Here is a 57,518-nt window from a genome sequence, read left to right as displayed (position 1 = left end):
CCAGTTGGCCGCAAGCCGGGGTGCCGGCCGGCAACCTGGTGGCGACCGTCGCCCTGCTGCTGTTGTCGTCAAACCTGTCGGAACAACAATTCCTCGCCTGGGGCTGGCGCGTGGCGTTCTGGTTCTCGGCGGTGGTGGTGCTGATCGGCTACTGGATTCGCACCAGCGTCGATGACGCGCCGATTTTCAAGGAGGCCCAGGCCCGGCAAGCGCAGACCAAGCAGCAACAACTGGGCGTGGTGGAAGTGTTGCGTCATCACTGGCGCGCGGTGCTGGTGGGGATCGGCGCGCGGTTTGCCGAGAACATCCTCTATTACACCGTGGTCACCTTTTCGATCACCTACCTGAAACTGGTGGTGCACAAGGACACCTCAGAGATTCTGTTGCTGATGTTCGGCGCGCACTTGCTGCACTTTTTCCTGATCCCGTTGATGGGCTATCTGTCGGATATCGTGGGGCGTAAACCGGTGTACCTGATCGGCGCGGTGCTCACTGCGTTCTGGGGCTTCATCGGCTTCCCGATGATGGACACCGGCAACAACTGGCTGATCATCGGGGCCATCACCCTGGGCCTGGCCATCGAGTCGATGACCTATGCGCCCTACTCGGCGCTGATGGCCGAAATGTTCCCGACCCATGTGCGCTACACCGCCCTTTCGCTGTGCTACCAGGTGGCGCCGATCTTCGCCGGATCCCTCGCGCCGCTGATCGCCATCACCCTGCTCAACAAGTACCACAGCTCGACACCGATCGCCTGGTACCTGGTGGGCGCCGCGCTGATTTCCATCGTGGCTGTCGGCCTGACCCGGGAAACCCGTGGCAAGTCGTTGCACCAGGTGGATGCCGAATCCGCTGCGCGTATTGCTGCGCTGGATAACCTCGAACCGGCCGCCACACGCCGGTTGGCTTAATCGCCAGTACGCAACCTGTAGCAGCTGCCGAAGGCTGCGTTCGAGCGCGTAGCGGTCGTAAACCATGCACCGCGGTGTGGCCGAAATACCGCGGTGCATGATTTACGACGGCTTCGCCGCCGAACGCAGCCTTCGGCAGCTGCTACGGATCGCCGCGCTACGCCTGGCATTTCTCAACCAACGGCATTTGGCCTCGCATTCCAACAGGAGTTTTTCCATGCCCCAGATCATCGGCCACAACTACATCGGCGGTGCCCGCAGCGCCGCTGGCAACATCGCGATGCAGAGCCATGACGCCAGCACCGGCGCAGCGCTGCCCTATTCGTTCATGCAAGCCACCGTCGAGGAAGTGCACGCCGCAGCCCAAGCCGCCGCTGCCGCTTACCCTGCCTTTCGTAACTTGCCGGCGACACGCCGTGCAGAATTTCTCGAGGCCATCGCCGCGCAACTGGATGCCCTGGATGACGAATTCGTCGCCCTGGTCACCCGCGAAACTGCCCTGCCGACCGCACGCATCCAGGGTGAACGCAGCCGTACCAGCGGCCAGATGCGCCTGTTCGCTCAGGTGCTGCGCCGGGGCGATTTCTATGGGGCGCGTATCGACCGCGCGTTGCCCGAACGTCAGCCTCTGCCACGGGTCGACCTGCGCCAATACCGGATCGGCGTCGGTCCGGTGGCCGTGTTCGGCGCCAGTAACTTCCCGCTGGCCTTTTCCACCGCTGGCGGTGATACCGCGGCGGCTCTGGCCGCCGGTTGCCCGGTGGTGTTCAAGGCCCACAGCGGACACATGGCGACCGCTGAACACGTGGCCGACGCAATCATCCGCGCCGCCGAGCAAACCGACATGCCTAAAGGCGTGTTCAACATGATCTACGGCGCGGGCGTCGGTGAAACGCTGGTCAAGCATCCGGCGATCCAGGCCGTCGGTTTCACCGGCTCGCTCAAAGGTGGTCGCGCCCTCTGTGACATGGCCGCCGCACGGCCACAACCGATTCCCGTATTCGCCGAAATGAGCAGCATCAACCCGGTGCTGGTATTGCCTGAAGCCCTGCGCGCACGGGGCGAAAAAATCGCCGGTGAACTGGTGGCGTCGGTGGTTCAGGGGTGCGGTCAGTTCTGTACCAATCCGGGGTTGGTAATCGGTATTGGCTCACCACAGTTCAGCGCGCTCACCGCTCGGCTCAGTGCCTTGATGGCCGAACAGCCGGCGCAAACCATGCTCAACGCCGGCACCCTCGCCAGCTACGAAAAAGGTGTGCAGGCGTTAGTCGACCATCCAGGGATAAGCCATCTGGCAGGCCAGGACCAGCACGGTAATCAAGCCCGGCCGCAACTGTTCAAGGCCGACGTCAGCCTGCTGCTCAAGGGTGATCCGCTGTTGCAGGAAGAAGTGTTCGGCCCGACCACCCTCGTCGTCGAAGTGGCCGATAAAGCCGAGTTACAACAAGCGCTGAACAGTTTGCACGGTCAACTCACCGCCACTTTGATTGGCGAAGAGCAGGACCTGAAGGAACACGCCGATCTGCTGGTGCTGCTGGAACAAAAGGTCGGCCGGGTACTGTTCAATGGCTACCCCACCGGCGTTGAAGTGTGCGATGCGATGGTGCATGGCGGTCCTTACCCGGCGACCTCCGACGCCCGTGGCACGTCGGTCGGCAGCCTGGCCATCGAGCGTTTCCTGCGCCCGGTGTGCTACCAGAACTGCCCGGATGCCTTGCTGCCCGACGCCCTGAAAAACGCCAACCCGCTGGGCATTGCCCGCCTGGTCGATGGCGCCAGCCACCGCGAACCGGTCTGACAACACGACCTCCTGTGGGGTGAGCCTGCTCGCTCCCACAGGAGATCGGATTATCAAGGCAGCAGCGCTTTCAGATCGTTGTACAGCGCCTCGGGAATCTGCACGCCCTCCACCAAACTGTGCGCCCGCGCCGCATAACGCCGTTGCGACGGCAAGCGCGCCCCCTGCCCTTCAATCCCTTGAAACAACACCTCGGCCCGGGCCAAGTGCTCTTCAGTGGCCGCTCCCAGAAAACGTCGCGGATCCAGCGCGATGATCAGCTCGCCATGGTACGGCGATGACTTGCTGCCCGCGTCGTAAGCCAGTGACTCGGCGCTGGTCAGGTCACCGATCAAAGGCCCGGCAATCAACTCCACCATCGCCGCCAGCGCCGAGCCCTTGTGCCCACCGAACGTCAGCATCGCGCCGCTATCGAGCACCACGTTGGCATCGGTGCTCGGCCGCCCCTCGGCGTCCACGCCCCAGCCCTCGGGAATCGCCTTGCCGGCACGCCGATGCAACTCGATATCGCCACGGGCAATCGCACTGGTGGCGAAGTCGAACACAAACGGATCCTGCCCCACGCGTGGCCAGCCAAAGGCAATGGGATTGGTGCCGAACACCGGCACCCGTCCCCCGGCCGGCGCCACCCAGGCATGACTCGGATTACACGCCAGCGCCACCAGCCCGGCGGCGGTCAACTGTTCGATCTCCACCCACAGCGCCGAGAAATGCACACAACGATTGATCGCCAGCGCCGCAATCCCATTGGCCCGGGTTTTCTCCGCCAGTAACGGCAAACCTGCCTGGAACGCCAACTGCGAAAAACCACCCCCGGCATCCACCCGCACAATCGACGGTGCCTGGTCGATCACCCGTGGCTCGGCGTCGGCCGACACCTTGCCGGCCCGCAGGGAATTCACGCAGCCCAGAATCCGGTACAAACCGTGGGAGGCACAGCCATCGCGCTCGCCAGCGATCACCGTCGCCGCCACCGCTTGCGCATGGGCCAGGTTAAAACCGTTGTGCAACAGGATCGATTCGGCCAATTCACGGGCTTCGATCAGGGTCAGTCGAATCATGGTCATCTCCTTGGACAGACCGTTCAGCGTGGTCTATCCAAGGAGCGGTGGCTTGATCGGTTTAGGGACGGAGGGTGACGAAATGGGCACAGTGCCCTTTCGATCAGAACTGCGCTGCTTCCAGTTCAAAGAGGCATTCGCTACCGGCCCTGGCCGATGCACTCAGCGAGTGGATGCGCGGCAGCAGGCGGGCGAAGTAGAAGCGCGCGGTGGCCAGTTTACTGGCATAGAAAGCGTCCTTGGAGTGCGTACTCATCGCAGTCTTGGCCATTCGCGTCCACATGTAGGCGTACGCGGTGTAGCCGAACACATGCAGGTACTCGACCGAGGCCGCGCCGATTTCATTCGGGTTGCTCTGGGCTCGATCCAGCAGCCACGCGGTCAGTTCGTCAAGGGTGTCCATCGCGGCGTTCAACGGTTTGGTGAACTCACCCAGGTCAGCGCAGGCGTTGGCGGTGTAGTGGCGAACTTCGGCGGCGAACAAGCGGTAGAGCGCCCCGCCGCTGGCGACTATTTTGCGCCCGACCAGATCCAGCGACTGAATGCCGTTGGTGCCTTCGTAGATCTGAGTGATGCGCACATCGCGAACCAATTGCTCTTGGCCCCATTCGCGGATGTAACCGTGACCGCCGAAGATTTGCTGGCCGTGCACCGTGGTTTCCAGCCCCATGTCGGTGAGGAACGCCTTGGCCACAGGGGTCAGCAGCGACACCAGTTCCTGGGCGCGGGTGCGGGTTGGCGCGTCATCGCTGTACCTGGCGGTATCCAGTTGCAAGGCCACGTAGCTGGAAAACGCCCGCCCGCCTTCGTTCAAGGCCTTCATGGTCAACAGCATCCGCCGTACATCCGGATGCACGATGATCGGATCGGCAGACTTGTCCTTGCTCTGCGCGCCCGTCGGCGAACGGCTTTGCAGACGGTCACGGGCGTATGCGACCGCGTTCTGGTACGAGCGCTCACCCAACGCCAGGCCCTGGATACCCACACCCAGGCGTTCGTAGTTCATCATGGTGAACATCGCCGCCAGCCCCTTGTTCGGCGCATCGACGATCCAGCCAGTGGCCCCGTCGAAGTTCATCACGCAGGTCGCGGACGCCTTGATGCCCATCTTGTGTTCGATTGAACCGCAGGACAGCGCGTTACGCTCACCCAGCGAGCCATCGGCATTCACCAGCACCTTGGGCACCAGGAACAGTGAAATGCCCTTGGGGCCGGCGGGTGCATCCGGCAGTCTGGCCAACACCAGGTGAATGATGTTTTCGGTCAGGTCGTGCTCGCCGCCGGTGATGAAAATCTTGCTGCCACTGATCTTGAAACTGCCGTCGGCCTGAGGCTCGGCTCGGGTGCGGATCAGGCCCAGGTCGGTGCCGGCATGCGCCTCGGTCAGGCACATGGAACCGGTCCAGGTGCCGGCATACATGTTCGGCAGATAGCGTTCCTTGAGTTCCTGGCTAGCGTGGGCATTGATCGACAGGCACGCCCCGGCGGTCAGCATCGGGTACAGGCCGAACGATAGACTCGCCGAGTTGACCATCTCCTCGACCTGAGCCGAAATGGCCTTGGGCATGCCCATGCCACCGAACTGTGGGTCACCGCCGACACCCACCCAACCGCCTGCGGCGAACGCTTGATAAGCCGCGACAAAACCTTCGGGAGCGATGACGATGCCATTGCTCCAGGTGCAGCCCTGCTCATCGCTGCTGCGGTTCAGCGGTGCGACCACCTCGGCGCTGATCTTGCCGGCCTCCTCAAGGATCGCGGCGGCCGTCTCTTCATCGATCACCTCGGTCAGGCCAGGCAATCTGGCCCAGAGCCGGGACACCTCGAAGACCTCGTTGAGTACGAAGCGCATGTCGCGCAAGGGAGCTTTGTAATCAGACATAGTTGGCTTACTCAGAAGTGGTCAGGGCATGCGACATGGCCTGACGTTGGGTTGTATCGGTTTCAGCGGTTTGCGCCACATCAGTTTGCGCAACGGGGTGACGCAGCAAGAAGTACGACAGGGCCGGGATCAGGATCAGCGCGCCGAGCATGTTCCACAGGAACATGAAGGTCAGCAGGATGCCCATGTCGGCCTGGAACTTGATCGGCGACCAGACCCAGCACACCACGCCCGCCGCGAGGGTGATGCCCACCAGGCCCACCACCCGGCCGGTAAACGACACGGCGCTGCGGTAGGCCTGGCTCAGCGGCAGGCCCTGGCGCTGGAAATGCAATTGCACGCTGAGCAGGTACAAGGCGTAGTCCACGCCGATGCCCACGCCCAGTGCGATCACCGGCAGGGTCGCGACCTTCACGCCTATGCCCATGGCCACCATCAGCGCCTCGCACAGGATTGAGGTCAGGACCAATGGCAACAGGGCGACCAGGGTTGCGCGCCAACTGCGGAAGGTGATCAGACAGAACAGCGTCACCGCCGCATAGACGTAAAGCAGCATGGTGCGATTGGCCTCGCGCACCACAATGTTGGTCGCCGCCTCAATCCCGGCCGACCCGGCCGCCAGCAGGAACTGGCGATCGTCGCTGTTGTTGTCCCGGGCGAATTTTTCGGCGATGCCCACCACGGCATCCAGAGTCTCGGCCTTGTGGTCCTTGAGGAACGTGATCACTGGCATCAGCGAACAATCGGTGTTGAACAACTCCGGGGAGTTGACCGAGGCTTGCTGCGCGGCGTAATTCAATACGTCCTGATTGCGCTGGATGCTGTTGAGCTTGGGGTTGCCTTCATAGGTGCCGGCGGTGATCTGGCGCACCGCGTTAACCAGCGAAGTCGTGGCCTGTACGCCCGGATACTGCTGCAGCTCCCAGGCCAGGCGATCGGCGAGAATCAGTGTCTTGTAGCTCAGGCAGCCTTCCGGCGCGGTCTTGATCATCACCGCGAACAGGTCGCTGGACAGCGCGTAGTGGCTGGTGATGTAGGCGTTATCACGGTTATAGCGAGAGTCGGCACGCAACTCCGGTGCGCCACTTTCCAGATCGCCGATCTTCAGCTGCTGGCTGATCATGAAACCGCCGATGCCCATCAGTACCGCGACCACTACCGCCCCCGTGGCCCATTTGGCCGTGGTGAAGCGGTCGAGCAAGTCCCACAGTTTGCCGAAGCCTTTGTGCCCTTCGGCGCGCGTGTCGATGTTCAGCGCACGCTCGGCAGCCCTGGCGCCCACGCCGACATAAGACAGCGCCACCGGCATCAGCAACAGCGAAGTGAAAATCAGCACCGCCACACCGATACTGGCGGTGATCGCCAGATCCCGGATCACCGGTATATCGATCAGCATCAGCACCGCGAAGCCGACGGCGTCGGCCAGCAGCGCGGTAACGCCGGCAATGAACAGGCGGCGGAAGGTGTAGCGTGCGGCGATCAGTCTGTGGGTGCCACGGGCGATGTCTTGCATGATGCCGTTCATCTTCTGCGCCGCGTGGGACACGCCGATGGCGAAGATCAGGAAAGGCACGAGCACCGAATACGGGTCGATGGCATAGCCGAGCCAGGCGACGATGCCCAGCTGCCAGACCACCGCGATCAGCGAGCAGCCGACCACCAGCAAGGTGCTACGCACGCATCGGGTGTAGGCGTAAATGATGATCAGCGAAGTGACGACGGCCAGGCCAAAGAACATCATCACCTGGATCAACCCGTCGATCAGGTCGCCCATCAGTTTGGCGAAACCGATCACCCGGACTTTGTACGGGCCCTTGCCCTCCTCCCCGGCCTTGCGTGCAGCACTATCTCCTGCAAACTCGATCTGGTCGCGCAACTGTTCTTCGAGCATTTGCGAAAAGGCGTGGTAGTCGATGCGCTGACCGCTGGCCGTGGCCTTGTCCAGCAGCGGCACGATCAGCATGCTCGATTTGTAGTCGCTGGCCACCAGACTGCCGACGATACCGGCGCGGGAAATGTTCTGGCGCAGCTGTTCTATTTCTGCCGGCTTGCCCTGGTAGGTATCGGGCATCACCGGGCCGCCCTGGAAACCTTCCTCGGTGACTTCGGTCCAGCGCACCGCCGGGCTCCACAACGACTTCATCCAGGCACGGTCGACACCCTCGGCAAGGAACAATCGGTCGTTGACCTGTTTGAGCACGTCCAGGTAACCGGGGTCGAAGATATCGCCCTGAGTGTTCTCCACCACCACCCGTACCGAGTTCCCCAAACCGCGCAGCGACTGGCGGTTTTCCAGGAAGTTCTGGATGTACGGCTGGCTCTGCGGAATCATCTTTTCGAAGCTTGGACGCAGCTCCAGGCGAGTCGCGGCCATGTAGCCCAGCATCAGGGTGACCAGCGCCATCAGCAGCATGAACAGCGGACGGTAGTTGAACACCAGCCGCTCCAGCCGATTGCCGGAATGGCGGTCGAAATCCCGCAGATCGCGGATCACCGGCATGGTTTCTTGTTTGGTATGGCCCATGTCTGGGTTCTCGCTCTAAGGGTTCGAGGACTTAATCAACGGACAGCGTCCGTGCACCACGGCTGCCAACCAGCACCAGCGCACCGTCGGCGGACTGAGCGGCGCCGGTCACCGGGGTCGATGCCGGTTGCTGAACCAGGTGCAATTGCGCGCCTGTGCCCTGGCTGACCAGCATCTGCCCGCCCTGGGTGAACAAGCGATAGTTGCCACGGTTATCGACGAGGCCGGCGGTGATGCTGACGTGCAGGCCACTGTCCAGCGGGGTCCAGTTGAGGCCGCCGTCGGTGCTGCGCAGCACGTTGCCGCGCAGGCCGTAGGCAATCACTTCGCCGGGTTTGCCGAGCACGCCGAAAAAACTGCCCTGATAGGGTGTCGGCACGGCGGTGAAGCGCTGATCGGCGTTGTTCCATTTGAGCAACAGGCCCTGCTCACCGGCGATGTACAACGCATCGCCGGTGGAGGCGATGGCGTTGAGGTGAAAGCCCTGCGGGTTGTCGGTGCGATCCTGAAACGGCGTCCAGCTCTGGCCGCCGTCTTCGGTACGCAGGATCAGGTTGAACACACCGACCACATAACCGAGGCGGTCGTTGGCGAACCAGACATCGAGCAAGGGTTTGTCGGCGCCCTGCGCCACCAGGCGTTCACCTTCGGCGACCAGCTGCGGCCATTGTTCATTGCCCGGTTCTGCACCGGCTAACGCCTGGTAATGCTTGACCAGTAAGGCGCCGATCTCGCGGCCGTCCAGTTGCTTGCGCCAGGTCGCACCCGCGTCACTGCTGTGCAACACCACACCGTCGCCGCCCACTGCCCAGCCTTGGGTGGCGGAGGGAAAACTGACGGCATTGAGGTCGGCACTGACCGGCACGGCGGCCTGCTGCCAGTGTTTGCCGGCATCATCGGAATACAGAATGTGCCCACGCTGCCCGACTGCAACCAGACGATCGCCGGCGCGGGCCATGCCCGATAGCGGGCTGTTGATAGCCAGGGCGCTGACCCTGGCCGGCAGATCCAGCACGTCGACATAACCGGAGGCCTGGCTCAAGCCCTGCAACATTGCAAGCAGTGCGCCGAGCGCCAGCCGCAGATAATTTTTGTACGAACACATACCGCGTCCTCTTCGGATAACCGCGCCGGGACACACATCCGTGTGCCTGACTTTCAAACCTGGGCGTGCGAAACGATCGGCATACGCCGACCGTCGTGCGGTCCCTTGCCTTGCGGGCAACGGAACGCACGGACGCGTTGTCACGGTTTGCTTAGCGAATCCCGCTACCTGCCAGGGATTCCGACGACCACTGCGCCTTGGAGAGCGGCTCGATGTACTTGATGCCGCCGTAAGGGCCCACCACACCGTTGATGTTGTAGGAGCCACCCACCAGGTCGTAGATCATGAAGGGCGTGGAGTCCGGGACTTGCTTGTCGTAGCTCTGGCTGAGGAACGCGAAAGAGCCACGGTACAGCTGACCACGGGCGTCGTACTGGTCAGAGGCCAGAGCGGTCCAACTGTCTTCATCGAGGTAGAAGCGACGCTTCTGATAGATGTGTCGGGCGCCAGCCTTGAGATTGCCCTCCACCACCCAGACGCGATGTTTTTCCCAACGCACATAATCGGGTGCCAGGTGATTGGCAGTGGTCAGCGACTTGGGGTCCTGGGCGTAGGTCAGCTTGTAAGTGTTGTAGGGCACGATCATTTCCTGCTTGCCCACCAGCTTCCAGTCGTAGCGGTCCAGTGCACCGTTGAACACGAAAACATCGTCGTAAGTGCCCGCGCCGGCGGTGCCGGGGTTGGGCGTGTCGTACGCCAGGTTCGGTGCCAACTTGACCCGACGCTGGCCAGGCAAGTATTGCCAGGCACGGCGCGGCTGCTGCAGCGGGTTGGCGGCGTCCTTGAGCATCACCGCTTCACCGGCCCGGCGCGCAGGGCCGGTGTAGGACAGCTTCATCTGGTAGTACACGTCGGCGCTGCTGATCGGCTGCGCCAGGTTCTCGTAGATCGGATAGGAAATGAACGCCTGCCCGGTGGTCGCCAGGCTCGGAATGCCTGCGGAGTCGACGTTCCAGGAGTCGTACTTGGAGTTGATGCTGACGCCCTGATAACGCAACAGGAAGTTCCACATCGCCTCGTTACCCGTCTGCGGAATCGGGAACGGTACGCCGGGCAGCACGTTATCGACGGCCAATCCGCCCTCGAGGGACTTGGCGCCGGTGGCATTTTTCACCCCGTTGTCCAGCACCGCCTTGGGCAAAGAGACGGTACGGTGGGTCGGGTAGACATTGACGTGGAAACTTGGGAACCGCTTGGCCAGTTCCGCCGTGGTTGCACTGAGCAAGCCCTTGTACTGATCGACGTTCTTGCCGTCGATCACCAGCAGCGGCTTTTCGTTGGCGAAGGGATCCGGGCGCATGCTGTCACCGGATTTGAAGCTGGCCGGCGGCGTGGTCAGGCCACCGTCATAGGCGGGGATGGATCCGTCGGCATTCCCGGCTTTTTCAGCCCCGACCAGGGTCAGGCTGGTGCCGAGCCTGGCGGCTTCCTGAGCCGATACAGCGGCCTGTGCCTGGGAGGCAATAACCATCGCCAACGAGGCGGCTAACACGGTTTGCACACATTTCATCTTGTTATTCTCCTGCTTACTTTGCGTAAGCCAGTGGTGAATCAAAAAGTGGTTTTCATCGTCAGGTAAACGGCGCCACGGTCCTCTGTCGTGGCACCACCACCGGAGAAGGCCGAGTAGCCACCGCCGTAACACGCGTAGTTTTCATTGCCGCTAAAGGCATTGGGTGTGGAGCCGTCTCCGCTGCCGGCATTGGCCGCGCCGGTGCTCGAACCACTGACGTCGCACTTGTCGGTCTTGCCGAAGGAGTCCACGTACTTCAGGTCGATGAAGTATTTGTTGTACACAACAGCACCCACGCCCAAGGCATAGTTGCCGGTGTCTTTGGCACCGCCACCGGACACCGGTGACACGCCAGCGAGGCCGACGTTGATGGACATCGGGGCGTTGAGATCGACCCCCGGGAATACCTGGTACCAGGTCGGTGTGAAGTTGACCGCGATGCCCCAGTTGTCCCGGGTCGGCTGGTCGATGCCGCGATAGGTGTCCTGGCCCTTGTAGAGCGCTTCGTTCTTGCTATCGAGCTTGAGCAGGTTGCTGTAGTACAACTCGGCGAGCAGGCTGGCCGAATCGAACACCGGTGTTTTCGGGAATGTCATCAGGCCGTTGAGCGTCCAGTGCAACGTGTCACCGGTGGCACTCAGGCTGTCGCCCTTTTGCGGGGTGTCATAGATCACACCGGTGGCCGCCGTACGGGCCGGCAGCAGGCCCAGACCGGCGCCGAAACCCTGCGGCCCGGTCGAGCTGACAATCGCCGGAATACTGGCCAGCGGCATGTTGTGACGAATGTTCAGGTCCGAACCCACACTGATACCGCGCACATCCTTGGACAGGCTCAGGCCAAAGATCTGAATGTTGTCGGCATAGGCCAGTTGATAGGTGCTGGTGCTCAACGAATTGAGGGTGTTGACCACCGCCGGCACCATGCCGGCAGGCGGGGTGCCGTTGGGATTGGCAGACGTCAGCCCGGTGGCGTTCAGCCAGGCTTGCGGCAGGATTTCCGAGGTATTGCGGTAGTAAACACCGAGGGTGCCATCCAGCCAGGCCGGCGACCACTTGGCCATTACCCCCCAGTCACCGCGCTTGTCCGGCGTCAGGTCATGACCGCGACGCACATTGGTCAAACTGTTGCAGGGTGCCAGACCGCAACCCAACGGGCTGCCCGGCACCACGCCATTGGTGTTGCCCAGCAGGAACGACTGCGCACCGAAGCCGACCAGATCGGAGCCGCCATAGTAAGTACCGGCTTCCGGCAAGCGGGCGGCATCCCAATCGAGGAAATACTGAGCGGCCACGGTCAACTCGGGATTGACGGTGAACGACATCGACAGCTGGTTACGCGGAACGAACAGTTCCTTGGCTTCGGTTCCCGGCGAGGCGGCCAGTTTGGCCAGGTCCAGCCCGGACTGGCCGTAGCTGATCGAGTGCACCGGGTTGAGAATGGTCTCGCCCCAAAACACGTTGTGTTGACCGGCCTTGACGCTCAACAGCGACTCCTCGCCCACTTCGGTGCTGTAGAACACGAAGGCATCGAGGATTTCGCCGGAAGGACCGGTGTAGTAACGCTCGGCGTAGTGGCTCAGGTGGGGGCTGCCATTGCCGACATTGTCGCCCGTGACCCCGGCCAGGCGCGGATCGTTGGCGACCAGACCCGACCTTGCGTCATTGCCATTGACGAACGGGTTGGAATTGGAACCGGTGTTCTCGTAGGCCTTGTCATACCAACTGGCGGCGCTGACGCGAAAGCCCATGTGGTCCTTGTAGACCACATCCATTTCGGTCAACAGGTCAACGCGGTTGGTGATGTTGGTTCCGGCCTTGCGGAAGTTGTAGTCGCCATCGTTGTTGTTCGGCGTCGCCAACAGGCGCTTGTCGGCGCTTTCGGTGCGCACACCGTAGTTGTACTTGACGGTGTTATCCAGGCGCGCGGTCCAGTCCGGGTTACCTGTGTCGAGTTCGACCGCATGGGCAACCGGCACGGCTGCGCCCAGAATGGCCGAGGCCAATAAGGTGCATCGCGAGGGGGCGAACCCGTGACTCTTATTGTTGTGCATTGCGTTGTCTCCGCCTTTTTGTATTTGTTTTAAGCGCAGCCACCCTCACACCCCCTTGTTCCAGGGGTTTGCGTTTTTCAGGAATGAGGGCAAATGCCGGATGACTGGGGGCCACCCGGCGCCTGAACTAGCGGTCCAGCTCCAGGATGAGAGCTTCGGCTTGAGGCCAGTGGCCAAAGCCTGCAGCCGGATTGAGATGACCTGCATCGCCCACGTTGAGCAGTTCACTGCCCCAGCCTTCAGCCAGCTGAGTGACGGCGGCCAGGCTGGCGAGATGGTCGTTGGTACTGGCGGCCACCAGACTGCGGAACGGCAGCGGCCCTTTTGGCAGGGGGTTCCAACCCTGGGTACGCAGGGTTTCAGCGGATGGGTAGCCTTGCGGCCAATCAGCATCGAGATCCGGAGGAGTGGCCAGCAGCGCGCCCTTGATCGGCCGGCTGTGTTGCGCAGCCCAGTGCGCGACCATCAACACGCCCGCGCTGTGGGCCACCAGAATCACCGGCCCATCGATCTGCTCCAGCTGGTGTTGAATCGCATCGACCCGCTTGGCGCAATCGAGCTTGTCGGTTGCCTGCGGCGGCACACTGCGCACCTTGCACAACCTGGCTTCAAGCAGCGTTTGCCAATGCTCGGCAACGTGCTCGCGCAGGCCCGGTACGATCAGAACGGTTGCGGCAGTTTGCAGTTTGTCCACGTCAACACCTTCGCTTTCTCGATGACTCGACTGGCTCTATTGGCCAGGGGCTTTTTGTAGGACTGACATTAAAGAGCGCCCACCCGAAGCGCTTTTCATTGGACGTCAGGCACTTTTCTTTTCATGACAAATTTCCAGGGATCGGCACGCGGCGACCATTGGTCGTAAATCCCCTCAGGTTCTCTGCGGGTCACTGTAATCAACGGGTGAGCGTCGATTGCGCCACGACAACGGAGGTGATCCTGGACAGATTTGAGCGAGCGCCCTCGACAACCTCGCAACTGTTCAATTGCTGATGTGCTGGATATAGTCGCCACGCTCATTTGAATCGCAACCGGCCCAGGAAAGACTTTCGCATGCCCAAGCTTGTTCGCGCCGCCGTCTTGACCAACTACCTGGAAGTCACTCAATACCTGGGGTTCAACCCGCGCGATGTACTGGCCGGCGTCGGCCTGAGCAAAGCCCTGCTGCAAGCGCCCGAACACCGCATTCCCATTGATGCCGCCGTACGCCTGCTGGAAGACTCGGCCGCCGCCAGCGGCTGCCAGAATTTCGGCCTGAGCATGGCCGAGTCGCGCCAGCTCTCGGACTTCGGAGTGGTCAGCCTGCTCCTCAGCCACCAACGTACGCTGCGTGATGCCTTGCAGGTCGTGGTGAATTACCGTCACCTGATGAATGATTCGCTGGCCATCTTCATTGAAGAGGCCGACAAGATGGTGATCATTCGCGAGGAGGTAGTCACTGAATCGCCAATGCCTTCCCGCCAGGCCACCGAGCTGGCCATCGGGGTCATGTTCCGCCTGTGCGCTGCCTTGCTCGGTACACACTGGCACCCCTACAGCGTCAACTTCACGCACCAGCCCCCGGACAACCTGCAACTGCATCGCCGCCTGTTCGGCTGCACGCTGGAGTTCGGCAGTGAGTTCAATGGCATTGTCTGCTCCGACGCCAGCCTCGACATGACCAACCCCAATGCCGACCCGGCCATGGCGCGCTACGCCCAGAGTTACCTCGACTCGCTGCTCAACCACGAAGGCCCGTCGATACTGTTCGAGGTGCGCAAAGCCATCTACCTGCTGCTGCCGATGGGACGCGCCACCATCGAGCAGATCGCCCAGACCCAAGGCATGAATGTCCGGACTCTGCAGCGCCGCCTCAAAGACGACGGCTGCGCCTTCAACGACCTGATCAACGACGTGCGCCGCGACCTGGTGCTGCGCTACCTGGATAATCCGAATTACTCGCTGGGCCGGATCGCCGACATGCTCGGCTACTCCATGGCGAGCTCCTTCACCCGCTGGTTCATCACCCAGTTCGGTATGCCGCCCGCTACATGGCGCAGCGCACAAAAACACACCGTCAAGTCACCGACTGCCCCAACCACCCTGCCCGCGCCGCAAAAACCCTGAGCCAAAAAAAACGGCGACTGCTGGCACAGTCGCCGTAAAAGAACCGGTATCAGTGACACCGGCCGAGAGTCCTGTGGCGAGGGAGCTTGCTCCCGCTGGGGTGCGAAGCAGCCCCTTTTTTAAGACCACTGCATTTTTCAGAAAGTACGCGGCGAGCCGTTTTGGGGCCGCTTCGCACCCCAACGGGAGCAAGCTCCCTCGCCACAGGATTTTGTGTACTTACAGCCCCCAGCGCAGCAACAGCAACACCAGCACGACCAGGAACACCGTCTCCCCCACCATCAGCAGAATGGGTTTGATACCGACCGCCGCCAGCTCCTTGAGCTGAGTCTTCATACCCAGGGCGCTGATGGAAACCACCAGGCACCAGCGCGACAGTTCATTGACCGAACCTTGCACCACCGGGGCGATCCAGCCGGTGCTGTTGATACAGGCCAACAGCAGAAAACCGACGGCGAACCACGGTAGCAGCGGTGGTCGCTTGCCGGTCGGATCGGCACCCTGCATACGCGTGACCATCGCCGCACAAACGATCACCGGCAGCAGCATCGCCACCCGCATCAACTTGACCACCGTGGCGGTATCGCCAGTTTCGGTCGAGAGGCTGTAACCAGCGCCGACGACCTGGGCGACATCGTGGATGGTCGCCCCCAGGAACACCCCCGCCACTTGCGGCGACAACGACAGCCAATTGGCAATCATCGGGTACACGATCATTGCCAGGGTCGACAGCGCCGACACCCCGATCACCGTGAACAACGTCGCACGTTCTTTCTGTGGATGATTGGGCAACGCCGCCGCCAGCGCCAACGCCGCCGAGGCACCACAAATCGCAGTGGCCCCGCCGGTGAGCATGCCGAACAAGCGCTGAAACCCCATCGCCTTGGCCGCGATCACCGAGACGCCGATCGTCACCACCACCAGAATCACCACCAGCGCCACAGGCTTCCAGCCCAGCGCGGCAATCTGCTCAAGGGTGATGCGCATGCCGAGCAAGGCCACGCCAATGCGCAACACAGTGCGTGCAGTGAATTCGATACCAGCCTTGCAGGCACCCTCACTGGCCAGGAAGTTCAGCGCCATGCCCAACAGCAAGGCAAACAGCATCACCGGCGCACCGTAGTGCTCGGACAAAAAGGACGCGGCGGCCGCCACGATCAAGCTGACGATAAAGCCTGGCGCCAATTCGCGCGTTCGGCTGTGGATACGGGTAAGCGCGATAGCGTTCATGGCGCGGGCTCCTCGCAAGCGATGACGATGAATGCCTGGCCGTCAATTGTCTCGACCGGATAGTTGGCAACTTTGACCTGGGTTGAATTGAGCAAGTAACCGCTGCGCAGATCGAAGCGCAGGCCATGGGCGCAGCACTGGATCACCCGCCCCTCAAGGCGCCCGCCACACAACGAGGCGCCCTGGTGCGGACAACTGTCGTCAATGGCGAACAGGTCACCTTCGATGTTGAATAACGCCAGGCTTTTACCATCGCATTCGAACAGCGCACGACCGCCTGCCGGCGGGAGTTTTCCAGCGGGCACGGGGATTCGAAGACTCATGCCGATTGCCGCGCACGATGACTGTCGAGCAAGGCTTCGCACATGGCGTCAAATAGCGCCTCGGCAGGCTGCGCGCCAACCACTGTCAGGCGACCATCGAACTGAAAACTGGGCACGCCGCTGGCGGCTCCCGCCTCGTTGCCAATGAAAGGATCGCCGTCGCCTTGCAGGCAGGAGGCCATGGCATCAGGGTCGAAGCCACACGACCGGGCGATGGCAAGCAAGGTCTCCTGGCAGCCCAGATCCTCACCGCTCTCTGATCCCTGAAGCTGGAAGTAAGCAGCGAACAAACGCTCAAGCAAAACATCGCATTGGGCGCTATTGCCGAGCACCCTCGCACGCTCCAGCAAGCGATGGGCGTCGGCGGTATTGGGCATGCGGACGATGCGACTCAGATCGATGGGCACGCCCACCGCCATCGCAGCCTGCTGCACCTGGGCCAGGCGCATCGCTACGGCTTTAAGACTGCCCAGGCGCTTGAGGTAAAAATCGACAAAGGGTTCACCCTGTGCCGGCAACTGCGGCAGCAATTGCACCCCGTGCCACACCGTGGTGATTTCCACGCCGGGTTGCCGGACACGCAGCAGGTCTTGCGCGCGCGCAAGTTGGCGCTTGCCGATCAGGCACCAGGGGCAGATGAAATCGAAAAACACATCAATACGTAAACGACCACTCACAACTTCACCTCTAACACCGCTTTGCCAATCGAATCGTGGACTTGCTCGCCCTGAAGCCGGGCCATGTCCTTGTGGTAATGACACTTGGCGTAAAAGAACACGGCCGCTGCCGCGATACTGACCAGTGGCACCATTTGAAAAGCCGCCTGCAAGCCGATGAGGTCGGACACCCGGCCGGTGATGAACGGCCCAGGCGCCAGCCCCAGCATGTTGTTGGCCAAGGTCAGCGTGGCGAAGGCCGTGCCATGGACCGAGTAATGGGTCAGGTTGGCAACCATGGCTCCGCAAGGACCGGTCGTGCCGGCGGCAATCAACATCCCCAGGCAGATCAGCACCAATTGCACAGGCCCTGCCGGCAGGGCGAAGGCAGTCGACAACAGCAGACAACTGCCCAGGCAATAGGCGATGGCCAAAGCGACTTTGCGCTCCGGCGAAGGGCGACACAGTCGATCGCTGAGCATGCCGCACAGGATCATCCCCGCGCCGCTGCACAGCACGATGATCGCCGCGACGCCGCCCGCCTTGTCCGTGGCCATGTCGTAATAACGATTGAGGTAGCTGGGCATCCACACAATCACGGTGCCGCCGACGAACAGTTGCAAGCCACTGCCGATGTAGGCAGCGATCACCGAGCGGCTGGAAAACAGCGTACGCAACGGACGCTTGACCGCGGCAGCCGCCTTGTTCGCCGCCTGCGCGGCACGCTGCGGAGCAATGCGTGCTTCCTTGACGATGATCGGGTAAAGCACCGCCAGCAGCAGGCCGAACAGCGCCATGCCGGCGAACGACCAGCGCCAGCCCAGTTTGGCGGCGATGGCACCGCCCAGCGCCATGCCTAATACCGAGCCAAACATGCCGCCCGCCATGAAGGCACTGGCCAGCGTTGCACGCATGTGTTTGGGAAACACCGAAATCACCACCGCGATGCCGACGCTGCCATAGGCTGCCTCGCCGACTCCCACCATGAAGCGGGCGATAAACATCTGCTGGTAGTCCTGCGCCAACGCGCAGCCCAGTGTGGCCAGGCTCCACAACAGCGCCATCAACGCCAGGCTCTTGACCCGACCGAAGCGATCCGCCAACAACGACAAGGGGAAGGTGAGCAGGCCGACCATCAGGGCAACAATGCCACTGAGCAGACCGAGCTGACCGTCGCTCAGGGCCCACTCGCCCTTGAGCATCGGAAACACCGCATTCAGTACCTGGCGCGACATGTAATCGGAAATCAGCAGGCCGAACGTCAGTGCGAAGACGATCCAGGCATACTTGCGCGCAACGCCGACGCCACTGCCGTCGTCATCGTCTGCGGCGATTGGGTGAAAGGCCATGCAGCCTCCTCAGAGCTTCGTTTTATTGTTGTTATCAAGCGTGTTGCCATGCAGCGAGCGGGAGGCGTTTAACCGCCCGCTTCGTCTGCCGATCAGTCGATCAGCCGCGTTGCGGCACACCTTTTTGTCCAGCCTTGCGGTTGGGGGCCATGCCATTGGCCAACAGGGTTTCTTCGATGCTTGGGTACTGCACACCGATGCGATAGATCTCGCGAGCTTCTTTACCGGTGGCGATTTCGCGACCCAGTTCATGGGCAATGCGTACGGTTTGCTCGATTTGCTGCACCGAGCTGAAACGCTTGCCCTTCTGATCAATGATCGTGTCTTCAATCCCCACGCGAGGGTGCAGCCCCATCGCCAGCGCCATGGTATTGAACGGCAGTACGTTCTTGAGCAGCGATTCAGCGGTCAGGGTGCAACCGTCCGGCGCGCGATGGATGAAGTTGAAGAAGTTGAACGGATTGGGGCCATCGAAACCGCCGCCGATGCCGATCCAGGTCAGGTTCAACGGCCCCCTGTACACGCCTTTGCGTACCAGGCGTTCAAGGGTCTCCATGGCATGCATGCCGGTCAGTTGGAAATGCGGCTGGATGCCGTTGTCCATCAGACGCTTGAGGTGTTCGGCGACCCAGGCCGGGCCTGCCGGTACGGTCATTTCGCTGTAGGCCGCCTGATAGGCAGGGTTGGCCAGGGACGTACCTTCCAGGTATTCCGGATACAGCAACTCCATGATGTTCATCTGGGTGGTGTTGATAGCCACCGTCACCTGATCCGGTTTTGGCGTCAGCTCCGCGAGCATGTGGCGAGTGTCGTCAGACAGCCACTTGGCCGCTTCACCATCGCTTTCGGGTGCGAAAGAAATCGAACCACCAACCTGGATGATCATGTCCGGCACGGCTTCACGCACACCGGCGATCAACTCGTTGAACTTGGACAGACGCTTGGAACCCTTGCCGTCCAGTTCGCGCACGTGCAGGTGCAAAACCGTGGCACCCGCCTCATAACAATCGACCGCTTTCTGCACCTGCTCATCCATGGTCAACGGGATGTCTTCGGGAAAGTCTTCCGGCATCCACTCGGGGCCATACGGGGCCACGGTGATGACTACCTTTTCCATGTTTTCCGGGTGCAGGGAATCGTCGAAGAATTGCATGGGTTACTCCTATTATTATGGTTGTCCACACGCCCGGATCGCGCCGGGCGGACGTGTCTGTGAGAGCGAATGCAGCTGCGGTCGATCGTTAAGTCTTGTCGCCGATGATGCCGGCGCGTTCCATCTTGCGATGGCACGGCGGGTAATCCATGACGGCGTAGTGCTGGGTACTGCGGTTGTCCCAGATGGCGATGCTGTTGGGTTTCCAGCGCCAGCGCACCTGGTACTCGGGGATGTAAGCCTGGCTGATCAGGTAGCGCAGCAACTCACTGGCACCCGGGTTGGCGTCCTGGCCGAAGCGCACCCGCTCGGGGGTGTGGTAGTTGCTCAAGTGGGTGGTAAAGGCGTTGACGAACAGCACCTTTTCGCCAGTCTCCGGATGGGTACGGACCACCGGATGCTCGGCATCCGGGTACATCGCCTTGAGCGCCAGACGCTTTTCAATCGGCATCGCGGCACCGAAACTCGCTTCGATGCTGTGGCGCGCACGCAGGTCGGCGATCTTCGCCTTTACGTCATCCGGCAACCGCGCGTAGGCCTCCACCATGTTGGCCCACATGGTGTCGCCGCCGACTGGCGGGCATTCCACGCAACGCAACACGCAGCCCATTGGCGGCGCTTCGCGCCAGGTCGCATCGGTGTGCCAGGCGTTCTCGTAACGGTCCATCGGCTGGTCCGGGCGCTTGTAGATGCGCACCAGCCCTGGATGATCCGGGTCACTGCCGGCCACCGGGTGATCCTCCAGTTCGCCAAAGCGCCGGGCGAAGGCCACGTGCTCGGCGCGGGTGATCTCCTGATCACGCAGGAACACCACGCGATGCGTGAGCAACTGAGCACGGATCTCGGCAAAAAGACCGTCGTCATGCACCGCATCGGCGAGGTTGACGCCCAGCAGTTCCGCGCCAATGCTGCAAGTCAACTGTTCGACTTTCATGGAAGACGACTCCCTTAAATGACGAAAATCGATGAGCCCGTGGTCTTGCGTGATTCCAGGTCGCGATGGGCCTGGACGGCATCCTGCAAGGCATAGTGCTGGTTGATCTCGATCTTGATCCGGCCGCTGCCGACATGGTCGAACAACTCATTGGCCAACGCGGCTTTTTCCGCCGGGTCGGCGATGTAGTCGGCCAGGGCCGGACGGGTCATGAACAGCGAGCCTTTCATCGCCAGCAGTACCGGATCGACGGCCGGGATCGGACCGGAAGCCGTGCCGACGCACACCATCAGGCCACGACGCTTGAGCGAATCCAGGGAACCCATGAAGGTGTTCTTGCCGACACTGTCGAACACCACGTTGACACCAACGCCGTCCGTCAACTCGCGCACACGCTGGGCGACGTCTTCATGGCTGTAATTGATCACATGGTCGCAGCCATGGGCCCGGGCGATTTCGCCCTTGACCTCGGTGGACACGGTGCCGATGACGGTCAGGCCGAGCAGCTTGGCCCACTGCGCCACGATCAGGCCCACACCACCGGCGGCAGCGTGCAGCAGAATGCTGTCGCCGGCCTTGAAATCGTAAATGCGCCGCATCAGGTACGACGACGTCAGGCCGCGCATGGTCATCGCCGCGGCGGTCTCGAAACTGATGGTTTCCGGCAACTTGATCAGCGGTGCGGCCGGGATCAACCGTTCGGTGCTGTAGGCACCCAATGTATTGAGAAAACCGGTGTAGGTGACGCGATCCCCCACGCGCACGTTGGTAACCCCCTCGCCGATCGCCTGGACCACGCCGGAGGCTTCGACCCCCATGCCATTGGGCATCGGGATCGGATAAGTGCCATTGCGAAAGTAGGTATCGGCATAGTTCAGGCCCACCGCCACATGACGCAGACGAACCTGGCCTGGACCGGGCTCACCGACTTCGACCTCCTCATAACGGAGGACTTCGGGACCACCGGTTTCGTAGAAGCGTACGGCTTTGGCCATGTTTTCTTATTCTCCAGTCTGCAAGGTTGGCGTGCAGCGTCGATTTGCGCTGACTGGACTGTAGGACGCCGCCTGACGAGCCGCTTCTCATCAGACGACAATGGCTTTTCATTTCATGACAGTAAGCCGGCAGGCAGGGGTGGCATCCACTGGCCACTCGTCGGGCGACGCAACCCGACTGATTGACAGCGATGGGTGCCTGCGCAATTATTATTACATCGCATGCGATACAAACGCATACGATACACAAATCACATCATTCGAAACGTTGAGGATCCACCCCATGAGCAAGATCGAAAAAGTCCTGATGACCGGCAAGACTCACACCACCGCCAGCGCCGCTGGCAACACGTCGCGTGGCCATAACGGCAGCCTCGACATCACGCTGTCGTCGCCTGGAAGCGCGAAACCGGCGCACGTGTTCGCCGCTGCTCAGCCACACCCGACCGCCGAGCAATTGTTCGCCGGTGCATGGTCGGCCTGCTACACCGCCGCTGTCGGGCTGGTGGCCAATGACATGAACGTGGTGCTGCCGTCTGATTTGTCGGTCGACATCGAAGTCGATCTGGGCCAGACCGGTGCGGCCTACTTCCTTCAGGCTCGATTGACGCTCCGCGTGCCGGGTCTGGCGCATGACGTTGCGACGACACTGGCGCACACCGCCGATCAGATTTGCCCGTACTCGAAGGCGACGCGCGGCAATATCGACGTGGCCCTGAACGTCCTCACGGTTTAACGCACCACGATTGGCATTTTTTTTACTCACATATATCGCATGCGCTTTAAGCGCATGCGAATAACAAGGCCAACCCCATTCCGATAAAATCGTATACGAGGTATATTTTGCCTTTGCGAGCCTTCTACTTTGGCCAACGAGGAAGCACATGAAACGCACTGACAAGACCGTCCCCCCTGATCTGAAGCTCTCCGACTTCCTGTGTTTTGCGGTCTATTCCACGAACCTGGCCTTCGGCAAGGCCTACAAACCGATACTCGAGCACTTGGGGCTCACCTATACGCAATACATCACCATCGTTGCGCTATGGGAGGAAGACCACCAAACCGTGGGCAGCCTTGGCGAGAAGCTGTTTCTCGAATCGAACACGCTCACACCGATCCTGAAGAAACTGGAAGCGATGGGCTACCTGCAAAGGCAACGTGATCCCGAGGACGAGCGGCAGGTGCGGATCAGCCTGACGAAAAGCGGTCGACAGCTACGCGAAGACCGCCCCGAAACGGGCCTTTCCCACGCAACGGGTCTGGAACCGGAGGAGTTCACACAGTTGCAGAACGCGATCGTGAAACTGCGCAACAACCTCATCAAATCGACGAAAGCCGAGGGATGAGCAAAACAAATACCTTGATACCGAAATGAAAAAACGGGCGCCCTGATCGGCGCCCGTTTTTTATTCAAAGGCTCGCTGGCAGGGCTGCGGCTACTGCCCATGAGTACTCCGCTTGTCGCCCTGTTTTGATATGTTTATTTTCACACAGCTGATTTGTGAAATATTTTATGTCATTTATAGCCTCGTAAATCATCAGGACAGTCCACCTCGCCAGACCGGACGGCAGCCCCGTATCACCAACGCCCCATCCAAGGAGTCAACAATATGAACAAGACAGAACTTCTAGGTGCTCTGGCACTGTGCGCCGCAAGCTTGCTGGCGCACGCCGACGAGGACAGCCTGCGTATCGGCATCGAAGCCGCCTACCCGCCCTTCTCCTTCAAGACGCCGGAGGGCAATGTCAGTGGTTTCGATTACGACATCGGCAACGCGCTGTGTGCAGAGATGAAGGTCAAATGCGAGTGGGTCATCCAGGAATTCGACGGCATGATCCCATCGCTCAAAGTGCGCAAGATCGACGCTGTGCTGTCGTCGATGTCGATCACTGAAGACCGGATGAAGTCGGTCGACTTCAGCAAAAAGTACTACCACACGCCGGGCAAGTTCGCGATGAAGAGCGGCAGCGTGATCAACGACCCGCTGGTCGATCTCAAAGGCAAGAAAGTCGGCGTACAACGCGCCTCGACCTACGACCGTTTCGCCACTGAGCAACTGGCGCAAGCCGGCGCCCTGGTGGTCCGCTACGGCTCACAAAATGAAGCCTTCCTCGATCTGGCATCAGGTCGCCTGGACGCCACCCTCGCCGACATCGTCAACACCGATGAGAGCTTCATCAAAACCCCCATAGGTAAAGGTTTCGCTCTGGTTGGACCGGACATCAACGACCCGAAATACTTCGGCAGAGGCGCCGGGATCGCGGTGCGTAAAGGCGACAGTGCGAACGTTGCACGCCTGAGCGCAGCGATTGACGCCATCCGCGCCAATGGCAAGTACCAGCAAGTGATGGCCAAGTACTTCGCCTTCGATATCTACGGCGAATAAGCCGTTACCCGAAACCCTGGCGCCGGCGTTTGCGGGTGCCACTTCTGGCTTGTCTCGCGCGCCTCACGGCGCTCGCTTGAGGAACTTCATCATGCTTCACGGCTACGGATCGAGCATTCTCGATGGCGCCTGGCTGACCATTAATCTGGCCCTGACTTCCATGACCATGGCGATTGCCCTGGGTCTGATCGGCGCCGCCTTTCGTTTGTCACCGTTCAAATGGCTGGCGATGCTGGGCGAAGGCTATACCACCCTGATTCGCGGTATTCCCGACCTGGTGCTGATCCTGCTGATTTTCTACGGCGGCCAGGACCTGGTGAACCGCATTGCCCTCGCGCTCGGTTACACCCGCTACATCGACATCAACCCCTTTATCGCCGGCGTCTGCACCATGGGCTTCATTTTTGGTGCCTACCTCTCGGAAACCTTTCGCGGCGCCTTTATGGCGATCCCCAAAGGCCAGGGCGAGGCCGGTGTGGCTTATGGCATGAGCGCCGCTCAGGTGTTCTGGCGGATTCTGGTGCCGCAGATGATTCGTTTCGCCATTCCGGGGTTCACCAACAACTGGTTGGTGCTGACCAAATCCACCGCGCTGATCTCGGTGATCGGGTTGCAGGACATGATGTTCAAAGCCAAAAACGCAGCGGACGCCACCCATGAGCCGTTCACGTTTTTCCTCGCGGTGGCCGCGCTCTACTTGCTGCTGACCAGTGTGTCATTGCTGGTGCTGCGCTATCTGGAAAACCACTACTCGGTCGGCGTCAAAGCCACCGAACTGTGACGGGGAGCACAGCCATGATTCTCGACTACAACCTGATCTGGGAAAACCTGCCGCTGTACCTCAATGGCGCCTTGTTGACCCTCAAAGTTCTACTGATTTCCCTGGCCGTTGGCCTGGTGCTGGCGATTCCTTTAGCGCTGATGCGCGTCTCCCGATCGCCGTTGATCAGCTTCCCGGCCTGGCTCTACACCTATGTGATTCGCGGCACCCCGATGCTGGTGCAATTGTTCCTGATCTATTACGGCTTGGCGCAGTTCGAAGCGGTACGCCAAAGCGTGCTCTGGCCTTACCTGTCCAGCGCAACCTTTTGTGCCTGCCTGGCCTTCGCGATCAATACCAGCGCCTATAGCGCGGAACTGCTGGCCGGCAGCTTGAAGGCCACGGCCCACGGCGAGATCGAAGCCGCCAAGGCCATGGGCATGTCGCGCTTTACCTTGTACCGCCGCGTGCTCCTGCCGTCGGCCTTGCGCCGGGCACTGCCGCAATACAGCAACGAAGTGCTGATGATGCTGCAGACCACCAGCCTGGCGTCGATCGTCACCCTGGTCGACATCACCGGAGCCGCTCGTACGGTCAGTTCGCGGTTCTATCTGCCATTCGAGGCGTTCATCACCGCCGGCCTTATCTATCTGGCCCTGACCTTCATCCTGGTTCGTCTGTTCAAGCTGGCCGAGCGCCGCTGGCTGGCCTATCTGGCACCGCGCAAGCACTAAGGAGCTGTTATGGAGCACATTGAATACCTGTTGCCGTGGGGACCCTCGGGCACAGAACGACGGCTGTCGCTGTTTCGTTTTGGCAGCGGGCCACGCAAGGCCTACATCCAGGCCTCCCTGCATGCCGACGAGCTACCGGGGATGCGCGTGGCGGTTGAACTTAAGCAGCGTCTGCGCGTGCTGGAAGAACAAGGTCGCCTGAATGGGGTCGTCGAGTTGGTGCCGATGGCCAACCCGATTGGCATCGCCCAGATGTTCCAGGCCACCCATCAAGGTCGTTTTGAGTTCTCCAGCGGGAAGAACTTCAATCGTGATTTTCCAGAGCTGACCGAAGCTGTGGCGGCGCTGGTGAAAGGTCAACTGGGCGCCCACGCCGGCGTCAACACCGGGCTGATCCGCCGCGCCATGGCCGATGTTCTCGCCGACATGCCACCGCCGACCTCGGAACTCGATGGCCTGCGCCGCCTGTTGCTTTCACATGCCTGTGACGCCGATGTGGTGCTGGACCTGCACTGCGATTTCGAGTCGATCATGCTGCTTTACGCCATGCCGCAACACTGGCCGCGCCTGCGCTCATTGGCCGCTCGACTGGGTGCCGGCGCCGCATTGCTGGCCGAGGATGCGGGCGGCAGTGCCTTTGATGAAGCCTGCGCGATTCCCTGGTTGCGCCTGGCCGAACTCTTTCCTGAAGCCGATATTTCTTTGGCCTGTGTGGCGACCACCATTGAACTGCGCGGCATGGCCGATACCGAACGCGAGCCCTGCATCGACAGCGCGCAGGCCATTCTCGGCTATCTCGCCGAGCAAGGCCTGATCAGCGGTGACTGGCCGGCCGCGCCACCGACCGAGTGTGAAGCGACGCCATTCGCCGGTGCGCAGTACGCCTACGCACCGCACCCCGGCGTGGTGAGTTTTCTGCAACCGCTGGGTGCCCGGGTCAGGGTCGGCGACCCGCTGTTCGAAGTGATTGATCCGCTGACCGATCGCCACAGCATCGTGCGCGCCAGCACCGACGGCATCCTCTATGCCCGTGAACGTCTGCGCTTTGCCCAGCCCGGTTTGTGGCTGGCCAAAGTGGCCGGTACTCGCCCTATTCGCCAAGGCCGCTTGCTCAGCGACTGATTCCAGAGAGTTGAAACCATGTACAAACTTGAAATTCAGGATCTTCACAAAAGCTACGGCACCCACGAAGTGCTCAAGGGCGTGTCCCTGGAGGCGAAGGCCGGTGATGTGATCAGCATCATCGGCTCCAGCGGTTCCGGCAAAAGCACCTTCCTGCGTTGCATCAACCTGCTGGAACAGCCCAACGCCGGCAACATCGTGCTCAATGGCGAACCGCTCAAGCTGGTGACCAACAAACTCGGCGGGCTCAAGGCTGCCGAGCCCAAACAGCTACAACGCATGCGTTCGCGACTGTCGATGGTGTTTCAGCATTTCAACCTCTGGTCGCACATGAGCGCCCTTGAAAACGTCATGGAGGCCCCGGTACATGTGCTGGGCATGAACAAGAAACAAGCGCGGGAAAAGGCCGAGCATTACCTGAACAAAGTCGGCGTGGCGCACCGCATGGACGCCTGGCCGGCGCATATGTCGGGTGGTGAGCAGCAGCGGGTAGCGATTGCCCGGGCGCTGGCCATGGAGCCCGAAGTGATGCTATTCGATGAACCAACCTCAGCCCTCGACCCAGAGCTGGTCGGCGAGGTGCTGAAAGTCATGCAGGACCTCGCACTCGAAGGCCGCACCATGGTGGTCGTGACCCACGAAATGGGCTTTGCCCGCGAGGTCTCGAACCAGCTGGTGTTCCTGCACAAGGGCCTGGTCGAAGAGCGCGGCAATCCGCGTGAAGTGCTGGTCAATCCGCAGTCCGAGCGGCTTCGGCAGTTTCTGGCCGGCAGCTTGAAATAATCATACACTCCAGCCAACTTATGCCCCCGCGCAACCCCCCGTAGGAGCGAGGCTTGCCCGCGAAGCGAACACCGCGGTTTTTCAGGCATTGCGCGTTATCGTTCTTCGCGGGCAAGCCTCGCTCCTACAGGTTATGCGCCTGCCCCATCTCCAACCCTCAGGAACTGTAGAGCCGGACATGCCGACCCCTTCGAAAGACACCACGGTCTATGCCGCGCCGGTGATGCGTAAACTGGCGGAAATCGTTTCCGATCTACAGCCTTCACTGCGCAAGGTGGCGGATTTTATCCTGCGTCACCCGCTAAGGGCCGCGACGCTGACCATCGAAGAAATGGCCCATGAAACCTCCACCTCGCCGGCCGCGGTCAATCGTCTGGCCAAGGCACTGAACCTGGGTGGCTACACCGGCATGAAGGCCGAGCTGGTCGCGACGTTGCAGCAGATGGTGTCGCCGGTCGACAAACTGCGCAACGAACTGGCGCATCGTCCTGGCGGTGCATTTGGCCTGCATGAGCAAATCCAGAGCGCCACCAGCAACCTCGCCACGGCAGCCACCAACAACCACGCCGACACCTTTGAAGCCTTCGTCACCCGCCTGATCGAAGCGCGCAAAATTTACATCCTGGGCTTTGGCAACAGCGTCTACTTCGCCGGCCTCGCCGCCTCGACCCTGATGCCCTTCTGTGCCGACGCCACCGCCATCAGCATGGAGGGCGGCAACGAAAACGCCGCTTACCGCCTGGCCGCCATCACCGATCAGGATGTGTTGCTGGCGATCTCCCTGCCGCGCTATTCCCTCGACACCCTGCAACTCGCACGCTTCGCCAATGAGCGCGGCGCCTCGGTGCTGGCAATCACCGACTCACCCGCATCGCCGCTCACCAGCATTGCCGAACACGTGCTGTTTGCCCCCGCCGACCATCCGGTAATGACCAGCTCCAACATCGCCGTGCTCGCCTTGATCGAAGGATTGGTGGCGGGTGTGATGGCGCGCAATAAAGAAGCGGTCAAGCTGGCGACCGAGCTGACCGAGAGCGTGATGTCTTACTTGCACATCCCCGCCAGCAGTAAATCGTCGAAGAAGTGATATCTGACGGGGCTTGCCCCATGGGCAACCTGGAAACCCAAAACCACCCGGCTTTCGTGGACCGGGCGGTCTTGGGGCTGTCTTGCGACAACTCGTTCAGGACTGTGCCTCAACCTCCCTGGCACAACCATTGCGCAACTCTGACGTCAACGTCTGTTCGTCCAGCGCCCCTTCCCACTTGGCGATGAACAGCGTGGCGACACCGTTGCCGATGACGTTGATCAATGCCCCGCCCTCGGAAATAAACCGGTAGACCCCAAGCACCAACACCAACCCGGCCGCCGGAATCACATCCAGGCTGCCAAGGGTGGCCGCGAGGGTAATGAACGCACCGCCGGTGACACTGGCCGCGCCCTTGGAGGTCAGCAACAGAATCAACAACAGGGTGACCTGGTGCCACAGGTCGAGCGGAATATCCAGCGCCTGGGCGATGAAAATCGCCAACACTGTCATGTTGATGCAGCTGCCATCGAGGTTGAAACAGTATCCCGAAGGCACCACCAGCCCCACCACCGACTTCTCGCACCCCAGGCGCTCGAGCTTGCCCATCAACCGAGGCAAGGCCGACTCCGAAGATGAGGTGCCCAACACCAGAAACAGCTCATCGCGGATGTACTTGAGAAACTGCCACAGGCTGAAACCGGCCAGACGCGCGACCAGGTTGAGAATCACGAACACAAAAAACAGCGCCGTCACGTAATAGCAGATCAGCAAGTTGCCATACGCCCCCAGGGAGCCGACGCCGTACTTGCCGATCGTAAAGGCCATGCCGCCGAAGGCCCCCAGCGGCGAGACATACATCACGATCTTGACCATGCGGAAAAACGCCTGGGCTACCAGATCGATCAGGTTCAGCAACGGCTTGCCGGCAGCACCGAGCATCTGCAAGGCGAAGGCAAACAGGATGGAAATGAACAGCACCTGGAGAATATCGCCTTCGGCAAAGGCACCAAACACGGTACTGGGCACGATATGGGTCAGAAAGCCCACCACACTCTGTTCATGGGCCAACTTGCTGTAGCTGTCGATGGCATGGCCGTCGAGGGTCGCCGGGTTGATGTGCATGCCCGTACCAGGCTGCATCAGGTTGACCCCGATCAGCCCGATCACCAGCGCCAGGGTGGTCAGCACTTCGAAGTACAGCAACGACTTGAAGCCAACCCGGCCGATGCGCTTGAGGCTCTGCATGCTGGCAATGCCACTGACCACGGTGCAGAAGATGATCGGCGCAATCAGCATCTTGATCAGCTTGATGAACGTATCGCCCAGGGGCTTCATTTCTTCGCCGAGACTGGGATAGAAATGACCGAAGATGATGCCCAGCACAATCGCCAGCAGCACCTGCACATACAGGTGGCGGAACACTCGGCGCAGGCGTGAATGGCTCGGCTTTTTTTCGGCAATCGAGGGTGTAATTGTTGTTGTCATGATGGCTTCCTCGCAGGCGTGATGCATTTTCCCAGGTAGCCGACCGCCACATCGGTGCACGACCGATCGCCTGGGAAAGAGTGTTCGGGGGATGATTACTGCTGGATGTACTCGGAAATCTCGATCAGGTTGAGATCGGGATCACGCAGGTACACCGAGCGAATGGGCCCCCGGGCCCCGGTTCGGGTCACCGGACCTTCCACCAGCGGCCAGTTCACCGTTTTGAGGTGGGCGATGACTTTGTCCAGTGGCGCGCTGGCGATAAAGCACAGGTCCAGGGCCCCTGGCACGGGCACGTGGGCCTTGGGTTCGATTTCATGACCGCGCACGTGCATGTTGATTTTCTGGTTGCCGAACGTGAAAGCCACCCGGCCCTCGCCGAATTTTTCCAGGTGCATGCCCATCACCTCGGTGTAGAAATGAATGGTCGCTTGCGGGTCGGTGGCAGTCAGGACGATGTGGTCGACGTGATCGATCATCCCAACCACCGGAGCACCTGGCGGCACGATGGCGGCCGCCACGGCAGGCGTTACCTGCAGCAATGCGCCCAGGGACAGCGCGGCAATGAACAACGAGACAAACTGACGGACCGGTGTGATTGTTATTGTTTTCATGAGTGGACCTTCTTGTTGGGTGGTGAAGCCTTCACGACACGAGGTTGATCAGGTTCCCCAAGTGGTAGCCCTGCAGGTTGCCGAGGATGCCGTCGGCCAGCCGTTGCAGGCTGCTCTGGCTGGCCCAGGCCACGTGGGGAGTGACGATCAGGTTGGCATGGCGGCTATTGAGCAAAAGGTGGTCGGCCGGTGGTGGCTCCTGGCAAAGCACATCGAGGGCCGCGCCACCGAGGCGACCGCTGTCCAGCGCATCGAGTACCGCCGCTTCATCCACCAACGGTCCGCGAGCGGTATTGATCAGCAACGCGCCGGGTTTCATCTGCGCCAGTTCCAGGGCCCCGATCAGGTGTCGGGTACGCTCGGTCAATGGACAGTGCAGAGAAATCACGTCGCTTTGCGCCAGCACCGTTTCAAAGGACTGGTACCCCTTGCGCACCGGGACCACGCCACGGTGTTCGGCAAACAGCAACTGCATGCCCAGGGCGCTCGCCAGACGTGCCGTAGCCAAGCCGATACCACCTCGGCCGATGATGCCCAACACGCTGCCCTGAACATCCCGGATCGGCGCGCGATGGACGCAGAAATGCCGCGAATCCGGCCAGTCCCGCAGCGCCGCAGCCTGGTAAGCGAACAGCTGTCGACGCAGGGCGAAGATTGACGCGATCACCGACTCGGCGACGCTTTGTGCCGAGTAGGCCGGGACGTTACACACCGTTACGGCAAAATCATGGCAGGCCGCCAAATCAATGCAGTCGTAACCGGTGGCCGCGACGCAGATGAAGCGCAGGTTCGGCAGTTGCTCAAGTTCAGCCCGACCGATGCGCACCTTGTTGGTGATCACCGCATCGGCATCCCGGGCGGCTTCCACCACTTGCTCCGGTGTCGTGTCGGGGCGGTCCTGCCAGTCCGAGACCCAGGCCGGGCGAGCAATACTCACGGGCAGGCTGTCTCTGTCGAGAAATACCACTTTCATGCTGCATGCTCCGGTTGGACGGGTTCGGAAATCTCGATCAGGTTCAGGTCCGGATCACGCACATACACCGAACGTATCGGCCCGGTGGCACCGGTACGTAACACCGGGCCTTCGATGATGGGCCAGTCGACACGGGCCAGGTGCGCAATCACTTGGTCCAGTGGGATCGAGGCGATAAAACACAGGTCCAGCGCTCCCGGCACCGGCAAATGCGCCTTGGGCTCGAACTCGTGGCCACGCACGTGCAGGTTGATTTTCTGCTGACCGAAAGCGAACGCCTTGCGCCCACCAGCAAAGGTTTGCACCTGCATGCCCATGACCCGCACGTAAAAATCCTCGGCAGCCACGGGGTCGATGGTGGTCAGCACTAAATGGTCGAGATGATCGATCATGAGTGCAGCTCCTGGGCTCGGGCCGACGGCACCTGTTTTTCCAGGTTGGCGACATGGGCGGGGATCGGGTGCAGGTCCAGGCGTTTGCCGGCCTTGAGGATCTGGCTGGGAATGTCGTGACCGACCAGACCCGGCAACTGCGCGGCGACCGCCAGCACCCGGTCCAGATCAACCCCGGTGTTGAAACCCATCAACTGCAGCATGTGCAACAGGTCTTCGGTGCACACATTGCCACTGGCCCCCGGCGCATAAGGGCAACCGCCCAGGCCGCCAAGGGACGAATCGAAACGATCGACCCCGGCCTCGATGGCCGCCAGCGCATTGGCCAGGCCCATGCCACGGGTATTGTGGAAATGCAGGGTCAGCTGCAGCGCCGGAAAACGCTCACGGACGGCCCGGGACAGCATCTCGACCTGACTCGGGTACGCCATGCCAGTGGTGTCGCACAAGGTCACGCCGCGAGCTCCCAGCTCGGCGAAGCGCTCGACCCAGTGCAACACCTCCCCTACCGGAACATCGCCCTGCATCGGGCAGCCGAACACGGTCGACAACGACACGTTGATCGCCACCGGCCCCTGGCCGATCACGCTGACCACTTCGCTGAGCTGGGCAAACGACTGTTCGCGGCTCATGCGCAGATTGGAACGGTTGTGCGGTTCGCTGACCGACATCACCAGGTTGGCTTCATCGATGTTGCACGCCAGGGCCCGCTCGGCACCGCGCACGTTAGGCACCAGCACCGTGTACTCCACCGCCGGATTGCGCCGGATACCCTGCATCACCGCCTCGGCATCGCGCAGCGCGGTAATGGCCTTGGGCGATGTGAACGAGGTGACCTCGATCTTGGCGAAACCACACTGGCTGAGCGCATCTATCATGGCGATCTTGTCGACGGTTTCGATAAAGCGCGCTTCATTCTGGAAGCCGTCACGGGTTGCGACTTCCTGCAAGAAAAGACGTTGCATGTTGATTCTCCGGTTCAAATGATGCCGCGCTGGCGCCAGTCGGCTTGCTGCGCAGCGTCGATGCCAAGCTCGCCAAGAATCTCGGCGGTATGCTGACCCAGGGTCGGCGCCGAGCGAGTCACGCTGCCAGGCGTGGTACCCAGCTTGGGGACGATGCCGGGCAAGGTCACCGGCGTGCCGTCGTCCAGCTGGCTGTCGAGCAGCATGTCGCGCGCCCGGTAATGCGAGTCCTGGGCAATGTCGGCAGCGTTGTAAATCCGGCCGGCCGGGATGCGCGCCTCGGTCAGGACCGACAAAACTTCGTCGAGGCTGAGTCGCGCGGTCCATTCGGAGATGGCGGCATCGATGCGCTCAACCTGCAGCACTCGGCCGTGGTTCTGCGCAAGCGCTGGATCAGCCCCCAGATCGCGGCGCCCAATCACTTCCATCAGGCGTTGATAGATGCTGTCGCCATTGCCGGCGATCAAGGCAAAACCACCGTCACGGCAGCGATAGGCATTGGTCGGCGCGATACCCGGCAAACTGCTGCCGGCGGGCTCACGAACGGCATTGAACACCGAGTATTCGGGCAATAGGCTTTCCATCATGTTGAACACCGACTCGTACAGCGCCACGTCGATCTGCTGGCCGTCACCGCCGTTCTGCTCGCGATGACGCAGGGCAAGCAGAATCCCGATGACACCGTGCAAGGCCGACAACGAGTCGCCGATGGAAACGCCAACCCTTACCGGGGTCCGCCCGGGCTCGCCGGAAAGATGTCGCAATCCGCCCATCGCTTCACCGATCACGCCGAATCCGGGACGGTCACGGTACGGCCCGGTCTGGCCGTAACCAGAGACCCGGAGCATGATCAGTTTCGGATTCAGCGCGTGCAGCATGTCCCAACCCAGCCCCCAGTTTTCCAGAGTCCCTGGGCGAAAGTTCTCTATCAGTACATCCGCGTCGGCCAGCAACTGGCGCACCACCTGTTGGGCTTCACGCTGGCGTAAATCAAGGGTCAGCGAGCGTTTGTTGCGAGATTGCGCGGCCCACCAGACGGAAGTACCGTCATGCAGCAAGCGCCATTTGCGCAACGGGTCACCGGTGACCGGAGGCTCGATCTTGATCACGTCGGCGCCAAATTCACCGAGCATTTTCGCCGCAAATGGCCCGGCAATCAGTTGACCGAGCTCCACGACCTTGACACCTTGCAGAGGTAACCTCATGACGTTTCCCGTTCTTGTTGAGTACTTGTGGCATGGATAATCGACACAAACCGGGCAGATGAAAATTTCATATTTCGCCACTACTCTTTCCAGAATGGAAAACCTTGGATCCTCTTGATGATCAATCCCCTGCATTTCGATCTGCTGTCATTGCGCCTGCTGATCTTCGCCGCCGAATCCGGCAACCTGACCCGTGCCGCCGAAAAGGCCAACATGACGGTCTCGGCGGCCAGCAAACGGTTAGCCGAGCTGGAACGAACGACCCAGTGCCCACTGTTCGTGCGCCTGCCAAGGGGGCTCGAACTGACCGCCGCGGGACAAGGGATCGTTGAACATGCCAGAACGATTCTGGAAGGCGTGAACCGGATGGCATGCGACGCCAGCGATTACGCGGTCGGGGTGCGCGGGCATGTGCGGTTGTTCGCCAACACTTCCGCCGTCGTCCAGTTTCTGCCGGACGACCTCGCGTCTTTCCTGCGCGCCAACCCGAACGTGCGTATCGGGCTGGAAGAAGCACTCAGCGAACCGATTATTCAAGCCGTGGAAAACGGGCGCGCCGACATCGGCATTTTTGCCGACAACGTACCGGCCGAGGGCCTGTACAAACTGCCCTATCGTGACGACCGACTCGTGCTCCTGGTGCCGGTCGGCCATGAACTGGCGAATGAGCGCAATGTGTCCTTTGCCGACACGCTTGGCTTCGATTACGTAGCGCTCAACCAGGGCAGCTCATTGCTGCGCAGAATCACCGATGCCGCCGTCAGTGCGGGCAAGATCCTCAAGGTGCGGATCCAGGTCAGCAGCTTCGACGGCATCTGTCGGATGATCGAAGCCGGCTTGGGCATCGGGATCTTGCCGTTGTCATCCGTGCGTGCCGAATTGCTCGGCAGCCGTCTGATTGCTGTCGACCTGAGCGATGACTGGGCGCACCGCACCTTGTTCGTGGGGGTTGCGAGTCAGGCGCAACTGACCCCGGAAGCGGCCAAGTTGTTCGAGTATCTGAGCAGCGTGCATGGCTGACAATGGCGTAAATGTCCCTGTCCACACATTTGGGTTACAGGTAGCCCAATCATCAAAAAACCACTGCCTCATGTGTTCGTGGCACATGCGACAGTGGCAAAAGCGCAATAGTTACCTCATGTCCAATTTACGAGTGCGCACTACGACCGTACTCAGGCGACTTCGCGAAATTGTCCTCGACCGTTCCAGTGCCATCCAGATACCCGTGCTTACGCAAATCAGGCATTAATATCGACGCGATGAACGTCACGCATACCAATGCCGCTACGTAATAAAAGAAGTAACTTTCAATCCCCATCGATTTAAGCATCAATGCTACGTACTCGGCGGTACCGCCACACAATGCATTGCCGATCGCATAAGGCAGGCCAACGCCCAACGCCCTGACAGAAGCAGGATAAAGATCCGCTTTAAGCACACCCGTGACGGGCGTATAAAATGCGGCGATAAGGAGACCAGACATAATTAGCGCAAATGCTGCATATGGGCTCGACACCGTCTTTAACGTGGTTAAAATTGGCACAACCAAAGCGGTTGCCAAACCACCAAATATCATCATACTTTTTTTCACGCCAATACGGTCTGCCAGCATGCCGAAAAATGGCTGACAAATCATGAAGCACACTAAGGCAGACGTCATAATAAAACTGACCGTCCCCGCATCCAGCCCCACCGACAACACCAAGTATTTCTGCATATAGGATGTGAACGTATAATAGTAAAGCGAACATCCCATGGTGATGGCCACCGTTAAAATCACCGCTCGCTTATGCTTTAACAACGCTCGAATGGATCCGGCCTCCTTACTCTTCATTTCTTTTACTGAGGCTGTTTCGGTCATGGATCGACGTAGAAACACGACCACAATGGCGCTAATCGCGCCGATTAAAAATGGAATTCTCCAACCCCAGGCTTTCAAATCGTCCGGAAGCAATACGTGCTGAAGAACCGCAACCGTCAGCAACGCAAGTAGCTGACCTGCAATAATGGTGGAATATTGGAATGAACCGAAAAATGATCTGCGCCCGGCAGTCGACATTTCACTGATGTAAGTGGCGCCTGTTCCGTACTCCGCGCCCACCGAAAGGCCCTGCATCAGCCTCGCTACAACCAACAGGATGGGGGCCGCGACACCAATCGACTCATACGTTGGCATGATCGCGATCATCAAAGAACCACCGCACATCATGAAGATTGAAATGATCATTGATATTTTTCGACCGCGCGTATCCGCAATGTAACCAAATATCCAACCACCGAGGGGGCGCATAAAAAAGCCGACAGCAAAAATTCCAGCTGTCGCTAACAGTTGACTGTTTTGATCTCCTGCCGGGAAGAACAGCGATGCAAAATAGATAGAGGTATAGGCATAAATAAAAAAATCATACCACTCAACCAAATTGCCCGAGCAAGCTCCGAGTATCGCTCGAACCCGTGCTTTATTTGTAATGGGAGGACGCTTGACTGCACTGTTATCAACATTACTTATTATTATCATTTCAATCTCCACGAGCGGAAATAATCTGTTGACGCGTTTACGCGCTAAACCACCAGCACAACAACAGTCTATGCGAAGACAAAAGTCACTCACACAGACTGCCTGCTTGATCATCTAATCATTCAATAAAACATTTAGGATAAAAGCCACCCCAACTGAAATATTAATCTTCCTGATGTGACTTCATCGTGCACTTTTCACTGCAATGCAGACTCAAAAACTGGCGCGCGCCTGCATCGAGACTGCGCCATCAGGCAAACTGACCCATAACAGTAAGTTGTCACCTTCATAGACAGCATTTAATGTTAGCGTCGCTCCCAACAAGGCAGGACGAACGCCTCGATAATTAAAGAGTTTTACTGGTTTACCCGCGATACGTTCGGCATAGCCTGCCAGCAGAGTTGCGTTCAGTGGACCATGTATTACTTGACTCGCGTAGTGTTCAACATCTCGACAGTAATCAGCGTCATAGTGAATGCGATGACCATTGAAAGTCAGTGCTGAATAGCGAAACAACGTGGTCGAGGTCGGCAGCCATTTATAGGAATGAGTGGCTGGCGGCATCGCGGCGAAGGGTTTGTTCGAGTCGACGGGAGTTGCCTCCTTGTAGACGATGTCGTGGTGTTCGGAAATGGCAACTTCGCCAGCATGCAAAATCTCATGCAATACGGTGACAAACACTAGCTCGCCACTACGACCTTGTTTGTGTTCGATTGAAACAATACTGGAGCGTTTCTCGACGCTGCCATCCAACGGCAATGCTTTCTTGAATTCAAGCTGTCCACCGGCCCACATGCGATTCGGCAGCGGCACGGGAGGCAAGAAGCCACCTCGTGCCGGGTGACCGTCACGTCCCAACTCTTCAGGCGCCAGTCCGTCCAGAAAATACAACCAGTGCCACAATGGCGGCAATGGATGACCCGAGACCAAATCGCTTTGTGGAATGCCCAGTGTGGCAGCCATCAAACGCGCATGGCGTGAAGACAGGACATCGCGGTCGACATGGGTCTTGCCGATCCATTGCCGAAGGTGTTGAAGATCAATAGTGCTCATGCAGGGACCTCCTCTTGTTTGTTCTGTGTTGCTGTCACCTGGAATTCTTTGCGCAGCCGATCACTGTGTTCGCCCAGGAGCGGAGCTTTTTCAAATCGCTGATCGTCCCAAGGAGCGCGTACCGGAGGCGCAATCATCTCGACTTCACCGGTCTCGACTGCCATTGGCCATTTACGAAGGCCTGGATGTTCTGCCATCTCGGCGACGGAGCGCACCTGACCAAAAGCGGTATTGGCCTGACCCAGTTTGTGGATCGCCTGTTCGGCGCTCAGGCTGGCGAAGGACGCACTGATCAGCGCATCCAAAGCGTCTCGGTTACGGACGCGTTCTGTGTTGGACGCAAAACGAGGATCAGTAGATGCGCCGGTGCCTTCAAGAAACAGGTTAGAGAACTGCTGCCATTCGCGTTCGTTCTGAATGCTGATCACGATGTCGCGCTGATCGCCGGTGGTATAAGCACCGTATGGAGCAATTGAAGGGTGGCGCAGACCCTGGCGTGTAGGAGCACCATTGCCATAGATCTCGTGCAAGTAAGGAATGGTCATCCAGTCCGCGGCACCATCGAACAACGAGACGGAGATGCCAGTGCCCTGCCCGGTTCTTTCACGTAACTGCAGCGCAGAAAGCACACCAATCGCAGCATTCAACCCTGCCCCGATATCGCATATCGACACGCCGATCCGGCCATAGCCTTCAGGTGAGCCACTGATGCCGGCCAGACCGCTTTCGCATTGGACCAACAGGTCATACGCTTTCAAACCACTGGCGGGCCCCTCAGTACCGTAACCACTGATATCGCAGGTGATCAATTGTGGATTCAGTTCGCGCAGTTCCGAGCTGTCAAACCCGGCGCGAGCAAGGGCACCGGGCGCCAGGTTTTGAACAAAGACATCGGCGCTGGCAATGATCCGTTTGAGCAGCGACGCGTCGGCGGCATTTTTGAAATCCAGTACCAGCGACTCCTTGCCTCGGTTGGTCCACAAAAAATACGAAGAGTGACCTTTGGCGGCATCGTCATAGCCCCGGGCAAAGTCCCCTTCTGCGCGCTCGACCTTGATGACCCTTGCACCCATCTCCGCCAAACGAGAGGTACACAACGGCGCGGCCAACGCCTGTTCGATGGAAACGACGGTAATGCCTTTTAAAGGTTTTGTAGTGGACATCAGGTTCTCCCATAGACAGTTTGCGTGCACAAGTATGTGCAAACCACGGTCAGGGGAGCAGCGAGCTTTTACGAAGACTGAGTTTGTAAAATACAAACACTGCAGGGCTTACAAGAGGTTAAATTAGAAAAAATTCTCATGATTTCGCCGGAGACTAACGCAATGTTGTACGACTTGATCGACCTTAAGGTCTTCTTGGCCGTCGCCGAGGAAAGCAATCTGTCGCGCGGCGCCGAGCGCTGTAATCTGGCCCCCTCCTCAGTCAGTTTGCGCATAAAAGGGCTTGAAGCCAGCCTCGGGACACCCTTGCTGCTGCGCCAGGCCAGGGGTGTGGGTTTGACCCCGGCGGGTCATGTGCTGGTCGAACATGCAAGACGCTGCATGGCTCAGTTGGAGCAGATGACGACTGACTTGCAACCGTTCGCCAATGGCTTGATCGGCCATGTGACCTTTTTTGCCAACAACAATGCCATCAGCTCATATTTGCCGGATGACCTGGCGCGCTTTTTCTCCAAGTACCCCAATGTCCGCATCACCCTCGAGGAACGATTGAGCCATGACATTATTTCAGCCGTGTCCGCAGGCCGTGCCGACATCGGAGTCGTAGCGCTGGAGTCTGACCACCCAGACCTGGAGTTTCTGCCCTACAGGCAAGACCAGTTAGTCCTGTTGGCGCCGTTAAACGGCCGATTCGACAACCAGCATTCGGTTAGTTTTTCCGAATGCCTGGGGCTCCCATTTATCAGCCTTCAATCCGGCGCCGCACTGCATACCTTTTTGATGAATCACGCCAGCGCCCTTGGCGGGCGCTTGGATGTGCGCGTCCAGGTCTCCGGATTTCGGGCGATTGCCCGTCTGGTCTCATCGGGAGCGGGTATCGGCATCGCTCCACGCTCAGCGTTAGAGCCAGCAGACCTGGATCGCCTTCAGGTTATCGATCTTGTAGAGGGATGGGCCAAGCGTGATTTGCGAGTGTGCGTACAACGCAGCCCGCGTGAAAAGAATGTGTTGCGAGATCACCTGATAGAGATTCTTTGTCAGCCAGGAAATACTCGATAGTGCATGAGATCAGGTTTGCCGGTCCTTATACTTCAGCAGATTGGCCTGCGCGGGCCAGCACTCGGCGGGCTTGGCGAGCGACGGCCTCATCGACCATGACCCCGTTCACTTGCCCCACGCCCCGACAATTTTCGATCAGAATGGCCCGCGCTGCGGCGATCTCATCGACGGTCGGTGTGAACGCCTGATTGATGGCAGCAATCTGATTTGGGTGGATCGCCGCTTTACCGGCAAACCCCATGTCGGCAGCCTGGAGCGCTGCCCGCTCAAGCCCGGCCAAGTCGCGAATATCGAAAAAAGGAGAATCGATAGCAGCGATAGCCGCTGTCGCGCACGCGCTCACAAGCGATACACGTGCGAAGGTGAGATTCGCTGCAAAGGGTCCACAGCCTAAATCCGCCGCCAGATCCGCAGCCCCGAACATGAGGGCGGCGAGTCGGGGCGTCGCATGAGCGATGTCTGCCACCACCTTGAGCCCTACTGCGCTTTCGATCAATCCGATCAAACGAGTGCTCAGACCTTTTTCGCTGAGCAGACGGTCCACTATCTGCAAATGTGCAACGGATTCGGTTTTTGGAAGTAGCAGAAATTCAGGCTGAACCGGACTTTCCAGCAGTTCAAGCACGTCACAAAGCCCCGCAGACGTATCCAGTCCGTTGATACGAATAATGCAAGGGAACCGCGCTTCCTTGGCAGCATTGAGTGTGGCGAAAGCAGTAGCACGAGCACTTTTTTTGTCTTTAGGCGCTATCGCGTCTTCCAGATCAATGATCAAAAAATCGGCATCCACCTCCTCGGCTTTGGCGAAACGTTCAGGGTGTGTTGCCGGCGTGAAAAGAGCACTGCGCATACGTACGGACATTTTCTACTCCAGAGGGGGTGACGGTGCCGCAAGGCGTGCTGTGATCCTTGCCGGCGCGTGAACCACCATAGCTAGACAAATGCCAATGGACTATTGTATGGAACTGTCGATCTTCATATGTTTTACAAATACCTATGGAGCTATTAGCTATGGAGTTACGTCACATCCGCTACTTTCTAGCCGTCGCTCAAGAGCAGAATTTCACCCGTGCGGCTCAGAACATCGGCATCGGTCAACCTCCATTGAGCTTGCAGATCCGCGACCTGGAGCGTGAAGTGGGCACCCGGTTATTTCACCGAATTCCGCAAGGCGCAGAATTGACTGCGGCAGGGCAGGCGTTTCATGACCTGGTTCGAAACATACCGGCTCAGGTAGAACGAGCAACGCACGCGGCTCAACGAGCCGCTCGGGGCGAGTTAGGGGCGCTGCGCATAGGTTTCACTGCCTCCGCAAGTTTCAATCCGGTCGTGGCTGCGGCGATTCGTAATTTTCGACGGGCCTACCCGGATGTTGATTTGACCCTGGAGGAAAGCAATACCATTCGATTGATGGCAGGCATTAACGAAGGTGACCTGGACGCGGTTTTTATACGCCCTGGAGTAGCTGAAGCTGATCATTTGACGATGCGAACTCTATCGGAGGAACCATTGCTCGCGGTTCTACCGAAATGTCATGTGGCTGCACGCCAGAAAAAATTGAACCTGAAAGATCTCAGTAAGGACCCGTTTATTCTCTATCCCAGGGAAGTAGGACCCACCTTGTTCGACACCGTTATCGCTGCTTGCCGCGATGCTGGTTTTGACCCGATTCTGGGACAAAGCGCTCCACAACTTGCCTCTGTCGTGCATTTGGTAGCGGCAGAATTAGGGGTTTCGCTTGTACCGGCGTCGATGCAGCAAGTGCATGCCACAGGGGTGGTTTTCAAAGCGATCAATGATGTCTCCCCCATCGCCCGGCTTACACTCGCCTGGCGTCGCAGTGACAACTCGATTTTCCTGCAGAACTTTATAAATTGTGCAGTCAGTTAACTACACACTCTTCGCCGGTACGGAAGCCGACTGCTTTCGAAAGCGGCCATTGTGAAGAGCTAAAAAATTGTCGTGAAGTGATTAGTTTTTTCACACCCACCGAATGAGCAAAAATACCAACAGCACATTCAATACGGCCAACGAACTCAAGCCCGCGAGCACTCCGCCAGCGCCCCAGGTCTGCAATAGGTAGCCGCCAGCGAGGGGAGTCAAGGCTTGTCCAATGAGCGAAGGCCGAGCCATGCGCCCCATCAGCAAAACATAATGGGTGGGCGACATAAGGGCCAGCGGCAGCAGTCCTCGAACGATCGCCCGCAAACCATTACCCGCGCCGTAGATCACCAGTCCCACTGCGGTCATTGCCGGCGCCATGGTCACCAGCAACAGACCAACTGCCACGAATACCACGCAGATCAATGTCGTCCAGATTGGATGTCTCTTTCGCGAAAACACTTGTAGAACACGTGAACCTACCTGACTTGGACCCAGCAAGGCGCTCAGTCCGATGGCGGCTGCGAGCGAATAGCCCTGCCCCTGCAACAATGAAATCAGCTGGACAGACATCGCCGTCATGATCACTGCACCCAACGCAAAAATCAGTGTGAGCAGCAGGTAGATCCGCCGGTCGATCGAGAGGCGTTCATCACTCATGGCACGACTTTTTGCGAGTGGCCCCGCGCCCCGCGCCAGCACCCAGAGATAAAGCGGTGCTACGGCAATGACCAATAACACCCCGTATGCCAAGCACGTCGTGCGCCAGCCAACGTGCTCGATGACCAACGCAACCGCTGGCCATGACAGCGTTGTCGCAAACCCTGAAATAAGCGTGATCCCGGTAATCGCACTGCCCGCCCGCTCCCCGTACAGAGAACCTAAAGCGGCGAACAACGCTTCATACAGCCCCAGCGCCATACCGACGCCAATCACTGCCCAAGACAAAAGAAACATCGGCAACGAGGTCGAGCTCGCCATCAGAAACAACCCGATGGCGACGCCCAGGCCGCTACTGGCAAGGATGGGGCGGCCGCCGTAGCGGGCGATAAGCCGGCTGGTCAATGGCGCCAGCATTGCAGAAACCAGAATGCTCAGAGACAGCGCGCCATACACCCATTGGCTGGCCCAGCCGGTCTCTTTCATGATTGGCTCAGCCATGACGGCCATCAGGAAGAACGAACCTCCCCAGACCAGAACTTGCAGCATCCCCAATATAAAAATGCCGAATACGCCAGGCAGTCGCGTTTGATGGTTCAAGACAGTGTCATCAGTGGTGAGAAAAAAGCAGAAGTCGTGAGCAGCTGCGCAACAACGGGTAGGGGCTAACAGATTGGCCGATGGCTCAAAGCATGTGCCCGGCCCAGATTTTGCGATTGACCAGATCGGCTGCAATTTCGATAAAGGCATCCCCGACAAATTTCGCGGCCGGGCTGACGCGCCTGTCCGCGGGAAAGACCAGGACCAATTTACGCATGGGAGCGGGGTCGACCAACGGTGCCGCACTGAGCACGCCCGCTTCGATTTGCGCGTAAATCGAGGCCAACGGCAAAGCGGTCAAACCGAAGCCATTGCGGACCAGGTCGATCATCGCGCCGAAGGAATCGGCTTCAACGCTGGTCTTGAGCTTGATCCCGACTTCACGCGCACAATTATCCAAAATCACCCGAAGGCCATGTCGGGCGCTGGGCAATACCAACTGTTGCTCGGCCAGCGACGCGAACGACACCGGCGTATCAAGACGCAGGTTGGCGCTGGCAGGGCCGACCAACAGCAGGTTTTCCATCATCACCGGCACGATACGCAGCGTGTGCAGGGGTTGCGGATCGTAGGAAATCGCCAGTTCCAACTCGCCACGCTGAACCCAATCCAGCAGGTAGCCGCTGAAGGCCGAGGAAAACCTGATGCCGAGATTCGGATGCGCCTCTTTGATCTTGCGCACCAGAGGGACGGTGACGATTTCCGCGACCGTCGGCGTTGTCCCGATGACCACCGTTCCCCGAAAAGAGGTTTTTCCGCCCACCACCGAGCTTCGGATGGACTCCATCTCTTCCATGATTCGGGTGGCATGGGCCAGCACTTCGCGGCCGGCCTCGGTAATTTCCATGCCTCGCCCATGTCGGTCGAACAGGTAGGTGCCGAGTTCCTTTTCCAGCAACCGGATTTGCCGGCTCAGGGCCGGCTGCGCGATGTGAAGACGATCCGAGGCCTTGCTGAGACTGCCCAGCTCGGCCACATGAATCAGGGTCTTGAGTTGAACGACATCCATTACCAGGCCAGTCAGCATCGGGCTCGGCGCGATATGCGTCGAAAGTGTTGTGAGTGTAATCGCATTTGCGCACCTTGGAATGCCTCGCCAACCGTGTGTCGCGGGGCCTCAGGACTGGCGAGTCGGCTGTATCCCCCAGCGCGCCGGGGCTGCATGCCAAGCTATAGAATTCAGGTATATCAGTTAGGCCTGCCTGACGGCTTATTAGCCTCCTGACTCTGCGGTAGCGTGCAATCAACGTCGGCGCCAAAGAGCGCTCGACTCACTACAAGAATAAGATTCGAGGGCTCGCGCCATGATGTTCAATGCTTCGTCTTACCTGACCTGTCCGATTTTCCCGGGCCACGTACAGCTCGCCATGCTCGTGCATCCTCCCTCCCCGTTCTCTTCAGTAAACCCGGCCACGAACGAGTTCACGCCGCTTCGTTAAACCCGACAACCCATCGAGCCAGTCACGTCGGACACGCATCAGCGTGCTCCTCGTATCGCCTCGCCTTGAAGAAAGGGTGAACAGCATGTCCGCATCAATCACAGACGCCAAAGACCACGCTGCCGCAGCCGCTCCGATGAGAGCGCCGAACCGCGTCAAAGCCATCATGGGTGCCTGCTCGGGCAATCTGGTGGAGTGGTACGACTTTTTCATTTACGCCTACACCGCCATCTACTTTGCCGCTTCGTTTTTCCCCAAGGGGGACACCACCAGCCAGTTATTGTCGACTGCGGGTGTCTTCGCCGTCGGCTTTTTCATGCGCCCGCTCGGAGGCTGGATCTTCGGCTGGATTGCCGACACCCGTGGCCGCAAGGTGTCGATGATTATCTCGGTGTTCATGATGTGCGCCGGCTCGCTGCTGATCGCCGTCATGCCCACCTACGCAACCATAGGGGTCGCGGCACCAATCCTGCTGGTGGTGGCCAGGTTGATTCAGGGCCTGTCCGTCGGCGCGGAGTACGGCACCGGCGCCACCTACATCAGTGAAATCGCAACACCGGGCCGTCGCTGTTTCTACGGTTCCTTCCAGTACTTCACCATCATTGCCGGTCAGCTGCTGGCCTTGATGACCGTGGTCATTCTCCAGCAAACCCTGACCGGCGAAGAGTTGCGCGAATGGGGCTGGAGGATTCCGTTCTTCATCGGCGCCGTGAGCTCGATCGTGGTGGTGTATCTGCGGCGGGCCATGCATGAAACCGCGACCAAAAAAGACATGAACCGCAAAGATGCCGGCTCTCTGCGCGGCATGTTCAAACACAAACGGGCGGTCGCCCTGGTAGTGGCGTTCACCATCGGCGGATCGCTGTACTTCTACACCTTCACCACCTACATGCAGAAATTCCTGGTGATCTCCGCAGGCTTCAGCCCGGAAACGGTGAGCTTCATCATGACCGCCGCCCTGGTCGGCTTCATGCTCTGCCAACCGCTCTTTGGCCTGCTCGCTGACCGTATCGGGATCAAGGCGCACATGCTGATGTTTTCTGGGTTGGCAATGTTGCTGGTGATCCCCTTGCTCTATTCATTGCAGTCGGTCAGCAGCCCGTTTACGGCGTTTCTGCTGGTGTTTGGCGGGCTGGCCATTGCATCGCTCTACACCCCGATCGCCGGGATCGTCAAAGCCGAACTGTTCCCGCCGGCCGTACGCGCTTTGGGTGTGGGCTTTCCGTATGCCGTCGGCAATGCGGCATTCGGCGGCACTGCCGAGTACGTCGCCTTGTCGCTGCGATCCCAGGGGATCGAGGAGTATTTTTTCTTCTATGTCGCCGCGGTAGTCACCATCACCTTCATCGCCGCCATGTTGATGCCGAATCTGTCCCGCTACGGGTACATCAGCGGTTCCGGTGAGATCGAAGAGCGCACCGGGCTCAAGGGTTACTCAAAACCGAGCGCTGCCGGGGTCTGACCAAGAAATTTGAGCGCCAAAAGTCCTGTGGGAGCGCGCGGTGCCGCGATCCCACAGGTTCTGCGCCCTGTTTTGTTATTGCGCAGTGCTCGCCTGGAAATCGGCGATCTGTTGCCACATCGCGATCGGATTGGAATACATCGGGAAATGCCCACACTCGGGAATGGGCGCCAGCCGCACACCTTCTGCCTGGATGTGTGGCAAGTAGGACAATGACGCGTTCCGTTCGCCGTACATGAACATTCGCGGGCACTTCAACCCGAGGAACTTGCTCATCAGGTCGGCGTTATCGGAGAGGTCGACCATCGACTGAAAAATCCCTCGCACCGCACCGCCACGCACCTTGTGCCGCAAGCTCGCGGAATAGAGTGCGCTGGCATACGCCGGGGCGTGCCGGGCACGTTCGATGAAGGCGGCGAAAAACGCCTCGGGATCGTCGCTCGGATAATCGACTATCTGCCGGCTGAGGAAGCAGTCTTCCGGGGCGATATTGCCCTCGATATCGACGAAGCTGAGCACCCTATCCGGGAACTGATGGGCCAGCATCAGCGCGGTCAGCCCGCCCATTGAGTGGCCGACCAGATGGAAGCGCTCGATACCGAAATGCGCCAGCACTTGCAGCGCCGTCTGCAGCAGAAAGGGAATGGAAATCCTGGAAAGGTCACTGCACTGGCTTTCACCGCAACCCGGTGCGTCGTAAGCAACGAAAGGGTGACCGGCAAACGCGGGCTGCCGCACGATGTCGGCATAGTCCTCTTTGGTCGAACCAAACCCATGCAGGAACACAATCGGCGCCAGCACGCCGTCGCGATGGATGGCGGCCATGTTCAGCTGGACACCCTCCACCGTCAGAGGGAGTTGCACGTGAGTGAACGTTTCTGGTGAGGGCACGATGTTGGACTCCTTGAGCGGAAAGGTTGCGCCGAGCCTGGGTTGCCGGCAGCCTGGCTCGCAATTTCAAGGCAATCGGGTGTTCTGTAAATTCCTGATTGAGGAAGGCTTTCATAGGTCAATCCTATGAATCAGTGTTCACACACAATCCCTGGGCCAACTCACGCCTTGGCCCGGAACCGGGCAACGACGTCCTCCACCACCGGATTGGGCCGATCGGCATTCCAGGCCACTGCGGTGGTCACGACATTGAGCTTCTGGCTCAGCGCCCGAAACACAACGTTGTCCGGCGCCAGTTTTTTCAGTGACGCCGGCACCAGTGCGATGCCTTGGCCATAGCTGACAAAAGCAATTTGCGAAGCGACGGAACGCACTTCATGCAGCACCCGAGGGGAAAACCCGCTGGCCCGGCAGGTCGCGATCAGATTGTCGAAGTACACCGGGCTGACCTTGCGGGAAAACATTACCAACGGCTCATTGGACAGACTGGACAGACTGATGCGTGTGCGCGAAGCCAAGGGGTGATCACTGGGCAGCGCCACCACCAGGCGATCCTCCAGCAGCGGCAGTGAATTGATCGAAGCGCCAAGATCACCGTCCAGCCGGGCGAAGGCCAAATCAATATCACCGGCCTCCAGCGCCGGGACGGCTTCGACGCTGTCGATTTCGCGCACGGACACGGTGAGGTGCGGGTAATCGTTCTTCAACTGCTCGATCAGCCCCGGCAACACATCGAACATCGCCGTGGAAATCGCACCAATGGTCAACATCCCCGACTGCCCCGCCACCGCCTCCTCCACGGCGAGTTCCAGACGCTCCAGTTGGTCGGCGAACTTGCGCACCGCCGGCAGGATCGCGGCGCCAACAGGGGTCAGTTTCGCCCCGCGTCGCGAACGGTCGAACAGCTTGACCTTGAGCGCCTGCTCCAACACCTGTATCTGCTCGCTCAGCGGTGGCTGGGACATGCCCAGGCGTTTGGCCGCGCGGCCGAAATTCTGTTCTTCGGCCACCGCGAGGAACAACCAGAGATGACGAATCAGACGAAAATTGATCATGGCTAATCCATAGGTTTAACGTATCTAACGTATCTGTGATTAGTAATATACCTATCAAATTGTCTCACTGACACTGAGCGCCTCCGTCACCACAGGGGCTTTCCCATGATCAATAAAAGTTTGCTGGATCGCTTGGCGGCGCTGGATACCAATACGGTTTCCGATGCGCTCGACTTCCTCGGCCTGCCGGGTGCCACCGTTGGGCTGCGCCCGTTGTGGAACTGCCCAAGGATCGTCGGCCGCGCCAGCACGGTGCTGCTGGCGCCAAAATCCGACAGTGCGCCCACAGTGCACCTGATTACCCCGGTGGTTGAACAGATCGACAGCGACGATCGCGTGCTGGTGATCGCCGGTGGTATCGAAGGCATCTCCTGCTGGGGTGACATCCTCGCCAACGCAGCGGCCGGCAAGAAAGTGCGCGGCACGGTGATCGACGGTTTCAGTCGTGACATCGACGGTAGCGAAGCCATCGGTTACCCGGTTTACGGCCGTGGCGTGACCATGATCAGCGCGCGCAATCGGGTGGTGCAGATCGATGCTGGCGTGACGATCAACGTCGCCGGCGTCGATGTCAGCGAGAACGACTATGTCATCGCCGATACCTGCGGCACCGTGTTCGTGCCCTCAACCCATATCGAGAAAGTGGTCGACCTTGGCGAGCGTATCGCCCGCCGCCAGGACGGTATGGTCGAGGCGGTCCGCAGCGGTCGCTCGGTAGCCGAAGTGATGCATGACACCCAATTCGAAGCGATCCACGTGGAGCACGCCTGATGAACATCGAAGACAAAGAACTGGTCGCCTTGTTTGAAGGTCTGGACACTCCGGGTGTCTCCGATGCCTTGGACAAACTTGGCCTGCCCGGCCAATGCCTCGGTGTGGCGCCACTGGACAACTACAGCAAGGTCATCGTCGGTCCGGCGTTCACCGTGCAATACGTCTCGGCTAGCGTACCGCCTGGCACCGTGGGCGATTTCATCGACGACGTGGCGCCCGGCGACGTGGTGGTCATCGACAACGGCGGCCGCACCGACTGCACCGTCTGGGGCGACATCATGACCCTGTACGCCGGCACCCGGCAGATCGCCGCCACGGTCATCGACGGCGTATGCCGTGACGTGAACAAGGCGCTGGGCGATGGCTATCCGATCTTCAGCAAGGGCCGCTTCATGCGTACCGGCAAAGACCGGGTGCAGGTGCAGTCGGTCAACCAGCCAGTGTCGATCGGCACCGCACGGGTCTGCCCCCGAGACATCGTGGTCGCCGACGCCAACGGCGTGGTGATCGTGCCCCGCGCCCGTGCGGCGGAAGTGGCGGCGTGTGCCCGTCAGATCGAATCGGTCGAAGCCGACATTCGCGCCCTGATCGCTCAGGGCAAAACCCTTAAAGAAGCCCGGGCCGCCCTGGGTTACCACAGCCTGCAGAGGAAAGCCTGATGAGCACACTCCCCTTCCCCGCGGATTTTCACGCCCGGGCAAAAGTGTTGGGCAGTTCGACGCTGTATGAGGCGTCCCATCTGCCCTGCGCGGTCGACAGCGACATCCGCCCGATCTGGGACGGCGCCTTCATCGCCGCGCCCGCCTACCCGCTGGAATGTTCGCCGGGCGACAACCTGGCCCTGCACCTGGCGATGGAGCGAGTGCCCCGTGGCAGCGTACTGATCGTGGGCACGGGTGGTTTCATCGCCGGTTACTGGGGCGAAGTGCTCACCGTGGCGGCCGAAGCGGCTGGCGTGGTAGGTCTGGTGATCGATGGCGGCGTACGCGATATCGCGGCCCTGAAGAAACGCCAGTTCCCGGTATTTGCCCGTGGCATCTCGGTCAAAGGCACGGTCAAGGCCAGCGCCCCGTCGGTGGGGCAACCGTTCAATTTCAACGGTGCCTTGGTGGCTCAGGGTGATCTGGTGGTGGCCGACGATGACGGCGTCATCATCATCCCCAAGGCGGATGCGGCGCGTACCCTGGCCGAAGGCGAGGTGCGCGCGAACAAGGAAACGCAGATGATGCAGGCGCTGACCGAAGGCCGCTCGACCCTGGAATTGATGAACCTGACCGAGTGGAGAACCCGCGCATGAGCCTTGATATCCAACGACTGAACCAGCGCCTGGCCAGCGCGCAACCTTCCGCGACCTACCGGATCATGGACCGGGTGGCGGAACGCCGGGCACAAGGCGCGAAGATCATTTCGCTGTGCGCCGGCGAGCCCGACTTCGATACCCCCAGGCATGTGCGCGAAGCGGCCATTAATGCCATTGAACACGGCCATACCCGCTACACCCAGGTCGCCGGGGTCCGTTCACTGCGAGAAGCAGTGGCCGCCAAATTCCGCCGCGAGAATGGCCTGGACGTCACCTGGCAAGACACCCTCGTCTGCAACGGTGGCAAACAGGTGATCTACAACGCCCTGGCTGCAACACTCAACGAGGGCGACCAGGTTATCGTGCCGGCGCCGTACTGGGTCAGCTACCCGGAGATGGTGCAACTGTGCGGCGGTGAAGCGCGGATCGTCACCTGCGACGCCGACACCGGTTTCAAGCTGACGCCCCCGGCACTGGCCGCCGCGATCACCCCGCAGACCCGCTGGTTGATCCTCAATTCACCGTCCAATCCCACCGGCGCGGTGTACAGCGAAGCTGAGCTTCGCGCACTGGCGGCGGTGTTGCTGGATCATCCCCACGTACTGATCCTGGCCGATGACATCTATGAGCACCTGATCTTCGACGATCAAACGTTCCATACCCTGGCCCAGGTTGAACCACGGCTGGCAGCACGAACCCTGACCATGAACGGTGTCTCCAAGGCCTACGCCATGACCGGCTGGCGCATCGGTTTTGCCACCGGGCCGCGCTGGTTGCTGGAGGCCATGGAAAAACTGCAAGGCCAGCAAACCTCTGGTGCGAGTTCTGTCTCGCAACAAGCCGCACTCGCCGCGCTGGAAGGGCCGAAAGATTTCATTCGCGAAAGCCGTGCAGTGTTCCAGAGTCGTCGCGATTTGATGGTGGCGCTGCTGAACGATACGCCAGGTCTTGAATGCATCAGCCCAGCAGGAGCGTTTTACGCGTTCGCCTCCTGTGCCGGCTTGATCGGCCGTACCTCACCGGGTGGCCGAGTGCTGCACAGCGATGAAGATGTCGCACATGCCTTGCTCGACGAAGCGGATGTGGCGGTGGTGCATGGCAGCGCCTTTGGCCTCGGCCCTTACATTCGCATTGCCTATGCCCTGGATGACGCTTCACTGCGCCAGGCTTGCGAGGCGATACGCGCGTTCTGTACTGCTCTGCGTTAAGTCGAATATGGAACAAGCAAAACCCGAATAAACGACAAAGGGCGAGCACCCACCTCTGTGAATGCTCACCCTTTGATCTTGAAGGTGCACCGATAACAGGTCAGACCGTCAGCGGTTTTTCTCCTGTATCACCCTGAACATCCAGCGCAGTTGCATGACGCTCGGCCTCATCCTCACTCACCAACTCGCCCTCCCATTTGGCCACCACCGCGGTTGCGATGGAATTGCCCACCGCGTTGGTCGCCGAGCGGCCCATGTCGAGGAAGGTGTCGATCCCCAGAATCAGCAGCAAACCGGCTTCGGGAATATCGAACTGAGTCAGGGTCGCTGCAATAACCACTAGCGAAGCACGCGGCACGCCGGCCATGCCTTTGGAGGTCAACATCAGCGTCAACAGCATGGTGATCTGCGTACCGATAGACATCTCGATGCCATATGCCTGAGCGATGAACAGCACGGCAAAGGTGCAGTACATCATCGAGCCGTCCAGATTGAAGGAATAGCCCATGGGCATGACGAAACTGGAGATTCTGCGTTTGACCCCAAAACGATCCAGCGCGTGAAGAATCTTCGGGTAAGCCGACTCGGAACTGGCAGTGGCAAAAGACAGAAGGAAAGCTTCTCTGATCAACACCACCAGTTTGAACACACGCCGTCCGAGGAACATCCAGCCGGCAAACACCAACATGGCCCAGAGCACGATCAGCCCGAGATAGAAGTCGCGCATGAACACGGCGAACTTGACCAGAATGGACAGGCCGTTGATGGCAACGGTCGCTGCCATGGCCGCCATCACCGCCAGTGGTGCAAGCTTCATCACATAACCGGTGACCTTCAACATTGCGTGGGACAGGTCTTCGATGACATTCACCAGGCCGGCGGCTTTCTTGCCCAAGGAGGCCAACGCAACGCCGAAAAATATCGAGAACACCACGATTTGCAGAATTTCGTTGGTGGCCATGGCCTCTGCGAAGGATTTGGGCACCAGATGGGTCATGAAATCCTTGAGGGTGAATACCGACGTTTGCAAGTTGGTCGTACTGGTCACGTCTGGCAGCGGCAATCCCAGGTTGTGCCCGGGCTGCAACATGTTCGCCATGACCAACCCCACCGACAGCGAGATCAATGAGGCTGTCACGAACCAGCCCAGTGCCTTGCCGAATACCCGGCCGATAGCGCTTGCATCCCCCATATGAGCGATGCCCACCACCAGGGTCGAGAACACCAGAGGAGCGATGAGCATTTTGATCAGGCGTAGAAAAATGTCAGAGATGATCGAGATGTAACCGGCGATCCTGGTCGCCATCGCTTTGTCCGGGAAGTTCAGGAAAATCATGTAACCGATAAGAACCCCCAATAGCATGGCGATCAGAATGCCTGCCGCAGCCGGTAGCCTGTTTTTCATTAGGTGTAACCCCTTCTTATTGTTGTTGCGTCGGTTACGCGCTGTAACCCCGTAGCCGGAAAACTACCCTAGCCCCACCTCCTCAATAAGAGCGGATCACGCTCTAGCTGATATGCCCAAATGCTATGACCCGGCGCCCAGGCTCGGCACCTTTGCGCAAGACTGCTGCTCGGTTTTGCTCTTCCCATAATGTGTGGTTATCGCCGTTCCCTGCTGCGCCACGCACTCACCTCCAAGCTATACAAAACAGGCATATCTCAAAGACAAAAACGGTAGTCGTCGGCAGCAATCAGCACTCCCAGAATGTGTGAAAACACAAAAGCAGCACTGCTTGGGAGACTGGCATGTCAACAGAAGCTGAACAAACCGTGGGACAGGATTGGCAGGAGGACGTGTTCCGCGTGCTCAAGGCCCACGACGTCAAACATGTGGTCTTCGTACCGGATGCAGGCCACTCGGCGGCCATCCGCATGTCGTATGCCGACCCGGACATCAAGGCCGTCGTCCTCACCACCGAAGAAGAAGGTATCGGCTACCTCGCCGGCGCCTGGCTGGGCGGTGAACGCGGTGCCCTGTTGATGCAGTCCAGCGGTGTCGGTAACTGCATCAATACCCTCGCGCTCCAAGTCTGCGCCGGTTTCCCACTGTTGATGGTGGTGACCATGCGCGGTGACTGGGCCGAATTCAACGCGTGGCAGAACCCGATGGGCCAGGCCACCGAAGCCTCCCTGAACCTGATGAAAGTCATGACCTGGCGCGCGGACGTTCCCGAAGACGTCGCCCCGCTGCTGCACGGTGCCGCGACCATGGCCTTCAACGGTGATTCGTCCACTGCCCTGCTGCTCGGCCAGCGCCTGATTGGAGAAAAGAAATGGGTCAAGTAAGCGCCAACCACACCCTGTGCCGCCGCGAAGTGGTCAAGGCCTTGCTGGCCGACCGTAAAGACGTGCTGGTCGTGACCGGCCTGGGCTCGGCGTCCTATGACGTCATGGCCGCCGGTGACCACGACCTGAATTATTACCTCTGGGCTGCCATGGGCAGCGCCATCACGGTCGGCCTGGGCCTGGCGAATGCCCAGCCGGACAAGTCGGTGGTGGTGGTCACCGGCGACGGCGAGTTGCTCATGGGCTTCGGCGCACTGGCCACCGTCGCGCTGCAAAAACCCGCCAACCTGACCATCGCCGTGCTGGATAACGGTCACTTTGGCGAAACCGGCATGCAAGTCAGCCACGCCGGTTTCGGTATTTCCCTGGACCAGGTGGCGAAGACCTGCGGCTTCAGCTGGACCGACGAAATCCGTGACATGCAAGGCGTGCATGACCTGCGCGAGCGCTTCGCCACCCGCGACGGCGTCAAGCTCGCAACGATCAAGATCAAAGCGGAAAACCCGCCACGGGTGCTGCCACCGCGTGATGGTCACTACATCAAAAATCGCTTTCGTGCTGCGCTGGGTTTCAACCCGATCTGATTGCGCCCTACCCGGACCGAGTCACGCCGGGCTGATGCCAGGCGTGGCACGTTGAGGAGAATAATAATGACTGATCGCAACGCTGAAGAACTCAATGCCATCCGCGAGGGCGTACGCGCTCTTTGCGCAGAATTCGATGCCGCTTACTGGCGCAAAATCGACGAAGAAAAAGGCTTTCCGGAAACCTTCGTCAAGGCCCTGACCGATGCTGGTTGGTTGGCGGCGATGATCCCGGTTGAATACGGCGGCTCCGGCCTGGGGCTTGCCGAGGCCTCGGTGATCCTCGAAGAAGTGAACCGCTGCGGCGGCAATTCCGGGACCGTGCACGGGCAGATGTACAACATGTTCACCCTGCTGCGTCACGGCAGCGAGGCGCAGAAAAGTTACTACCTGCCGAAGCTGGCCAACGGTGAATTGCGCCTGCAATCGATGGGCGTGACCGAGCCCACCACCGGCACCGACACCACCAAGATCAAGACCACCGCCGTACGCAAAGGCGACAAGTACGTGATCAATGGGCAGAAGGTGTGGATCTCGCGGATCCAGCATTCCGACCTGATGATCCTGCTGGCGCGCACCACGCCGTTGGCCGACGTCAAGAAAAAGTCCGAAGGCATGTCGATCTTCCTCGTCGACCTGCGCGAGGCCATCGGCAATGGCATGACCGTGCAGCCCATCGCCAACATGGTCAACCACGAGACCAACGAGTTGTTCTTCGACAACCTGGAAATCCCCGCTGACAGCCTGATTGGCGAAGAAGGCAAAGGCTTCCGGTACATCCTCGACGGACTGAATGCCGAACGCACCCTGATCGCCGCCGAGTGCATCGGTGACGGTCGCTGGTTTATCGAAAAGGCCAGTGCCTATGCCCGCGACCGCGTGGTGTTCGGGCGCCCGATCGGGCAGAACCAGGGCGTGCAGTTCCCGATCGCCGAAGCCCACATCGAGATCGAAGCGGCCGACCTGATGCGCTGGCGTGCCTGCGAGGAATACGACAGCGGCCTCAACGCCGGGGCCAGCGCCAACATGGCCAAGTACCTGGCGGCCAAGGCGTCCTGGGAGGCCGCGAATGCTAGCCTGCAAACCCACGGCGGATTTGGCTTTGCCTGCGAATACGACGTCGAGCGCAAGTTCCGCGAAACCCGTCTGTATCAGGTCGCGCCCATCTCCACCAACCTGATCCTGTCGTACGTTGCCGAACACCTGCTCGAACTGCCGCGCTCTTTCTAATAACAAGAGAGATAAACATCATGAGCCAGCCCAAAGGCCTCCGCCCGCTCGATGGCATTACCGTCGTCAGCCTTGAGCATGCCATTGCAGCGCCCTTCTGCACCCGCCAACTGGCCGACCTCGGCGCCCGGGTGATCAAGGTCGAACGTCCAGGCACAGGTGATTTCGCCCGGGGCTACGACCAACGCGTCAACGGCCTGGCTTCGCACTTCGTCTGGACCAACCGTTCGAAAGAAAGCCTGACCCTCGACCTGAAGCAGGACTCGGCCACCGAGGTGCTGGACAGTTTGCTGGCCACCGCCGACGTGCTCGTGCAGAACCTGGCGCCCGGTGCCGCTGCGCGGATGGGATTGTCATTTGAGGCGTTGCACCAGCGCTTTCCACGCCTGATTGTCTGTGACATTTCAGGCTATGGCGTCGGTGGTCCCTATGAGAAGAAGAAAGCCTACGACTTGCTGATCCAGAGTGAAGGCGGCTTTCTATCGGTCACCGGCAGCCCGGGCGAGGACGAAATGGCCAAGGCCGGTTGCTCCATCGCCGACATCGCGGCCGGCATGTACGCCTACACCGGGATTCTGTCTGCCCTGCTGCTGCGCGAACGGACCGGCGAAGGCAGCCACCTCGATGTGTCGATGCTCGAAAGCCTGGTCGAGTGGATGAATTACCCGATGTACTACGCCTACGACGGTGCGCCTCCACCCCCTCGCGCCGGTGCAGCGCACGCCACCATTTACCCCTATGGCCCCTTCCCCATCGGTGACGGCACCACCGTGATGCTGGGTTTGCAGAACGAGCGTGAATGGCAGCTGTTTTGCGAGAAGGTGCTGCTTGCCCCCGAACTGGCAAAAGACCCGCGTTTCTCGGCCAACTTCAAACGCGTCGAGAACCGCAACGCCCTACGGGAACTGATCATCGAATCGTTCTCCACGCTCAATTTCGATGCGGTGATCGATCGCCTCGACCATGCGCAAATCGCCAACGCCCGGGTGAATGACATGCAAGGTGTCTGGGACCACCCGCAACTTCAGGCTCGTGACCGTTGGCGAGCCGTTGAAACCTCTGCCGGCCCCATTCCAAGCCTGATCCCGCCCGGCAGCAGCAGCGCATTCGAGCCGCGCATGGATGCCGTACCGGGCCTTGGTCAACACACCGAACAGTTGCTCAGGGAACTGGGGCTGGGCGCGGAGCGCATTGAAGAAATGCGCGCCGCCGGGGCCATCTGACTGCAACGATAAAAGATTTTCGAGAGAACACTGCCCAATGAAGATCCTCGTAGCTGTGAAACGCGTGGTCGATTACAACGTGAAAGTTCGTGTGAAAGCGGACCATTCCGGCGTCGACCTCGCTAACGTCAAGATGTCGATGAACCCGTTCTGCGAAATCGCCGTAGAAGAAGCTGTACGCCTGAAAGAGAGCGGTATTGCAACTGAAATCGTCGTCGTTTCCATCGGCCCGTCCACCGCTCAAGAGCAACTGCGCACCGCGCTGGCCCTGGGTGCCGACCACGCCATCCTCGTCGAATCCGCTGAAGACCTGACTTCCCTGGCCGTGGCCAAGCTGCTCAAGGCGGTGGTCGACAAGGAACAGCCTCAGCTGGTGATCCTCGGCAAACAAGCCATCGACAGCGACAACAACCAGACTGGCCAGATGCTCGCGGCATTGAGCGGCTACGGTCAGGGCACGTTCGCATCCAAAGTCGAAGTCAGCGGAGCCAGCGTTGCCGTGACCCGCGAAATCGACGGCGGCGCGCAGACCGTTTCCCTGAAATTGCCGGCCATCGTCACTACCGACCTGCGTTTGAACGAGCCGCGCTACGCGTCCCTGCCAAACATCATGAAAGCCAAGAAGAAGCCTCTCGAGAGGCTGACTCCGGACGCTTTGGGCGTTTCCACCGTCTCCACCAACACAACCTTGAAAGTCGAAGCGCCAGCTGCACGCAGCGCGGGGATCAAGGTCAAGTCGGTGGCTGAGCTGGTGGAGAAATTGAAGAACGAAGCGAAGGTGATCTAATCATGACTATCTTGGTAATCGCCGAACACGACAACAAAGTGCTGGCCCCGGCCACGCTGAACACCGTTGCTGCTGCCGCCAAGATCGGTGGCGACATCCACGTTCTGGTTGCAGGCCAGGGCGCTGGCGCCGTGGTTGAAGCCGCTGCGAAAATCGCTGGCGTGAGCAAAGTCCTGAACGCTGACAATGCTGCTTACGCGCATCAGCTGCCGGAAAACGTTGCTCCACTGGTAGCCGAGTTGGGCAAGGGCTACAGCCACATCCTGGCTGCCGCCACTTCCAACGGCAAAAACATCCTGCCGCG

53 protein-coding genes and 1 pseudogene (1 of these 54 running past the window's edge) are annotated in these 57,518 nt (G+C 59.8%); 25 read left to right on the top strand and 29 right to left on the bottom strand.

Annotated elements, in window-relative coordinates; genetic code table 11:
• Positions 1–911, top strand: partial view of a fosfomycin efflux MFS transporter AbaF gene (gene abaF / locus F475_RS08405; RefSeq protein ID WP_064616852.1) — the 3' portion only. The gene continues 478 nt to the left of window position 1, outside the view; the window shows 911 of its 1,389 coding nt (coding positions 479–1,389); its start codon lies off the left edge, out of view; the stop codon is at positions 909–911.
• A 217-nt stretch (positions 912–1,128) separates the two neighbouring features.
• Positions 1,129–2,709: an aldehyde dehydrogenase (NADP(+)) gene (locus F475_RS08400; protein WP_111453876.1), complete on the top strand. Its 1,581-nt coding sequence runs from the start codon at positions 1,129–1,131 to the stop codon at positions 2,707–2,709.
• 53 nt (positions 2,710–2,762) lie between these two features.
• Here the strand turns inward: F475_RS08400 and F475_RS08395 are convergent, their stop codons facing one another.
• The 7 genes from F475_RS08395 to F475_RS08365 form a co-directional block, all read right to left on the bottom strand.
• Positions 2,763–3,770 carry an Ldh family oxidoreductase gene (locus F475_RS08395; protein ID WP_111453681.1) on the bottom strand — a complete coding sequence of 336 codons (1,008 nt, stop codon included), beginning with the start codon at positions 3,768–3,770 and terminating at the stop codon, positions 2,763–2,765.
• Positions 3,771–3,873: 103 nt separating this feature from the next.
• Positions 3,874–5,652 carry an acyl-CoA dehydrogenase C-terminal domain-containing protein gene (locus F475_RS08390; protein ID WP_111453680.1) on the bottom strand — a complete coding sequence of 593 codons (1,779 nt, stop codon included), beginning with the start codon at positions 5,650–5,652 and terminating at the stop codon, positions 3,874–3,876.
• A gap of 7 nt (positions 5,653–5,659) precedes the next feature.
• On the bottom strand, positions 5,660–8,176 hold the full coding sequence (locus tag F475_RS08385; protein ID WP_111453679.1) for an RND family transporter: 2,517 nt from the start codon (positions 8,174–8,176) through the stop codon (positions 5,660–5,662).
• Positions 8,177–8,207: 31 nt separating this feature from the next.
• On the bottom strand, positions 8,208–9,281 hold the full coding sequence (locus tag F475_RS08380; protein WP_111453678.1) for a YCF48-related protein: 1,074 nt from the start codon (positions 9,279–9,281) through the stop codon (positions 8,208–8,210).
• A gap of 151 nt (positions 9,282–9,432) precedes the next feature.
• Positions 9,433–10,791 (bottom strand): DUF1329 domain-containing protein, encoded by a 1,359-nt coding sequence (locus F475_RS08375; protein ID WP_111453677.1) that lies wholly within the window; start codon positions 10,789–10,791, stop codon positions 9,433–9,435.
• A 41-nt stretch (positions 10,792–10,832) separates the two neighbouring features.
• Entirely contained in the window at positions 10,833–12,845 is a 2,013-nt protein-coding gene (locus F475_RS08370) for a DUF1302 domain-containing protein (protein WP_111453676.1), read from the bottom strand.
• A 127-nt stretch (positions 12,846–12,972) separates the two neighbouring features.
• Positions 12,973–13,539, bottom strand: coding sequence for an alpha/beta hydrolase (locus tag F475_RS08365; RefSeq protein ID WP_018928315.1), 567 nt, complete (start codon positions 13,537–13,539; stop codon positions 12,973–12,975).
• Between the two features lie 356 nt (positions 13,540–13,895).
• Here F475_RS08365 and F475_RS08360 point away from each other — a divergent pair, with 356 nt between their 5' ends.
• Positions 13,896–14,948 (top strand): AraC family transcriptional regulator, encoded by a 1,053-nt coding sequence (locus F475_RS08360; protein WP_111453675.1) that lies wholly within the window; start codon positions 13,896–13,898, stop codon positions 14,946–14,948.
• Between the two features lie 219 nt (positions 14,949–15,167).
• Here F475_RS08360 and F475_RS08350 read toward each other — a convergent pair whose 3' ends face one another.
• From F475_RS08350 to F475_RS08320, 7 genes are all read right to left on the bottom strand, one after another.
• Positions 15,168–16,178, bottom strand: coding sequence for a YeiH family protein (locus F475_RS08350; protein ID WP_064616844.1), 1,011 nt, complete (start codon positions 16,176–16,178; stop codon positions 15,168–15,170).
• Positions 16,175–16,501 (bottom strand): Rieske 2Fe-2S domain-containing protein, encoded by a 327-nt coding sequence (locus tag F475_RS08345; protein WP_026286598.1) that lies wholly within the window; start codon positions 16,499–16,501, stop codon positions 16,175–16,177. Before F475_RS08345 ends, F475_RS08350 begins: the two co-directional genes overlap by 4 nt.
• Positions 16,498–17,178, bottom strand: a complete 681-nt coding sequence (locus tag F475_RS08340) for a DsbA family oxidoreductase (protein WP_111453673.1) — start codon at positions 17,176–17,178, stop codon at positions 16,498–16,500. The genes F475_RS08345 and F475_RS08340 overlap by 4 nt, the downstream gene beginning before the upstream one ends.
• Entirely contained in the window at positions 17,175–18,506 is a 1,332-nt protein-coding gene (locus F475_RS08335; RefSeq protein WP_111453672.1) for an MFS transporter, read from the bottom strand. The genes F475_RS08340 and F475_RS08335 overlap by 4 nt, the downstream gene beginning before the upstream one ends.
• 100 nt (positions 18,507–18,606) lie before the next feature.
• Positions 18,607–19,659 (bottom strand): 3-keto-5-aminohexanoate cleavage protein, encoded by a 1,053-nt coding sequence (locus tag F475_RS08330; protein WP_018928321.1) that lies wholly within the window; start codon positions 19,657–19,659, stop codon positions 18,607–18,609.
• 88 nt (positions 19,660–19,747) lie between these two features.
• Positions 19,748–20,593 (bottom strand): TauD/TfdA family dioxygenase, encoded by an 846-nt coding sequence (locus F475_RS08325; RefSeq protein WP_019581932.1) that lies wholly within the window; start codon positions 20,591–20,593, stop codon positions 19,748–19,750.
• A gap of 14 nt (positions 20,594–20,607) precedes the next feature.
• Positions 20,608–21,588, bottom strand: coding sequence for a quinone oxidoreductase (locus F475_RS08320; RefSeq protein ID WP_111453671.1), 981 nt, complete (start codon positions 21,586–21,588; stop codon positions 20,608–20,610).
• A gap of 283 nt (positions 21,589–21,871) precedes the next feature.
• Between F475_RS08320 and F475_RS08315 the strand changes: the two genes are divergently transcribed.
• The 8 genes from F475_RS08315 to F475_RS08280 all read left to right on the top strand — a co-directional run bounded on the left by F475_RS08315 (position 21,872) and on the right by F475_RS08280 (position 28,461).
• On the top strand, positions 21,872–22,324 hold the full coding sequence (locus tag F475_RS08315; protein WP_019581930.1) for an Ohr family peroxiredoxin: 453 nt from the start codon (positions 21,872–21,874) through the stop codon (positions 22,322–22,324).
• 148 nt (positions 22,325–22,472) lie between these two features.
• A complete protein-coding gene (locus F475_RS08310) occupies positions 22,473–22,934 on the top strand; it encodes a MarR family winged helix-turn-helix transcriptional regulator (RefSeq protein ID WP_111453670.1) in 462 nt (153 codons plus the stop codon).
• A 264-nt stretch (positions 22,935–23,198) separates the two neighbouring features.
• Positions 23,199–23,975, top strand: a complete 777-nt coding sequence (locus F475_RS08305; RefSeq protein ID WP_096480788.1) for an ABC transporter substrate-binding protein — start codon at positions 23,199–23,201, stop codon at positions 23,973–23,975.
• Between the two features lie 91 nt (positions 23,976–24,066).
• Positions 24,067–24,756 carry an ABC transporter permease gene (locus F475_RS08300; RefSeq protein ID WP_111453669.1) on the top strand — a complete coding sequence of 230 codons (690 nt, stop codon included), beginning with the start codon at positions 24,067–24,069 and terminating at the stop codon, positions 24,754–24,756.
• A gap of 14 nt (positions 24,757–24,770) precedes the next feature.
• Positions 24,771–25,469 (top strand): ABC transporter permease, encoded by a 699-nt coding sequence (locus F475_RS08295; RefSeq protein WP_018928327.1) that lies wholly within the window; start codon positions 24,771–24,773, stop codon positions 25,467–25,469.
• A 9-nt stretch (positions 25,470–25,478) separates the two neighbouring features.
• Complete coding sequence (locus tag F475_RS08290) at positions 25,479–26,591, top strand: succinylglutamate desuccinylase/aspartoacylase family protein (RefSeq protein WP_111453668.1); 1,113 nt, start codon at positions 25,479–25,481, stop codon at positions 26,589–26,591.
• Between the two features lie 18 nt (positions 26,592–26,609).
• On the top strand, positions 26,610–27,374 hold the full coding sequence (locus tag F475_RS08285; protein ID WP_018928329.1) for an ABC transporter ATP-binding protein: 765 nt from the start codon (positions 26,610–26,612) through the stop codon (positions 27,372–27,374).
• 178 nt (positions 27,375–27,552) lie between these two features.
• Positions 27,553–28,461 (top strand): MurR/RpiR family transcriptional regulator, encoded by a 909-nt coding sequence (locus F475_RS08280; RefSeq protein ID WP_007940239.1) that lies wholly within the window; start codon positions 27,553–27,555, stop codon positions 28,459–28,461.
• Between the two features lie 96 nt (positions 28,462–28,557).
• Here the strand turns inward: F475_RS08280 and F475_RS08275 are convergent, their stop codons facing one another.
• From F475_RS08275 to F475_RS08250, 6 genes are all read right to left on the bottom strand, one after another.
• The gene (locus tag F475_RS08275; protein WP_111453667.1) at positions 28,558–29,889 is read right to left on the bottom strand and encodes a dicarboxylate/amino acid:cation symporter; all 1,332 of its coding nucleotides are present in this window, start codon (positions 29,887–29,889) and stop codon (positions 28,558–28,560) included.
• Between the two features lie 95 nt (positions 29,890–29,984).
• The gene (locus F475_RS08270) at positions 29,985–30,368 is read right to left on the bottom strand and encodes a VOC family protein (RefSeq protein ID WP_111453875.1); all 384 of its coding nucleotides are present in this window, start codon (positions 30,366–30,368) and stop codon (positions 29,985–29,987) included.
• A 166-nt stretch (positions 30,369–30,534) separates the two neighbouring features.
• Entirely contained in the window at positions 30,535–31,476 is a 942-nt protein-coding gene (locus F475_RS08265; protein WP_111453666.1) for a D-2-hydroxyacid dehydrogenase, read from the bottom strand.
• On the bottom strand, positions 31,473–31,868 hold the full coding sequence (locus F475_RS08260) for a VOC family protein (protein ID WP_111453665.1): 396 nt from the start codon (positions 31,866–31,868) through the stop codon (positions 31,473–31,475). The genes F475_RS08265 and F475_RS08260 overlap by 4 nt, the downstream gene beginning before the upstream one ends.
• A complete protein-coding gene (locus F475_RS08255) occupies positions 31,865–32,833 on the bottom strand; it encodes a hydroxymethylglutaryl-CoA lyase (protein ID WP_019581920.1) in 969 nt (322 codons plus the stop codon). Before F475_RS08255 ends, F475_RS08260 begins: the two co-directional genes overlap by 4 nt.
• 14 nt (positions 32,834–32,847) lie before the next feature.
• On the bottom strand, positions 32,848–34,038 hold the full coding sequence (locus F475_RS08250) for a CaiB/BaiF CoA-transferase family protein (RefSeq protein ID WP_111453664.1): 1,191 nt from the start codon (positions 34,036–34,038) through the stop codon (positions 32,848–32,850).
• A 117-nt stretch (positions 34,039–34,155) separates the two neighbouring features.
• On the opposite strand from F475_RS08250, the gene F475_RS08245 reads away from it, so the two are divergent.
• A complete protein-coding gene (locus F475_RS08245; protein WP_018928337.1) occupies positions 34,156–35,058 on the top strand; it encodes a LysR family transcriptional regulator in 903 nt (300 codons plus the stop codon).
• 127 nt (positions 35,059–35,185) lie between these two features.
• On the opposite strand, the gene F475_RS08240 is transcribed toward F475_RS08245, so the two are convergent.
• From F475_RS08240 to F475_RS08230, 3 genes are all read right to left on the bottom strand, one after another.
• On the bottom strand, positions 35,186–36,556 hold the full coding sequence (locus tag F475_RS08240) for an MFS family transporter (RefSeq protein WP_111453663.1): 1,371 nt from the start codon (positions 36,554–36,556) through the stop codon (positions 35,186–35,188).
• 213 nt (positions 36,557–36,769) lie between these two features.
• Positions 36,770–37,609 (bottom strand): MaoC family dehydratase N-terminal domain-containing protein, encoded by an 840-nt coding sequence (locus tag F475_RS08235; protein WP_111453662.1) that lies wholly within the window; start codon positions 37,607–37,609, stop codon positions 36,770–36,772.
• Positions 37,606–38,772: a CaiB/BaiF CoA-transferase family protein gene (locus F475_RS08230; RefSeq protein ID WP_018928340.1), complete on the bottom strand. Its 1,167-nt coding sequence runs from the start codon at positions 38,770–38,772 to the stop codon at positions 37,606–37,608. The genes F475_RS08235 and F475_RS08230 overlap by 4 nt, the downstream gene beginning before the upstream one ends.
• Before the next feature lie 162 nt (positions 38,773–38,934).
• Here F475_RS08230 and F475_RS08225 point away from each other — a divergent pair, with 162 nt between their 5' ends.
• Positions 38,935–39,831 (top strand): LysR substrate-binding domain-containing protein, encoded by an 897-nt coding sequence (locus F475_RS08225; protein WP_018928341.1) that lies wholly within the window; start codon positions 38,935–38,937, stop codon positions 39,829–39,831.
• Positions 39,832–39,856: 25 nt separating this feature from the next.
• Here the strand turns inward: F475_RS08225 and ripC are convergent, their stop codons facing one another.
• Entirely contained in the window at positions 39,857–40,693 is an 837-nt protein-coding gene (ripC, locus tag F475_RS08220) for an itaconate degradation C-C-lyase RipC (RefSeq protein WP_018928342.1), read from the bottom strand.
• 149 nt (positions 40,694–40,842) lie between these two features.
• On the opposite strand from ripC, the gene F475_RS08215 reads away from it, so the two are divergent.
• Positions 40,843–41,721, top strand: a complete 879-nt coding sequence (locus tag F475_RS08215; protein ID WP_018928343.1) for a LysR family transcriptional regulator — start codon at positions 40,843–40,845, stop codon at positions 41,719–41,721.
• A 90-nt stretch (positions 41,722–41,811) separates the two neighbouring features.
• On the opposite strand, the gene F475_RS08210 is transcribed toward F475_RS08215, so the two are convergent.
• Positions 41,812–42,921 carry an MFS transporter gene (locus tag F475_RS08210; RefSeq protein ID WP_111453661.1) on the bottom strand — a complete coding sequence of 370 codons (1,110 nt, stop codon included), beginning with the start codon at positions 42,919–42,921 and terminating at the stop codon, positions 41,812–41,814.
• 136 nt (positions 42,922–43,057) lie between these two features.
• Entirely contained in the window at positions 43,058–43,999 is a 942-nt protein-coding gene (locus F475_RS08205; RefSeq protein WP_018928345.1) for a LysR substrate-binding domain-containing protein, read from the bottom strand.
• A 497-nt stretch (positions 44,000–44,496) separates the two neighbouring features.
• Here F475_RS08205 and F475_RS08200 point away from each other — a divergent pair, with 497 nt between their 5' ends.
• Positions 44,497–45,873, top strand: coding sequence for an MFS family transporter (locus tag F475_RS08200; protein ID WP_111453660.1), 1,377 nt, complete (start codon positions 44,497–44,499; stop codon positions 45,871–45,873).
• Between the two features lie 75 nt (positions 45,874–45,948).
• Here the strand turns inward: F475_RS08200 and F475_RS08195 are convergent, their stop codons facing one another.
• Together F475_RS08195 and F475_RS08190 are read right to left on the bottom strand one after the other, a co-directional pair.
• Complete coding sequence (locus tag F475_RS08195) at positions 45,949–46,764, bottom strand: alpha/beta fold hydrolase (RefSeq protein ID WP_111453659.1); 816 nt, start codon at positions 46,762–46,764, stop codon at positions 45,949–45,951.
• 161 nt (positions 46,765–46,925) lie between these two features.
• Positions 46,926–47,819 carry a LysR family transcriptional regulator gene (locus F475_RS08190; protein ID WP_019581914.1) on the bottom strand — a complete coding sequence of 298 codons (894 nt, stop codon included), beginning with the start codon at positions 47,817–47,819 and terminating at the stop codon, positions 46,926–46,928.
• 105 nt (positions 47,820–47,924) lie between these two features.
• Between F475_RS08190 and F475_RS08185 the strand changes: the two genes are divergently transcribed.
• From F475_RS08185 to F475_RS08170, 4 genes are read left to right on the top strand one after another with little or no spacing between them, the layout of a single operon-like run.
• Complete coding sequence (locus F475_RS08185) at positions 47,925–48,590, top strand: RraA family protein (protein WP_111453658.1); 666 nt, start codon at positions 47,925–47,927, stop codon at positions 48,588–48,590.
• A complete protein-coding gene (locus F475_RS08180) occupies positions 48,590–49,252 on the top strand; it encodes an RraA family protein (protein WP_111453657.1) in 663 nt (220 codons plus the stop codon). Before F475_RS08185 ends, F475_RS08180 begins: the two co-directional genes overlap by 1 nt.
• Positions 49,252–49,890 carry an RraA family protein gene (locus F475_RS08175; protein WP_111453656.1) on the top strand — a complete coding sequence of 213 codons (639 nt, stop codon included), beginning with the start codon at positions 49,252–49,254 and terminating at the stop codon, positions 49,888–49,890. Before F475_RS08180 ends, F475_RS08175 begins: the two co-directional genes overlap by 1 nt.
• Positions 49,887–51,101: a pyridoxal phosphate-dependent aminotransferase gene (locus F475_RS08170; RefSeq protein WP_111453655.1), complete on the top strand. Its 1,215-nt coding sequence runs from the start codon at positions 49,887–49,889 to the stop codon at positions 51,099–51,101. Before F475_RS08175 ends, F475_RS08170 begins: the two co-directional genes overlap by 4 nt.
• Before the next feature lie 100 nt (positions 51,102–51,201).
• Here the strand turns inward: F475_RS08170 and F475_RS08165 are convergent, their stop codons facing one another.
• Complete coding sequence (locus F475_RS08165; protein WP_111453654.1) at positions 51,202–52,506, bottom strand: dicarboxylate/amino acid:cation symporter; 1,305 nt, start codon at positions 52,504–52,506, stop codon at positions 51,202–51,204.
• A 344-nt stretch (positions 52,507–52,850) separates the two neighbouring features.
• Between F475_RS08165 and F475_RS08160 the strand changes: the two genes are divergently transcribed.
• The 6 genes and pseudogenes from F475_RS08160 to F475_RS08135 form a co-directional block, all read left to right on the top strand.
• Positions 52,851–53,390, top strand: a complete 540-nt coding sequence (locus F475_RS08160; RefSeq protein ID WP_018928360.1) for a thiamine pyrophosphate-binding protein — start codon at positions 52,851–52,853, stop codon at positions 53,388–53,390.
• Positions 53,378–53,974 carry a thiamine pyrophosphate-dependent enzyme gene (locus F475_RS08155; protein WP_019581903.1) on the top strand — a complete coding sequence of 199 codons (597 nt, stop codon included), beginning with the start codon at positions 53,378–53,380 and terminating at the stop codon, positions 53,972–53,974. The genes F475_RS08160 and F475_RS08155 overlap by 13 nt, the downstream gene beginning before the upstream one ends.
• A gap of 66 nt (positions 53,975–54,040) precedes the next feature.
• The gene (locus F475_RS08150; RefSeq protein ID WP_111453653.1) at positions 54,041–55,204 is read left to right on the top strand and encodes an acyl-CoA dehydrogenase family protein; all 1,164 of its coding nucleotides are present in this window, start codon (positions 54,041–54,043) and stop codon (positions 55,202–55,204) included.
• Positions 55,205–55,224: 20 nt separating this feature from the next.
• Positions 55,225–56,427 (top strand): CaiB/BaiF CoA-transferase family protein, encoded by a 1,203-nt coding sequence (locus F475_RS08145; protein WP_018928363.1) that lies wholly within the window; start codon positions 55,225–55,227, stop codon positions 56,425–56,427.
• 37 nt (positions 56,428–56,464) lie between these two features.
• Positions 56,465–57,214, top strand: a complete 750-nt coding sequence (locus tag F475_RS08140; protein WP_111453651.1) for an electron transfer flavoprotein subunit beta/FixA family protein — start codon at positions 56,465–56,467, stop codon at positions 57,212–57,214.
• A gap of 2 nt (positions 57,215–57,216) precedes the next feature.
• Positions 57,217–57,518 (top strand): annotated as a pseudogene (locus tag F475_RS08135) (electron transfer flavoprotein subunit alpha/FixB family protein); the annotation flags it as partial.

This window comes from Pseudomonas sp. URMO17WK12:I6, from assembly GCF_003253625.1.
Taxonomy (GTDB): Bacteria; Pseudomonadota; Gammaproteobacteria; order Pseudomonadales; family Pseudomonadaceae; genus Aquipseudomonas.
Note: the sequence above shows the minus strand (reverse complement) of the source record. Positions and strands in the feature narration are given on the sequence as shown.

Excerpts from the sequence above, each read along its gene's own strand:
- F475_RS08400 (WP_111453876.1), top strand. The coding sequence starts at position 1,129 with ATGCCCCAGATCATCGGCCACAACTACATCGGCGGTGCCCGCAGCGCC.
- F475_RS08395 (WP_111453681.1), bottom strand. The coding sequence starts at position 3,770 with ATGATTCGACTGACCCTGATCGAAGCCCGTGAATTGGCCGAATCGATC.
- F475_RS08390 (WP_111453680.1), bottom strand. The coding sequence starts at position 5,652 with ATGTCTGATTACAAAGCTCCCTTGCGCGACATGCGCTTCGTACTCAAC.
- F475_RS08385 (WP_111453679.1), bottom strand. The coding sequence starts at position 8,176 with ATGGGCCATACCAAACAAGAAACCATGCCGGTGATCCGCGATCTGCGG.
- F475_RS08380 (WP_111453678.1), bottom strand. The coding sequence starts at position 9,281 with ATGTGTTCGTACAAAAATTATCTGCGGCTGGCGCTCGGCGCACTGCTT.
- F475_RS08375 (WP_111453677.1), bottom strand. The coding sequence starts at position 10,791 with ATGAAATGTGTGCAAACCGTGTTAGCCGCCTCGTTGGCGATGGTTATT.
- F475_RS08370 (WP_111453676.1), bottom strand. The coding sequence starts at position 12,845 with ATGCACAACAATAAGAGTCACGGGTTCGCCCCCTCGCGATGCACCTTA.
- F475_RS08360 (WP_111453675.1), top strand. The coding sequence starts at position 13,896 with ATGCCCAAGCTTGTTCGCGCCGCCGTCTTGACCAACTACCTGGAAGTC.
- F475_RS08350 (WP_064616844.1), bottom strand. The coding sequence starts at position 16,178 with ATGAACGCTATCGCGCTTACCCGTATCCACAGCCGAACGCGCGAATTG.
- F475_RS08345 (WP_026286598.1), bottom strand. The coding sequence starts at position 16,501 with ATGAGTCTTCGAATCCCCGTGCCCGCTGGAAAACTCCCGCCGGCAGGC.
- F475_RS08335 (WP_111453672.1), bottom strand. The coding sequence starts at position 18,506 with ATGGCCTTTCACCCAATCGCCGCAGACGATGACGACGGCAGTGGCGTC.
- F475_RS08330 (WP_018928321.1), bottom strand. The coding sequence starts at position 19,659 with ATGCAATTCTTCGACGATTCCCTGCACCCGGAAAACATGGAAAAGGTA.
- F475_RS08325 (WP_019581932.1), bottom strand. The coding sequence starts at position 20,593 with ATGAAAGTCGAACAGTTGACTTGCAGCATTGGCGCGGAACTGCTGGGC.
- F475_RS08320 (WP_111453671.1), bottom strand. The coding sequence starts at position 21,588 with ATGGCCAAAGCCGTACGCTTCTACGAAACCGGTGGTCCCGAAGTCCTC.
- F475_RS08315 (WP_019581930.1), top strand. The coding sequence starts at position 21,872 with ATGAGCAAGATCGAAAAAGTCCTGATGACCGGCAAGACTCACACCACC.
- F475_RS08310 (WP_111453670.1), top strand. The coding sequence starts at position 22,473 with ATGAAACGCACTGACAAGACCGTCCCCCCTGATCTGAAGCTCTCCGAC.
- F475_RS08305 (WP_096480788.1), top strand. The coding sequence starts at position 23,199 with ATGAACAAGACAGAACTTCTAGGTGCTCTGGCACTGTGCGCCGCAAGC.
- F475_RS08300 (WP_111453669.1), top strand. The coding sequence starts at position 24,067 with ATGCTTCACGGCTACGGATCGAGCATTCTCGATGGCGCCTGGCTGACC.
- F475_RS08295 (WP_018928327.1), top strand. The coding sequence starts at position 24,771 with ATGATTCTCGACTACAACCTGATCTGGGAAAACCTGCCGCTGTACCTC.
- F475_RS08290 (WP_111453668.1), top strand. The coding sequence starts at position 25,479 with ATGGAGCACATTGAATACCTGTTGCCGTGGGGACCCTCGGGCACAGAA.
- F475_RS08285 (WP_018928329.1), top strand. The coding sequence starts at position 26,610 with ATGTACAAACTTGAAATTCAGGATCTTCACAAAAGCTACGGCACCCAC.
- F475_RS08280 (WP_007940239.1), top strand. The coding sequence starts at position 27,553 with ATGCCGACCCCTTCGAAAGACACCACGGTCTATGCCGCGCCGGTGATG.
- F475_RS08275 (WP_111453667.1), bottom strand. The coding sequence starts at position 29,889 with ATGACAACAACAATTACACCCTCGATTGCCGAAAAAAAGCCGAGCCAT.
- F475_RS08270 (WP_111453875.1), bottom strand. The coding sequence starts at position 30,368 with ATGATCGATCACGTCGACCACATCGTCCTGACTGCCACCGACCCGCAA.
- F475_RS08265 (WP_111453666.1), bottom strand. The coding sequence starts at position 31,476 with ATGAAAGTGGTATTTCTCGACAGAGACAGCCTGCCCGTGAGTATTGCT.
- F475_RS08260 (WP_111453665.1), bottom strand. The coding sequence starts at position 31,868 with ATGATCGATCATCTCGACCATTTAGTGCTGACCACCATCGACCCCGTG.
- F475_RS08255 (WP_019581920.1), bottom strand. The coding sequence starts at position 32,833 with ATGCAACGTCTTTTCTTGCAGGAAGTCGCAACCCGTGACGGCTTCCAG.
- F475_RS08250 (WP_111453664.1), bottom strand. The coding sequence starts at position 34,038 with ATGAGGTTACCTCTGCAAGGTGTCAAGGTCGTGGAGCTCGGTCAACTG.
- F475_RS08245 (WP_018928337.1), top strand. The coding sequence starts at position 34,156 with ATGATCAATCCCCTGCATTTCGATCTGCTGTCATTGCGCCTGCTGATC.
- F475_RS08240 (WP_111453663.1), bottom strand. The coding sequence starts at position 36,556 with ATGATAATAATAAGTAATGTTGATAACAGTGCAGTCAAGCGTCCTCCC.
- F475_RS08235 (WP_111453662.1), bottom strand. The coding sequence starts at position 37,609 with ATGAGCACTATTGATCTTCAACACCTTCGGCAATGGATCGGCAAGACC.
- F475_RS08230 (WP_018928340.1), bottom strand. The coding sequence starts at position 38,772 with ATGTCCACTACAAAACCTTTAAAAGGCATTACCGTCGTTTCCATCGAA.
- F475_RS08225 (WP_018928341.1), top strand. The coding sequence starts at position 38,935 with ATGTTGTACGACTTGATCGACCTTAAGGTCTTCTTGGCCGTCGCCGAG.
- ripC (WP_018928342.1), bottom strand. The coding sequence starts at position 40,693 with ATGTCCGTACGTATGCGCAGTGCTCTTTTCACGCCGGCAACACACCCT.
- F475_RS08215 (WP_018928343.1), top strand. The coding sequence starts at position 40,843 with ATGGAGTTACGTCACATCCGCTACTTTCTAGCCGTCGCTCAAGAGCAG.
- F475_RS08210 (WP_111453661.1), bottom strand. The coding sequence starts at position 42,921 with ATGCTGCAAGTTCTGGTCTGGGGAGGTTCGTTCTTCCTGATGGCCGTC.
- F475_RS08205 (WP_018928345.1), bottom strand. The coding sequence starts at position 43,999 with ATGCTGACTGGCCTGGTAATGGATGTCGTTCAACTCAAGACCCTGATT.
- F475_RS08200 (WP_111453660.1), top strand. The coding sequence starts at position 44,497 with ATGTCCGCATCAATCACAGACGCCAAAGACCACGCTGCCGCAGCCGCT.
- F475_RS08190 (WP_019581914.1), bottom strand. The coding sequence starts at position 47,819 with ATGATCAATTTTCGTCTGATTCGTCATCTCTGGTTGTTCCTCGCGGTG.
- F475_RS08185 (WP_111453658.1), top strand. The coding sequence starts at position 47,925 with ATGATCAATAAAAGTTTGCTGGATCGCTTGGCGGCGCTGGATACCAAT.
- F475_RS08180 (WP_111453657.1), top strand. The coding sequence starts at position 48,590 with ATGAACATCGAAGACAAAGAACTGGTCGCCTTGTTTGAAGGTCTGGAC.
- F475_RS08175 (WP_111453656.1), top strand. The coding sequence starts at position 49,252 with ATGAGCACACTCCCCTTCCCCGCGGATTTTCACGCCCGGGCAAAAGTG.
- F475_RS08170 (WP_111453655.1), top strand. The coding sequence starts at position 49,887 with ATGAGCCTTGATATCCAACGACTGAACCAGCGCCTGGCCAGCGCGCAA.
- F475_RS08165 (WP_111453654.1), bottom strand. The coding sequence starts at position 52,506 with ATGAAAAACAGGCTACCGGCTGCGGCAGGCATTCTGATCGCCATGCTA.
- F475_RS08160 (WP_018928360.1), top strand. The coding sequence starts at position 52,851 with ATGTCAACAGAAGCTGAACAAACCGTGGGACAGGATTGGCAGGAGGAC.
- F475_RS08155 (WP_019581903.1), top strand. The coding sequence starts at position 53,378 with ATGGGTCAAGTAAGCGCCAACCACACCCTGTGCCGCCGCGAAGTGGTC.
- F475_RS08150 (WP_111453653.1), top strand. The coding sequence starts at position 54,041 with ATGACTGATCGCAACGCTGAAGAACTCAATGCCATCCGCGAGGGCGTA.
- F475_RS08145 (WP_018928363.1), top strand. The coding sequence starts at position 55,225 with ATGAGCCAGCCCAAAGGCCTCCGCCCGCTCGATGGCATTACCGTCGTC.
- F475_RS08140 (WP_111453651.1), top strand. The coding sequence starts at position 56,465 with ATGAAGATCCTCGTAGCTGTGAAACGCGTGGTCGATTACAACGTGAAA.